The following is a 55,685-nucleotide window of genomic DNA, read 5'->3' on the forward strand; positions in this document are numbered from 1 at the left end:
CAGCTGAGCTACGAGCGCGCAAAAGGTCATATTTTGATTTCAGCAAGGCTCACTCTAGATGGCGCGCTCGAGAGGATTCGAACCTCTGACCGCCTGGTTCGTAGCCAGGTACTCTATCCAGCTGAGCTACGAGCGCGTCGTTTAGAGCGATAAAAAAAAGCTTACCGACCAGTAAGCCTTTCTTATTCACCGGTTTCCCAGCATGTCCACCTTGGACTGAAATGGCGCGCCCGAGAGGATTCGAACCTCTGACCGCCTGGTTCGTAGCCAGGTACTCTATCCAGCTGAGCTACGGGCGCTAAATGGCGGTGAAGGAGGGATTCGAACCCTCGATGCGGGTATAAGCCGCATACTCCCTTAGCAGGGGAGCGCCTTCAGCCTCTCGGCCACCTCACCGTTGCGGGGCCAGATATTACTTCACGGGGCAGATTAGTCAAACTTTTTTTCGATGAAACAGCGCGTTCGGTCACTAACCGGCCAAAGTGTGGAAAATTCACACTAAATACCACAAACCCGGCTCCGGCACGGCCAGAAACTGGGTTCCGGCCCCCAAACAAAAAGGCGACCCCAGGGTCGCCTCTTTCATCAGTAACCGGACTGGCCCGGCTCTTTTTCCGCCTGAATGCGCTGGTAGATCTCCTCACGGTGAACGGAGACCTCCTTCGGGGCATTCACGCCGATGCGTACCTGGTTACCCTTCACACCCAGCACGGTAACGGTCACTTCATCACCGATCATCAGGGTTTCACCAACACGACGAGTCAAAATCAGCATTCGCTTGCTCCTGTATCCTGTCATTTTTTAGTCAATCTGTTGAAGCCATTATCCAACAAACTGGCCAAAATAGTAAATGGTTGAAACTAAATCACCGGGGAATCACCCCATGGGCTGCTCTTGTGGCTCATGATCGAGTTCAAACGCATCGTGCAAGGCACGAACCGCCAGCTCCAGATACTTCTCGTCCACCACCACCGAGATCTTGATCTCGGAGGTGGAGATGAGCTGCATGTTGATGCCGTTCTCACCCAGCACACGGAACATGGTCCGTGCCACTCCCGGATGATTCCACATGCCGACCCCGACGATGGAGACCTTGGCGATCGCCTCGTTACCCTGTACGCAAGAGGCGCCCAGCTCGGTTGCCGTCACCTCAAGCAGGGCGCGAGCACGCCGGTAATCATCCCGATTCACCGTAAAGGTAAAATCTGCACTGCCGTCACCCAACGAATTCTGAACGATCATATCGACGTCGATATTGGCATCGCTGATCGGCCCCAGGATCCTGGCCGCCACCGTAGGCTTGTCAGGCACACCGAGTATGGTCAGGCTGGCCTCGTTGCGATTAAACGCGATACCTGACACCAGGGGTGCTTCCATCCGTTCACCTCCGTATGTGATGAGGGTTCCTTCCCCGTCTGTAAAGCTCGACAGCACCCGCAATGGAACCCGGTACTTGCCAGCAAACTCGACCGAACGAATCTGCAACACCTTGGCGCCGAGGCTCGCCATCTCCAGCATCTCCTCGAAGGTGATGGTAGCAAGGCGCCTGGCCTTTGGCTCGATACGCGGATCCGTGGTGTAGACGCCGTCCACATCGGTAAAGATCTGGCACTCGTCAGCCTTGATGGCTGCCGCCACCGCCACTGCAGTGGTATCTGACCCTCCCCGTCCCAGGGTGGTGATGGCGTTGTGCTCATCACGTCCCTGGAAACCGGCGATCACCACCACCTTACCGGCGTCGAGCTGGGCCCGCACCGGATCTGTGTCGATCCGGCTGATACGCGCCTTGCCATAGGCCGAATCGGTGTGAATACGGACCTGATCCCCCGTCATGGAGACGGCCGGGCAACCGCGCTGATTCAGCGCGATGGCCAGCAGGGCGATGGTCACCTGCTCACCGGTCGAGATGAGGACATCCACCTCCCGGCGATCCGCATCGGGATCCAGCTGCTGGGCCATGCCCAGCAACCGGTTGGTCTCCCCTGACATGGCGGAAACCACCACCACCACGTCGTGTCCCTGGGCGCGGGTCAGTTTGACCCGCTCGGCGACAGCCTCGATCCGCTCCAACGAGCCGACCGAGGTACCACCGAATTTCTGAACATAGAGTGCCACAGTTCACCTTGCCCTGTTACAGGCGCTCGCCCAACCAGGAGTGGGCCGCTTCCAGGGCTGCCGGCAGGGCGGCAGGCTCGGTACCTCCGGCCTGGGCCATGTCCGGACGGCCACCCCCCTTGCCGCCCACCTGCTGGGCCACCAGGTTGACCAACTCGCCCGCCTTCACCTTGCCGGTCAGGTCCGGGGTGACGCCGGCGATCAGGTTGACCTTGCCGTCGTGGACGGTGGCCAGCAGGATCACGGCGGACTTGAGCTGGTTCTTCAGCTCGTCCATGGTCGTGCGCAGGGACTTGGGCTCGACCCCTTCCAGGGTGGCGATAAGGGTCTTCTGACCGTTCACCTCGACCGCCTTGCCCAGCAGATCAGTTCCGGCCTGAGCAGCCAGCTTGGCCTTGAGCAGCTCCAGCTCGCGCTCCATCATCTTGGACTTGTCGAGCAGCTGACGGACCTTGCTGCCAATGGAGAACTGATCGCCCTTCACCAGGGCTGCCGCCTCTTCAAATTGCTCGGCCAGCTGGTGCATGAAGTCGATAGCCCCCTTGCCGGTCACCGCCTCGATACGACGCACACCGGCGGCAATGCCACTCTCGGCGATGATCTTGAAGAAGCCGATATCCCCGGTACGGCTGGCATGGGTACCACCGCACAGCTCGGTGGAGTAGTCGCCCATGCGCACCACGCGCACCTCGTCGTCATACTTCTCACCGAACAGCGCCATGGCGCCGGCCTCTTTGGCGGACTCCAGATCCATCTCGCGGGTCGCCACCTCGTGGTTGGCGCGGATCTGGGCGTTGACCAGCTCCTCAACACGACGAATGGTGGCCATGGTGAGCCCCTCGAAGTGGGAGAAGTCGAAGCGCATGCGCTCGGCCCCCACCAGGGAGCCCTTCTGGGTCACATGATCACCGAGCGCCTGACGCAGGGCAGCATGCAGCAGGTGAGTCACTGAGTGGTTAAGGGCAATGGCCTGACGGCGCTCCCCATCGACCTCGGCCAGCACGGCGGCGCCCTTCTCCAGGGTACCGAGCTCCATGTAGCCCTTGTGAATGATCGCCTTGCCCGCCTTTTGGGTATCGGTCACGGCAAACACGCCGTCGTCGACCCTGATGACGCCGGTGTCGCCCACCTGACCACCGGACTCGGCGTAGAAGGGGGTCTGCTCCAGCACGATCACGGCCTCGTCACCGGCGATAAGACCGCTCACCTCGTCGGTACCCTTGTAGATACCGACCACCCGGGTCTGCTCACTCAGGCTCTTGTAGCCGGTAAAGGGGGTCTCCACGTCGAGCTTGAGCATCTCGTTGTAGTTCACGCCGAAGCTGGAAGCCTCTTTGGCGCGGGCACGCTGCTTCTCCATTTCGGCATGGAAGCCGGCCTCGTCGATGCCGATGTCGCGATCGCGCACCACATCGGCGGTCAGATCCGCCGGGAAGCCATAGGTGTCGTAGAGCTTGAAGACCACATCACCCGGCACCACCTTGGCATCGCCCAGATTGGCCAGTACCTCTTCGAGCAGCAGCAGACCGCGGTCCAGGGTGCGAACGAACTGCTCTTCCTCGATACGCAGCACGCGCTCCACCAGGGCGCGCTGGGCGATCAACTCTTCGCCCACGTCGGCCATCTGAGCGGCCAGTTCACCGACCAGCTTGTAGAAGAAGACATCCTTGGCACCGAGCTTGCGGCCGTGACGCACGGCGCGGCGGATGATGCGGCGCAGCACATAACCACGACCCTCGTTGGAGGGCATGACACCGTCGGCCACCAGGAAGGCGCAGGAGCGGATGTGGTCGGCGATGACGCGCAGGGACTGATTGCTCAGATCGGTGGTACCGACTACCTCGGCAGCCTTCTTGATCAGGGCCTGGAAGATGTCGATCTCGTAGTTGGAGTGCACGCCCTGCATGATGGCAGAGATACGCTCCAGCCCCATGCCGGTGTCCACAGAGGGACGCGGCAGCGGCTCCATGGTACCGTCAGCCTGGCGGTTGAACTGCATGAAGACCACGTTCCAGATCTCGATGAAACGATCCCCGTCTTCTTCGGGAGAGCCGGGAGGGCCACCCCAGATGTGATCCCCGTGGTCGTAGAAGATCTCGGTGCAGGGACCACAGGGGCCGGTATCGCCCATGGCCCAGAAGTTGTCAGAGGCGTACGGAGCACCCTTGTTGTCACCGATGCGCACGATGCGATCGGTCGGCACACCCACTTCCTTGGCCCAGATATCATAGGCTTCGTCATCGGTGGCGTAGACGGTCACCAGCAGGCGCTCTTTCGGCAGCTGCAGCGCCTCGGTGAGGAAGCCCCAGGCAAACTTGATGGCGTCTTGCTTGAAGTAGTCACCGAAGCTGAAGTTGCCCAGCATCTCGAAGAAGGTGTGGTGACGGGCGGTGTAACCCACGTTTTCCAGGTCATTGTGCTTGCCGCCGGCGCGCACGCAGCGTTGGGCCGTGGTGGCGCGGCTGTAAGCGCGCTTGTCGCCCCCGAGGAAAACGTCCTTGAACTGGTTCATCCCCGCATTGGTGAACAGCAGGGTCGGGTCGTTGTGAGGAACCAGGGAGCTGGAGGAGACAACCTGGTGCCCCTGCGAACGGAAATACTCGAGAAACGCGCGGCGAATCTCTGACGTGGACATATGCATGGAAAATCCTGCTAGATACGTAAACGGACTTTTGACCGCAATAATGTATGTTTTCTGCCTCGTAAAGTAAAACGGACGGGGCCCGCCACCGGTGAAAAAACAGGCCCCGGTGGTTTACACCGGGGCCTCTCTGCGTCACTCCCTGTGTGACGAGCTTCCCTTGAGCTCGTCGAGGGCATGGCGCACCTGATCTTGCACAAACCCCCGCCCGAGCAAGGCTCGGGCCAGTTTGGCCCGCACCCTGGGGTCAGAGAGGTCACTCCCGGCCCCCTTGCGCGCCAGCCAGTCGGCCGCCAGGGTGAACCAGTCGATATCCTCTGCCTCCAGTGCGGTCTCGGCCTGTCCCCCAGTGATCCCCTTGCGTCTGAGTTCGAAACGTACCTTCTGGGGCCCATAGTGGCGCCGTGCCAGGGAACGCACCAGCATGCCGGCATAGCGGGCATCGTCAACCCAGCCGCTCGCCTTGCAACGGGCCACCACCTCGGCGGCCATGGCCTCATCCACACCTTGCCGCAGCAGACGGTCAGCCAACTCCCGCTCTCCACTCTCCTTGCTGGCCAGGCTGCGCATGGCGAAGTTCATCGCCTCGGTCAGGCTCTTCTCGCTATCATCGTGCATAGAAACAATCAGGCCGGGATGATCCCGGCCTGCTCAACTTAGAATTCCTGCTCTTGCTCGTCGAAGAGTTCCTCTTCGTCACCGGCCTTGGCCTCGCCGGCCTGGTGCTCGCCGCTCAGCAGCAGCTCGCGCAGCTTGGCCTCCAGTTCACCGGCCAGAGCCTTGTTCTCCACCAGCAGCTTCATGACGTTGGCCTTACCCTGGCCGATCTTCTCGCCGTTATAGCTGTACCAGGCACCGGACTTCTCGATCAGCTTGTGTTTGACGCCGAGATCCACCAGCTCGCCCTCTTTGGAGATGCCGGCACCATACATGATCTGGAACTCGGCCTGCTTGAAGGGAGGGGCTACCTTGTTCTTGACCACCTTGACGCGGGTCTCGTTACCCACCACCTCTTCGCCATCCTTGATAGCGCCAGTACGGCGAATGTCCAGACGCACGGAGGCGTAGAACTTCAGGGCGTTACCACCTGTAGTGGTCTCGGGGTTACCGAACATGACGCCGATCTTCATCCGGATCTGGTTGATGAAGATGCACAGGCAGTTGGCATTCTTGATATTGGCGGTCAGCTTGCGCAGGGCCTGGGACATCAAACGGGCCTGCAGGCCGACGTGAGAGTCCCCCATCTCGCCTTCGATCTCCGCCTTCGGGGTCAGAGCCGCGACCGAGTCGACGATGATGACGTCCACCGCGCCGGAGCGCACCAGCATGTCGCAGATCTCCAGGGCCTGTTCACCGGTATCCGGCTGGGAGACCAGCAGGTCGTCCACATTGACCCCCAGCTTGGCAGCATAGATGGGGTCCAGGGCATGTTCGGCATCCACGAAGGCACAAGTCTTGCCTTTCTTCTGGGCTTCGGCGATCACCTGCAGGGTCAGCGTGGTCTTACCGGAGGATTCCGGACCGTAGATCTCGACGATACGGCCGCACGGCAGACCGCCGATCCCAAGGGCGATGTCCAGGGAGAGGGAACCGGTGGAGATGGCTTCGATATCCATGGTCTGGGAGTCGCCCAGGCGCATGATGGAGCCCTTGCCAAACTGCTTCTCAATCTGGCCCAGCGCTGCCGCCAGTGCCTTCTGCTTGTTCTGATCCATGCCTATCTCCGCTGGACGTCATGAGGTAATGGGAAAGTTGGGACAAGTATACTGTCTATTCATACAGTATCAAGTCTATTTTGGGTAACCAGGGCGAGCAGGCCCGACAGCGCCTGACCGACCGCCTGCTGACGCACCCCATGACGATCCCCGTCGAAGCGGGCCAGCAGGGCTTCACTGCGGCCATCGCGGCAGGCCCAGGCAAACCAGACGGTGCCGACCGGCTTGAGCTCGCTGCCGCCCCCGGGGCCGGCGATGCCGCTCACCGCCACGGCCAGATCGGCCCGGGAGCGGGCCAGGGTGCCACGAGCCATCTCCAGCACCACCGACTCACTGACGGCGCCGTGCCTCTCGAGCGTGGTCGCTTGCACCCCCAACATCTCCTGCTTGGCCTCGTTGGAATAGGTGACGAAGCTGCGATCGAACCAACCCGAACTGCCGGCTATCTCGGTGATGACGGTGGCGATGCCGCCCCCGGTGCAGGACTCTGCGGTGGCCACCCAGAGGCCTCTGGCTTGCAGGGCTGCCCCCAGACGGGCCGCCAGCTCCAGATTGTGTTGCTGTTGATGCATGCTGCTCTTCTCCCTTGGCCAAAGGGCCATTATGGATCAGGGTCGCAACCGATGGCGAGGCAACATAGAATAGCCGCCATTGGCCAACGCCCCCTTCTGGAATGACCATGAACGAACTCGATTTTGCCCTCGGCGCCCCCTCGGCGGCCCTGAGCCAGCACACCCCCATGATGCAGCAGTACCTCACCCTCAAGGCGGAGAATCCCGAGATCCTGCTCTTCTACCGCATGGGCGACTTCTATGAGCTCTTCTACGACGATGCTCGCAAGGCCTCCCAGCTGCTTGACATCTCATTGACCAAGCGCGGTCAGTCTGCCGGTACCCCCATCCCCATGGCAGGGGTGCCCTATCACGCCATCGAAGGGTATCTGGCCAAGCTGGTGCAACTCGGTGAGTCCGCCGCCATCTGCGAGCAGGTCGGCGATCCGGCCACCAGCAAGGGACCGGTGGAGCGCAAGGTGATCCGCATCGTGACGCCGGGCACCGTCTCCGACGAGGCACTGCTCACCGAGCGGCAGGACAACCTGATCGCCGCCGTCTATCACGACGGCCGCCAGTTTGGCTACGGCACCCTGGACATCGGCTCGGGCCGCTTCTTCATCAATCAGTTTGCCAAAGAAGAGACCCTGCTGGCCGAGCTGCAGCGCACCAACCCGGCCGAGCTGCTCTACCCCGAGTCGTTCGACTTTATGCGCCACATCGAAGGGCGCCGTGGCCTGCGCCGTCGCCCCGAATGGGAGTACGAGATTGGCACCGCCCGCAAGCTGCTGTGCCAGCAGTTTGGCACCCAGGATCTGGTAGGCTTTGGCGTCGACCAGAGCGAGACCGCCCTGTGCGCCGCCGGCTGCCTGCTGCAGTATGTGAAAGACACCCAGCGCACCGCCCTGCCCCACATCCGCGGGGTGCGCCTGGAGCAGCCGGATCACGCCGTCATCATGGACGCCGCTACCCGCCGTAACCTGGAGCTGACCCAGAACCTGGCCGGCGGCAATGACAACACCCTGGCCGACGTGCTGGACCGCACCGCCACCCCCATGGGCAGCCGCCTGCTCAAACGCTGGCTGCACCAGCCCATTCGCGATCGGGTAATCCTCAAGGGGCGTCAGAGCACCATTCACGAGCTCATCGAGCAGAATCTCTACGACGCGCTTGGCGACTTGCTGCGCCAGGTGGGCGATGTGGAGCGGGTGCTGGCACGCCTGGCCCTGCGCTCGGCCCGGCCGCGCGATCTCACCCGCCTGCGCCAGGCCTTTACCCAGTTGCCCGAGCTGCAACAGCTACTGGCAGACAGCGAACACGAGGCTCTGCAACAACTGCGCGAGCGCGCCAGCACCTTCCCGGAGCTGCGCGATCTGCTCGAGCGCGCCGTGATGGAGAATCCGCCCGTCATCATCCGCGACGGCGGCGTCATCCGCGATGGCTTTAACAACGAACTCGACGAGCTGCGGGATCTGGCCGGTGGCGCCACCGCCAGCCTGGCCCGCATCGAGGAGCGGGAGCGTCTGCTGACCGGCATCAACACCCTCAAGGTGGGCTACAACAAGGTGCATGGCTTCTACATCGAGGTGAGCCGTGCCAACAGCCATCTGGTGCCGGCCCATTACATCCGCCGCCAGACTCTCAAGAACAACGAGCGCTACATCATCGACGAGCTCAAGCATTATGAGGACAAGGTGCTGACTGCCCAGGCCCAGGCCCTGGCGCTGGAGAAACGCCTCTACGAGGAGTTGCTCGATCAGTTGCTGCCTCATCTGGCCGAGCTGCAGGAGTCCGCCGCCGCCCTGGCCGAGCTGGACGTACTCGGCACCCTGGCCGAGCGCGCCGAGACCCTCAACTACTGCTGCCCCGAGCTGGTGAGCGAGGATCGCATCGAGATCGAGGGGGGGCGCCACCCGGTCGTGGAACAGGTATTGAGCGATCCCTTCATCGCCAACCCCATCACCCTGCACCGCGCCCGCCGCATGCTGATCATCACAGGCCCCAACATGGGTGGTAAGTCTACCTACATGCGCCAGACGGCCCTCATCGTGCTGCTGGCCCATATCGGCGCCTTCGTCCCGGCCGAGCGGGCGGTGATCGGCCCCATCGATCGCATCTTCACCCGGATCGGGGCCTCGGATGATCTGGCCTCGGGCCGCTCCACCTTCATGGTGGAGATGACCGAGACCGCCAACATCCTCAACAACGCCACCGCCCAGAGCCTGGTGTTGATGGACGAGATCGGCCGCGGCACCAGCACCTACGACGGCCTGTCGCTGGCCTGGGCCTGTGCCGAGCAGCTGGCGAGCAAAATCGGCGCCTACACCCTGTTCGCCACCCACTACTTCGAGATGACCCGGCTGCCGGAGCTGCTCGAGGGGCTGGCCAACGTCCACCTGGATGCGGTCGAGCACGGCGACACCATCGCCTTTATGCACGCGGTGCAAGAGGGGGCGGCCAGCCGCTCCTACGGCCTGCAGGTGGCGGCCCTGGCCGGGGTGCCCAAGAGTGTCATCCACCAGGCGCGCCACAAACTGGCCGAGCTGGAGAGCGGCGCTCACACCCCGCCGACGGGAAGCCCGGCACCGCGCCCCCTTCCCGAGCCCCTGCCCCATCCCGTGGTGGAGGAGCTGGAGGGGATCCGCCCCGACGAGCTCACCCCACGCCAGGCACTCGACCTCGTCTACCGTCTCAAGCAGTTGGTGTAAACCGGCCATGAAAAAGGGGAACCTCACGGTTCCCCTCTCATTTTCTTACTCGCCCTTTGCGTTAACCGGGACCGATACGATCCACCAGGTTGAGGTGTACAGGCCCCCCATGGCGCTGTAATCCCAGGTGGTACTCCCGTTGGCGCTGGCTCTCGCGCTTGAGACCCAACATCAGGGAGTAGCACATGGCCAGCATGATCACCGAGAAGGGGAGCGCGGCTATGATGCTGGCCGCCTGCAGGGCGGCGAGCCCCCCCGAGACCAACAGGATGGCCGCCACCAGCCCCTGCCCCAGCCCCCACACGGCCCGGTGCAACACGGGTGGCTCCTGATCCCCGATGGAGAGCAGGGTGGTAATGACCAGGGTGCCCGAATCGCTGGAGGTGATGAAGTAGGTGCAGATGAGCAGGGTCAGTACCCCCTTGGCGATGAGGCCCATGGCTCCCCAGTTCATCATCTCTATGGTCTTGTAGAGGGCCAGTGTCACATCCTGATTGACCGCCTCGGCCACCCCCCCCTGGCCAAACAGCTCCAGATGCAGGGCCGTACCACCGAACACTGTGAGCCACAGCATACCGAGCAGGGAGGGGACCAGCAGCACCCCGAGCACGAACTCGCGAATGGTCCGCCCTTTGGAGATGCGGGCGATGAACATACCGACGAAGGGGGCCCAGGCGATCCACCATCCCCAGTAGAAGGCGGTCCAGGCGGACTGCCAGGCCGAGGTGCCGTTGGCCTCTGTGTTGGTCCAGAAGCTCAGGCGCACTATGTTCTGCAGGTAGTCACCGATGTTCTGCACATAGGCATTCAGGAGATAGGTGGTCGACCCCAGCGCCAGAAACAGCACCAGGATGAAAACACTCAGCCAGACGTTGAGCTCGGAGAGGATCTTCACCCCGCGCCCCACCCCTGAGATGGCCGACAGGGTGGCGATCACACTGATGATGCCGATGAGCCACAGCTGGTTGGTCTGGGAGACCTCGAGCCCCAGCATCTGGTTGAGGCCGGTGTTCATCTGGGCAACCCCCAGACCGAGCGAGGTGGCGACCCCGAACACGGTGCCGAACACCGCCAGCACATCGGCGGCATGCCCCCAGAAACCGTAGATGCGATCCTTGAGCAAGGGATAGAGCACGGAGCGGATCGCCAGCGGCAGCTTGCGCCGGTAGCTGAAGAAGGCCAGCGACAAGCCGACAATCACATAGATGGCCCAGGGATGCAGACCCCAGTGAAAGAAGGTGAGACGCATCGCCACCTGGGCCGCCTCCGGGGTCATCCCCTCCTTGATAAAGGGATTGGCCTGCAGGTGATAGATGGGCTCGGCGATGCTCCAGAACACCAGGCCGATGCCCATGCCAGCGCTGAACAGCATGGCAAACCAGGAGAAATAACCGAACTCCGGTTCCTGATCGTCGTCACCCAGCTTGATGCTGCCGAAACGGCTGAACATCAGATAGATGGCGAAGAACAGAAACAGGGCGACCACCAGGATGTAATACCACTTGAAGCCGGCAATGATGGTGTCCTTGGCGCCGGTGAACCAGGCGCCGGCCGTGTCGGGATCAAACACCCCAAACAGCAGGAACAGGGTGACCACGGTCAGGGCCGTGACCGCCATGGTGGGGTTGAGCCCCTTGAATAAACCTTGTGTCGCTCGCATCGGGCCTCCTTAGTGCTGGTTAAAGAACTCTTCGCCCACGTGCTCACCGGCCCCACCGATGGCGCGATAGACCAGTTGGCCCACCGGATGCTCCCGGTGATCCACCAGGGTCACGGAGGGTTGCCCGTTCACCGCCGGTCGTTTGCCCAGAAAGATGGCCATGGGTACGCCGACGTTGGAGACACCACTGGTGATCCAGAGACGATTGAAGTCGTAGCTGCCACCGATGAACTCGAGCTGGGCCAGGCCGTTGTCGAGGCCGGAGAGATAGAAGTGCATGGCACTCTCGCTCGGGAAGAGGTGTACCAGCACATAGGCATAGCGCAGCTCGTTGACCAACTCCTTTAGGTTGAAAGTACCTGTCTCACTGCAAGAGAGAGGCAGCTCACCATCGTAGTGGTGTACCTTGAGATTGTTCGGGTCTTCGTCATAGGCGGGCTGATAACGGACAAACGCTGAAGTATCAGGCAGTTCATAGCGAACACGCACCACTCTCAGCTCGGATACCAGGGCTTTGATGTCCAGCTCCTGTGCCATATTTTGCCTCCTTGTGAACGATTTTCGTGGAAAAAAGAGGCATAACTTAACACAAAATACTTTGAGCAGGAAACTTTCCACTCAAAACATTATTGACCAGTGCCCTGTCGAGGAGGAAAATGCGCCCCCTCTCCCCGTTCCGGAAAACCGCCAGTGGAAAGACACGACGAGCTCCTGGTCGCCCTGCGCCAAATCATTCGTGCCATCGATCTGCACTCCAAGCGCCTCATCAAGGAGGCAGGGCTGACCGCCCCCCAACTCTTTCTGCTCAAAGGAGTCGAACAGCTGGGAAACGCCTCCATGCGTCAACTGGCAGATCACACCAACATGAGTCAGGCGACCGCCACCACCATCATGGACCGGCTGGAGAGTCGCGGGCTGGTGGTGAGGCTGCGTAGCGACAGCGACAAGCGCAAGGTCCACGCCAGCCTGACCGAGGCGGGTCGAACACTGTTGAGCGACGCCCCTACCCCGTTGCAGGAGAGCTTTATCCAGCGCTTCCAATCCCTCGAGGAGTGGGAGCAGACCCTGCTGCTCTCATCGCTGCAGCGCGTCTCGAGCATGATGAATGCAAGCAACATAGACGCAGCCCCTGTCTTGTCGGTCCGGGCCCTGACCGAAGAGAAAGCCTGAAAACAAAAAAGCTCCCGACCGGGAGCTTTTTTCATGGGAGGCGTATCACTCCTCCAGGGTAATCCCTATGTTGGAGACCCCTTCCTGGCAGGCGAAGGTCTTGATGGCCAGGATACGGTCGCTGTCACGCTCGAACGCCACCCGCTTTTGCAGCTCGACCTGGAACTCCAACTCGGCCTCGAAGAGCTCGTGCTCATAGAGCTCTTCATCTTCCATCTCGCGACCTTCCAGCATCTCGACGAAACCGGCGACGCACCCGATAGAGGCATGACTCGCCTCTTCAGACTCCTCCCCCATCCGGCAGATCACCGAGTTGTAGGCGCACCCCAGGGCGACACAAGCATCCAGCGCCGGATAGGCTCCATAGCTCTCGAAACGGCTGGGATCGGGAATGTTATTCTCGAACTCTTCGAGCAGGGCACTCAGGTTGACCCGTGAGCCCTTGACGGTGAGGTACTCCCACATCTGATCCAGGGTCTGACGGAAAGCCTGGGCATTGCCAAAACCGGATGCCTGGGCGAAGAGGGCATAGTTGGGGTACATACGCTCGGCCAGGGCCAGGGCAAAGACGGTCTGCTGCCAGGGTTGCAGCTCTCGCAGCCGCTTGTAGAACTTCTCACCGAACACGGGGGACTCCTCTTCATCAATTGGCGAAGATTGTATCGCAAGCCCCGGTATGCGAGAAACGAAAAGCGCTGGTCGGCTATCTTGCCAGACCCGCTGGGGTAAGATGGAAGTGTCACGCTCGATAAGAAGGAACAGACCATGAGCCAACGCACCCTGCTTTTGCTTAGCCAGGACAACGCCCACTACGAGCGACTGCTCAAGGGGGCCAATTTGCCCCATCTGCGCATCCTGCGCGCCGACAGCGAAGCCCAGGCCCAGGCCCACATCGCCGAGGCCCACATCCTGATGGCCGAGCCGGCTCGGGCAAAACCCCTGCTGCCCCAGGCACGCAAGCTCACCTGGCTACAGTCCACCTATGCAGGCGTGGACACCCTGCTGGAGCCCTCCGCCCGCCGTGACTATCAGCTCACCAATGTCCGCGGTATCTTCGGTCCCCTGATGAGCGAGTACGTCTTTGGCCACCTGTTGGCACTGACCCGACAGATCGCCCATTACCGGGAGCTGCAGCGCCAAAAGGTATGGCAGAGCCGCCCCTACGAAAGCTTGCACGGCAAGACCCTGTTGATTCTCGGTACCGGCAGCATAGGCCAGCACCTGGCCCAAACCGGTCAACACTTCGGAATGCGGGTGCTCGGGGTCAGTCGCAGCGGGCGCGAGCGCCCAGGCTTTGCCCAGGTCTATCAGCTACCGGCACTCAACAAGCTGCTCCCTCAGGCCGATGTCATCGTCAGCGTCCTGCCTGCTACCCGGGAGACTCGCCACATCTTCAATGCCGAGCGATTCGCGCACTGCAAACCGAGCGCCATCCTCTTCAACGTAGGGCGCGGCTCGGCGGTCGACAGCGGCGCCCTGCTCACGGCACTGCGTACCGGCAAGCTGGGTTATGGAGTGCTCGACGTGTTCGAGCAAGAGCCTCTGGGAACAGACTCTCCCCTGTGGAACCAGCCCAATCTGATCATCACTCCCCACAACAGCGCCTATAGCTTCCCCGAGGATGTGGCCCAGATCTTCGTGCGAAATTACATTCGCTTTATCGAGGGACAACCTCTCGAGGGGAAAATCGACTTCGACAGGGGATACTGAGCCCCATAAGCAGAGAGCCCCTCATCGAGGGGCTCTCTGTTAGCCGGCGGCCATCTCCTTGCGATAACTCTTCACCTTGGCGAGGAACTGACGCTTGGCCTTGCCGGAGAGTGGCTCGGCCATGGGCAGCTTCACCTTCATGGCATCCACGGGTCTGTTGTTGATACGCACCTCGTAGTGGAGGTGGGCACCGGTTGAGCGCCCGGTGTTACCGGAGAGGGCTATCTTGTCACCCATCTTCACCCGCTGTCCCTGCTTGACCAGCAACTTGCTCAGGTGGAGATAACGGGTCGATACGGTGCGGCTGTGGCGAATGACCACATAGGTGCCGGCCAGGGGGTGGCTGGTTGCCTTGAGTACCACACCATCACCGGTCGCCAGCACGGGGGCTCCGATCGGTGTCGCAAAGTCAGTCCCCTCATGGGGCCGCACCTGACCCGTAATCGGGTGCTTACGCGCCGGGTTGAAGTTGGAGGTGATACGATAGCGGCTGTGCAGGGGGTAGCGACGGAAGCCGCGCTCCAAGCTCATTCCCTGACCATCATAGTAGTTACCATCATCGGCCAGCCAGGCCGAGACCGACTGTTTACCCGAGGTGAACTCGACCCCCAGCAACTGGCTGTTGCCGGTCTTCTGGTCATCCACCATCTCGCTCTTCACCAGCACCTTGAAGGTATCACCCTGCTTGAGCTCCTTGGCCAGATTCATACGCCACTGGAACAAGTTGGCGATCTTCTGGATGTGCGAGGGAGAGATGCCGGCATTGCGAGCGCTCTGGTAGAAGCTGCCGCGAACCGTGCCCTCCATGGTGTTCTGCCTCCAGGTCACCTTCTCGGTGATCATGCGCGACAGGTATTGATCTTCTTTGCGCTCGAGGACCAGGGTCTCCTTGATGTTGAGGCGCATCTTGACCTCTTGCAGCAGATTCTGGTCGTCGATGAGCACCTCGATCACCTGGCCGGGCTTGAGGCGGGAGAGATAGTGCTTGCTGTCAGCATCCAGCACCTTGTAGAGGGTGGTGGTGGAGAGGCCAAGGTTGTTAAAAATGGTGGTGAGGGTCTCGCCGTTACGGATCTTGTACTCGAGCCACTGGGGCTCCGCGACCGCGGGGATGTCGTCGCCCTCGCTCTGCTCGATCGCAGGGTCAACCAGTTCATGATCCGGGATGGAGTTAAATTCGGTGTTATCTTCGTTGGTCGCCGTGCCATGAGAGACCAGTGGTAACTCGAGCCGCAGGGGCTGTTCGAGTATGTCACCGGGAGCCGGCAAGAGGGCGACCGTTGACAGGGTCACCCAGGTCAATAGAAGGATGGCGTAGAAGTGTTTTCTGGGAACCGGCGGTTCCCAACTGGCCGCCTGAGCCACCAGGGGACGGAGACGTTTCATCCGTGATCCTGCATTGCGATTGTTACCTTGAGCCTGTCTGGCTTGTCTGAAGCGACTGAACTTTTTGTTTGGACTGTGGTTAGCCTGAAGAGTTCAGCGAAAAAGACAATTTTGTAGCATTTTATGCATAAACTGCTGGATTGCGCAGAAAAGCAGGCAAATTTATACATTTTTTTTCATTTCTATGCTCCCGCTCGAATTAAACGGGAGCAAAGAATAACAGCTTGTTACAAACAAGTAGCAGCAAAGCGCAAAAAACGGAAGTAATGTGTTGCGTCTGATTTTCTCCCTGTGACCCGTTTTACCGACTCAGGCTACACCACCCCCTACAGCATCAGGCTTAGTTGCAAGCCGCGAAGGCATTTGCCATCCCTTCCATCCACGCCAGGTAGGCCTCCGGCCCCATGGGATAATTCCCTCCGGACTCATCGAGCAGTAGCACTTTGGCGCCAGTGTTGCGTGCCACCGACTCGATCACATCGGGCCTGAACTGGGGCTCGGCAAACACACACTGAGCCTGGTGTGCCTCCAGAGCCTGACGGATGGTCACCAGGGTCTTGGCTCCGGGGCGGCGATCCGGGCTGACGGTGAAATGCCCCCTGGATTGCATACCGTAATGGCGCTCCCAGTAACCGTACGCATCATGGAAGACAAAGTATCCCTTCTGCTGGACCGGTTTCATCCGCTCTCTGATGAGGGTGTCTTTGGCGGCCAAGGCCTGCTCGAAGTGCGCCAGGTTGCCCCGGTAACGATCGGCATTGGCGGGATCGAGCTCAACGAGGCGAGCGGCAATGGCTCGGGCAATGGGGGCGGCCAAATCGGGGCCGAGCCAGATGTGGGGATCGAGATTACCGTGGTGGTGATGCCCGTCATGATCGTCGTGATCATGTTCCTCCCCCTCGGCATAGTGGTGCACAGGCAAACCCGGCAAGGTCAGCAGTGTCAACAGGTTCGGTTTTCCCGCCAGGGGTTTGACCAGAAAGCTCTCCATCTCGGGGCCAACCCAGATGACCAGGTCCGCGGCGTCGAGGCGGCGCAGATCCGAGGGGCGCAGGGCAAAGTCATGGGGAGAGGCCCCCGCCGGCAGCAGCACCCGGGGCTCGGTCACATCCCGGGTGATGGCGGCTGCGATAAAACCGATGGGTTTAAGGGTGGTCAGTACCTCGATGGCGGCGACGGGCAGGCTTGCCCCCAGCATGATCAGGGTTAAAAAAAGGCGTTTCATGGGCTCTCAACGGCTCGCGTAGCGTGGTAACATTGTCGTCATAAAGTGTTATAGTATAACAATTCTTGCTGCAGTAAACCCCGGAGTCTCTTCATGAACCCACTGGTGGAGCTCAAGGATGTCTCTCTCGCGTTTGAGGGGCGTACCGTGCTCGACAAGGTCTCCTTTTCCCTCGAGAAGGGGAAGATCACTACCCTCGTCGGCCCCAACGGCGCCGGTAAGAGCACCCTCAGCAAGCTGGTGCTGGGTCTGCTGGCCCCGGACCGGGGAACCATCAACCGCATGCCCCGCCTGCGGATTGGCTATGTACCGCAGAAGATCTACCTGGACCCCACCCTCCCCCTCACGGTCGAACGCTTTCTCAAGCTGGCCAGAGGGGCCCGTCGCTCCCTCACCGAAGTGCTGGCCCGGGTCGGAGCCGAGCACCTGAAAGAGAGTCGGATGCAGCAACTCTCCGGGGGGGAACTGCAGCGTGTCCTGCTGGCTCGGGCCCTGCGTGTGGAGCCCGAACTGCTGGTGCTCGACGAACCGGTACAGGGGGTCGATGTGAGCGGCCAGGTCGAGCTCTATGCGCTCATCAGCGAGCTGGCTCGGGAGCTCGATTGCGCCGTCCTCATGGTCTCGCACGACCTTCATCTGGTGATGGCCAGTACCCATGAGGTGGTCTGCCTCAACGGCCATGTGTGCTGTCACGGAGCACCGGAGAGCGTGGCCCGCCATCCCGAATTTGCCCGCTTGTTCGGTCGCCCCGAACGGGAGCAGCTGGCGGTTTACACCCATCACCACCACTGTGACGGGGAGCACCACCACGGAGCCGCCCCCGTCATCCGCCTGCCTTCCCGCCAGGAGTAACCCTTGGACAGCTTCCTTCTCTACGCCCTGGCCGCCGGCCTCGGCATCGCCGCCCTGGCCGGCCCACTCGGCAGCTTCGTGGTCTGGCGCAAGATGGCCTATTTTGGCGATACCCTCTCCCATGCCTGCCTGTTTGGCATCGCGCTGGGCATTCTGCTGCAGGTTAACCTGACCCTGGCCGTAGTGCTCTGCTGCCTGGCCATGGCCCTGCTGCTCTTCGTCATGAGCCGCAACCAGCTGGTGGCCACCGATACCCTGCTCGGCATTCTGGCCCACAGTGCCCTCTCGCTGGGGCTGGTGACCTTGAGCTTCATGGAGAGCGTGCGGGTCGATCTGATGGCCTACCTGTTCGGGGATCTGCTCTCGGTCCAACCTGACGATCTGCTCTGGATCTATGGTGGGGGGGTCCTGGTGTTGCTGGTGCTGTGGCGGCTGTGGAATCCCCTGCTCTCCATGACCGTCTCGGAGGAGCTCGCCAGAGTCGAGGGGGTCAGGGTCGATCTGCTGCGCGCCCTGCTGATGCTGCTGATCGGGCTGGTGATCGCAGTCGCCATGAAGTTCGTCGGCGCCCTCATCATCACCTCCCTGCTGATCATTCCGGCCGCCACGGCCCGTCGTTTCAGCCGTACTCCGGAGCAGATGGCGGCCCTGGCCTCTCTGATTGGCTGCCTGGCCGTGGCGGGAGGGCTGCTGCTCTCCTGGTTCAAAGACACGCCGGCCGGTCCGTCGGTGGTGGTCAGTGCCGCCCTGCTGTTTGCGGTGGCCCAACTCAAACGCACCTAGTCCCGGGGGCGCAGGCTCCCCTGTGTCTCCATCCAGAGCCACTGGCGCAGCCGGCTGATGGCCGGCTCGTGCAGGCGCGATCGCTTGCAGACGAAGTAGAAGTTATCCCCGGTCTCGAGAGGATGCAGAGGCAAACGGATCAGATTGCCCTCCTCCGGTTGCAACATGTAGTCATTGATGAGGGCAACCCCCTGATCCCAGTTGGCCGCCTCCATGGCCAGCAAGACGTGGCTGAAGTGGTGCATATGTGCCTCAGGGGGGATGACCAGCCCGCCCGCCTCGGCCCAGCGCCGCCAATCCTCCCCCTTCTCCTTGTAAATCGCCTGAATAGAGAGCAGAGGAAGCTGCCACAGGGCCGCGGGCCAATTTCCCTCCACCTGTTGCCACAGGCGGCGGCTGCAGACCGGAAAGAGCCGCTCTCGATAGAGCAGATCATGGCTGTAGCCCCTGGCCTGGGGCGCGACGGTAATAAAACAGTCGGCCACCCGATCCGAGAGCAGGGGATCCTCGGCCACCATCTCCAGTTCCAGCTCCAGCTCCGGGTGCTGCTGGCGCAGTCCGCTCAGCCTGGGGATCAACCACTTGACCGCAAACGAGCTGTAGAGGGCGAGACGAACCCGCATCTCCCCGCCGCCGCGCAACTGCTCGCTGGCCTGGGCTATCTGGCTGAGCCCACCGGTCACCCCCTCCAGATAGATCTCACCCGCCCCCGTCAGGGAGACACGCCGCCCCTGGCGCAGCAACAGTGTCTCCCCAAGGTAATCCTCGAGCAGGCGAATCTGGTGGCTGACGGCGCTCTGACTCACGGCCAGCTCGACGGCGGCCCGGGAGAAACTCTGCAGCCGTGCCACCGCCTCGAAGTAGTGCACCGCGCGCAGGGGAGGAAGTTTCATTATCCAAAAACCTCATGGGTCGTCATTTTTCATCATTTTACTAGATGATACCGCCCTCGCTACTCTGAATCCCAGTTGTTGTGGAGGTGGTATGAATGCAGTCGGGATCGGCATCCTCTATCTGGTGCTGGGAAACATAGTCGCGGTCTTCTCCGATGCCTTGGTCAAGGTGCTGGATCCGGACCAGCCCGTGTTTCAGTTTGTTTTCTTTCGTCAGATTTCGGCCGCCATCATGCTGCTGCCGCTGCTGCTCTGGTCCCTGCGCCGCCATCCACCGCTGGCCTTGCGCTGGCATCTGCTGCGCTCTCACATCTGGGCCGTCGGAGTGGTGATGATGGTGATCGCCCTGACCCGGCTGCCGCTGGCCACCGCCAATGCCCTCTTCTATGCGGCTCCCCTGTTGATGGTGCCCCTCGCGGTATGGCTGGCGGGCGAAGCCCTCTCCCGCCAGAAGGTGATGGCCGCCCTGCTCGGCTTTACCGGTGTGCTTATCGTGTTGCGCCCCACCGAGATCAATTGGGCAGCCCTGGCGGCCCTCGGCGTCGCCTTGAGCATGGCGGTCAACAACCTGCTGATTAAACGCCTGCCCCAACGGCAGCCGGTGGTACAGACCCTGTTTCTGACCAATGTGCTGAGCATGCCGCTGGTGCTGGGACTGGTCTGGTGGGAGGGGGAGCCCTGGCAGTGGCAGATGCTGTGGCCAGCCTTCGGCTCGTCGGCCCTCATCGTCGTCTATGCCGGCCTCTGCGTGCTCGCCTATCGCAAGGCCGAGGCCAGCAAGATCGCCTCTGCCGAATACACAGGCCTGCTCGCCGCCGTGGCGGTGGGGATCTGGCTCTTCAACGAGCAACCCGGCCTGCCCCTGCTGCTTGGCAGCCTCTGTATCGTGCTGCCGCTGCTGGCCATGGCCCGTGGTGAGCGCAAGCCTCCCGAGCCTCAGGTCGCCAGCAACTGATCGACCCGATCACGCAAGACAGGGAGCAGTTGCTCCTCAAACCAGGGATTTTTTCTGAGCCACAGGGTATTGCGTGGAGAAGGGTGCGGCAGGGGAAGGATGGCAGGCGTGATGTCACGCCAGTGGCGCACTGTCTCGGTCAGGGTGCCGCGAAAGGCCGCTCCCAGATAGTGCTGCTGGGCATACTGCCCCACCAACAGGGTCAGCTCGATGCGGGGCATGAGCGCCAGCACCTGATGGTGCCAGAGGGGGGCACACTCGGGACGCGGTGGCAAGTCGCCGGAGCGTCCTCGCCCCGGATAGCAGAGCCCCATGGGCATGATGGCGATACGGGACTCGTCATAGAAGCGCGCCTTGTCCAACCCCATCCAGTCGCGCAGCCGTTCACCCGAGGCATCATCCCAGGGGATACCGCTGGCATGCACCCGGGCCCCCGGCGCCTGGCCCACGATGAGCAGACGCGACTGCTCGCTGCCACGGATCACGGGTCTGGGCCCCAGCGGGAGTTGTGCCTCGCAGAGGCGACAGGCGCGAATGCGCTCAAACAGAGAAGACAGGGTTTCCATTCGCCCATGCTAACCGATTTTTTCCTTCGTGGCCGCTTGTCCCCGAATGAAGAGAGACCTAAACTGGGCTACAACTGTTTAATTTAATAGACACATCATGCCACTTTTGCTCGGACCTGGGGTGGTCGCCCTCTCATTCGTCCTGTGGGGCCTGCTCCCCCTCTACTATCAGTTTCTGCCCACGATCAACATGTGGGAGCTGCTCTCGCACCGGGTCATCTGGTCCGTGGTCCTGCTGGCGCTGCTGATGCGTCTGGCTGCACGCCCTGTTCCCTGGACAACATTGCGGGCCGAGCCACGCCAGTTGCTGCTGATCCTCTGCGCGGGCCCTGTCATGTCCATCAGCTGGTGTATGTTCACCTGGTGCCTCACCACGGGTCAGGTGCTGGCCACCAGCCTCGCCTTCTTCATGACGCCGCTATTTAACATCGTGCTGGCGGTGCTCTTCCTCAAGGAACGCCTCACTCCCCAAAAGCACCTGGCGGTCGCCCTGGCCCTGGCCGGACTCGCCTACATGCTGTTCCAGTACGGTGAGTTACCCTGGTTTTCCCTCATCATGGGCGGGAACTTCGCCGTCTATGGCCTCATCAAGAAGAAGATCCACTACCCGACCGACCAGAGCCTCTACCTGGAAGCCCTGGTCCAGTTGCCCCTGGCCCTGCTCTTCGTGTTCTGGCTGACCCTCTCGGGTCACCCCAGCCTCTTTCTGGACGGTAGCCTGGGTGACCGCCTGATGTTGATGGGCAGTGCCCCTGCGACCCTGATCCCGGTAGGTCTCTTCTGCTACGGCATGATCCGCACCCGCCTCAGTACTGTGGGGCTGCTTCAGTACATAGAGCCAAGCCTGGCCTTTCTGCTGGCCGTGTTCTGGTTTGGGGAGCACCCCGACCCGGTCAAGGAGGTGGGCTTCATGTTCGTCTGGGCGGGGCTGCTGGTCAGCCTGCTCCCCTTGCATCGCCTCAGGCGACGCGCCTTGTCACGGCCGCCTCAGTGAGGCATGAAGCGGGCCATGGTCTGGTGCCAGATCGGGTCTGTGTCCATGGCATCGATGATGGGGATCAGCCGGCGGTGCAGTGTCTCCAGATTGGGGGAGAGCAGCAGATGACGGGTATAGCTAAACAGCGGGAAGGGCGAGACGTATAGCTTGTCGTGGTACTCGGGGCGCAGAATAAACCAGTTCAGGGCGGAGCCCGGCACCATAGTGATGTCGATGCGATGACGCAGCAACAAGTCCAGGTTGGTCTTGGCCAGCTTGGCATCGCTGCGCTTCATCTGGCCACTCGCCACCAGGCCATCCACCGCCGCGAAGTGATAGCCAATGATGCCCCCGAAGGTGAGCCCCTTGATGCTGTCCGGCCCCCGATAGTCGATCGGATGGTCGCGACTGGAGATGAGCTCATTGGTATCGCGCATCATGGGCAGGCTCCAGAGATAGCGGCGGCGCCCCTCATCCCCGAACCAGGCCGGATTGACCCAGGCCACCACCCCCTTGAAGTCCGGTTGATCCATCTCCAGTTGCAGGCGATAGCGATTGACCGTCCACACCTCGAAGAGGGGCTCTCCCAACTTCTCATTAAGGTAATCGGCGAGGGCCCAGGTCAGCCCCTGCTGCGGGGCTGTCATGAAGGGAGGATGCTGATGGTAGTTATAAAGCCGAACCGTCTCCCCCCAGACGGGCAGGATCCAGAAGAGCAGGCCGATCCACCACCCTCTTGCCATACTCGCTCCATATCCATGCCGTTAGTATGTCAATGATAGCGAACTCGTTGTCAGATGCTCGCCCTGCCGATAGGCTCTCTTCCATGTGGTTTATCTATCTGGTCCGCACCGGGTGCGGTCATCTCTACACCGGCATCAGCACAGACCCGCAGCGCCGGCTGGAACAACACCAATCCGGCAAGGGAGCCCGGCGCCTGCGCGGTCAGGGACCCTTGACCCTGGTCTGGCAGCAGGAGGTGGGTGAACGTGGCGAGGCACTGCGCCTCGAGTACCGCCTCAAGCGCCTGCCCAAGGCCCGCAAGGAGCAGCTTGTCGCGGAGCCGGCCCGTTGGGACTCACTGCGTGGCACCTTAAGCGCTGCCCCATAAACAAGAGACCGGCCAATGGCCGGTCTCTTGTTCCCTTCCGTCGGTGCTTTTAACGGCGCTCGCGAATGGTCTTGATGATGTCGGTGGTGGAACAGCCATCCTCAAAGTTCAGCACCCTCACCTCACCGCCGTTGGCCGTCACCTCGGCATAACCGGCGATATCCTCGGGTTGATAGTCACCCCCCTTCACCAGCAAGTCCGGCAGGATCTCACCGATGAGACGCTGCGGGGTATCTTCACCAAACGGCACCACCCAATCCACCGCGCCCAGCGCGGCCAGCACCGTCATGCGGCGCTCGGTCGGATTGACCGGACGACCCGGCCCCTTGAGGCGACGCACCGACTCGTCGGTATTGACGGCCACGATCAGGCGATCCCCCAACTTGCCGGCATTGGCCAGGTAGGAGACATGGCCCGCATGCAGGATATCGAAGCAGCCATTGGTCATGACGATCTTCTCGCCACGACGGCGTGCCGCCTCGACCGCCACCTTGAGTTGCTGCTCGGAGAGGACGCCGAAACCGGTCTCGTGCTCGGAGTAGAGCGCATTGGCCAGCTCGACCGGGCTGACGGTAGAGGTCCCCAGCTTGCCGACCACGATGCCGGCGGCGGTGTTGGCCAGGGCGCAGGCCTCATCCAGGCTCTTGCCGGCAGCCAGAGAGGTGGCCAGGGTCGAGATCACCGTATCACCGGCACCGGTCACGTCGTATACCTCGTGGGCCTGGGCCGGCATATGCAGCTCGCTCTGCCCGTCGCGGATCAGGGTCATACCGTTCTCGGAACGGGTCACCAGCAGGGCATCCAGCTCGAAGCGACGCACCAGCTCGAGACCACGCTCGACCAGCTCCTCTTCGCTCTTCACCTTGCCCACCACGGCCTCGAACTCGGACATGTTGGGGGTGAGCAGGGTGGCACCGCGGTACTTCTCGAAATCGGTGCCCTTGGGGTCGACCAGAACCGGAATACCGGCGGCACGGGCACGCTGAATCATGCCGGGCACGTCGTTGAGCGCCCCCTTGGCGTAATCGGAGAGGATCATCACATCGCTCTGGGGCAGGGCCGCCTCGATCTTCGCCATCAGCAGGCCGGCATCGACGGAGTGGAACCCCTCTTCGAAGTCCAGGCGCAGCAACTGCTGGTTACGAGACAGCACGCGCAGCTTGGTGATGGTGGGGTAGTCATCCAGCCGCACGAAATCACAGGCGACCTTGACGCCGGCCATCTTGCCCTCGAGGGCGTCGGCCGCCTCATCCTGCCCGGTCAGGCCGAGCAGGGTGGCGTGAGCCCCCAGGGCCGCGGCGTTGAGGGCCACGTTGGCGGCGCCGCCCGGGCGCTCCTCGATATGCTCCACCTTGACCACGGGAACCGGAGCCTCGGGGGAGATGCGGCTGCTCGGACCATGCCAATAGCGATCCAGCATGACATCGCCAACGACCAGGACTCGGGCCTTATTGAAATCGGGCAGGGTGATCTTCATCTGAAATGCTCTCTCGAAGCGGAAAAACTGGGCGGGATTCTAGCATGCCTGCACGCCCCAGAGCAGCTTTCCGGCGACACTATCTCCCCTATCGCATCGCTTTTCGGCTAGAATCCGCCCTCTGAAATCCCACAAGGAGCGCCCATGTCCGCCGAACGTCTTCCCCGTCTGGAGCCTCGTCTGTTCCATCCCCGCTACTGGCTGCAGTGGTTCGGATTGGCCCTGCTCTGGCTGCTGGTACTGCTGCCCTGGCGCTGGCAGATGCGGTTGGGAGTAGGCCTGGGACGCCTGGCCATGACGCTGCTCAAGTCACGGGTCAAGGTGGCACGCCGCTCCATCGAGCTGGCCTTCCCCGAACTCTCGCAGCAAGAGCGGGAAGCCCTGCTGGTACGCCACTTCGAGAGCGTCGGCTGCGCCATCTTCGAGGTGGGCATGGCCTGGTTCTGGCCAGACTGGCGCATGCGCAACCTGATGCGGGTCGAGGGAGAAGAGCACCTCATCGCGGCCCTGGAGCGGGGTCAGGGGATCTTGCTGCTCTCCTGCCACTTCCTGACTCTGGAGCTCAACGCCCGCTGCTTTGGTCTGCTGCGCCCCGGAGTGGGCGTCTATCGCCCCAACACCAATCCGGTGCTGGAGTACGCCCAATATCACGGCCGCTGCAAGTCCAACAAGTATCTGGTCGATCGCATCGATGTGAAGGGGATGATCAAGGCCCTGCGCAATGGCGACGCCCTCTGGTATGCCCCGGATCACGACTACGGCAGCCACGCCAGCGTCTTCGTCCCCTTCTTCGGGGTCGAGCAGGCTGCCACCATCACGGGTACGGCGACCCTGGCCCGGGTCAAGAATACGGTGACCCTCCCCTGCTACAACATCCGTGACGATCAAGGCTATGTGCTGCACATCGGCGCCCCCCTCGAAGGGTACCCGAGCGGCGATGATATCGCCGATGCCACCCGCACCAATCAGGTGGTCGAGGCCGCAGTGCGCCGCGCCCCCGAGCAGTACATGTGGCTGCATCGTCGCTTCAAGACGGTGCCGGATGGCATGCCCCCCCGCTACTGATGAAGAAGCCCCTCGACGAGGGGCTTCGTTGTTCAGGCGCCGTGCAACTGGCGAGTGAGTCGTAGCAGGAACAGGGCGTAATCGCTCCCATAGAGGAGCGCTTCTTCGGGAGCCGCCTCCCAGTGGCGCCACCAGCTCGCCAGAGGGGCCCGCCAGTGGCGCCCCTCGGCCTGTGCCAGCAACAGGCGGGCATCCTCTCCCATGCGTTCGGCAGCGCCTGCCACTCCCGCCAGCCAGCAGGCCTCATGGTGCTGCATATCCTCCATCAGCCCGGCCAGATCGTCCACGGCTGGCCGTTCAGAGCGCAGCGCCCAGGGGGCCGCCTGTCCCGCCAGTCGATAGCCCCGCTGGGCCTTGGAGAGGTGCCCCGGGCGCAATCCCCCCAGGGCCGCCAGTCGCTCGGCGAGATCGAACAGGGCCGAGGCCGGACCGGACTTGAGCTCCAGCTCCAGCTCATCGATAGGCTCACGGCCGAGGCGGCCCACAATTTCCCCCTCATCCCGAGCCAGTTCGATGGCCACACCGGACTGTGCCAACTGCAGCGCCTCGCGACGGAAGTCGGTACGAAACAGGGGATGCAGGTTTGCCTGCAGCCACGCCACCGTCTCCTCATCGGGCCAGATGTCGCGGGGGAAACGGGAGAGATCCGGCCGTTCCCCCTCGATGGGAGTGTTGTACTCGGGTCTGGCATGGAGTCCACCCAGCACCTGACCGCGACACTTGATGGTCTGCTCGGCCTCCTCTCCCCAGCGCCGGATCCGCAGCCCCATGTCGAGGCGGCGCAGTGCCAGATCCGGGGTGTCGAAGTAACTGTTCCCCAACTCGTAACAGGAACGAGACACAATCGGTAACCTTGGTAAAAAAGTGGATAACGTTTCTGAACCGGCCCGGTTCAGGCAAAATTTAATTTCAATCTCTTGGCTCATCTTGGCTTCCAGGCAGGCGCGAGGCGGGTTGGCGGCGAAATGGGGGAAAGCGGGCGACATCCGATAGGCATAATGCGGCAAAATGACGGTTTTATTGCACCCCCAGTTCGGTTACCATGCGCCCCTCACAACAGCGTATCGCGTGTTTTTTCACCGACACAGGTTTGGCTATGCCAGTAAATACTATCCTGGGACTTTTTGCCAAGTCCCCCATCAAGCCGCTGCAAAAGCACATTGCCAAGGTGCATACCTGCTGCGAGCAGCTCATTCCCTTCTTCGATGCCGTTGCCGACGGTCGTTGGGACCAGGCCGAACAGGCTCGTGGTCACATCGCCCAGCTCGAGAAAGAGGCCGACGTGCTCAAGCGCGAGATCCGTCTCAAGCTGCCGCGCGGTCTCTTCATGCCGGTTGCCCGTACCGATCTGCTGGAACTGCTGACCCAGCAGGACAAGATCGCCAACCGCGCCAAGGATATCTCGGGCCGCATGCTGGGTCGCCGCATGGAGTTCCCCGTCGAGATGCGGGCCGACTTCATGGCCTACCTCAAGCGCTGTATCGATGCCACCGCCCAGGCCAAGAAAGCCATCGAGGAGCTCGACGACCTGCTCGAGACCGGCTTCAAGGGGCGCGAAGTTGAACTCGTTGCCGAGATGATCCATCAACTGGATCTGATCGAGGATGACACGGATGCCATGCAGATCGGTCTGCGTCAGAAGCTCCAGGCTGTGGAGCAGCAGTACAACCCGATCGATATGATGTTCCTGTACAAGATCCTTGAATGGGTAGGAGATCTGGCAGACCAGGCAGAGCGCGTAGGCGAGCGCCTGGAACTGATGCTGGCTCGTTCTTAATCCACAGACTGGTAGACATTGATGGATATTATTGCGAACTATGGCACCACCCTGGTGCTCATTGCGGCCGTGTTCGGCTTCATGATGGCATGGGGTATCGGTGCCAACGATGTGGCCAACGCCATGGGTACCTCGGTCGGGACCAAATCCCTGACCATCCGCCAGGCCATCATCATCGCCATGATCTTCGAATTCGCCGGCGCCTATCTGGCGGGCGGCGAGGTGACGGCCACCATCCGTAACGGCATCATAGACCCGGCGGCCTTTGCCGATACCCCGGACCTGCTGGTACTCGGTATGATCGCCTCCCTGCTGGCTGCCGGTGCCTGGCTGATCCTGGCCTCCTATTTTGGCTGGCCGGTCTCCACCACTCACTCCATCGTCGGTGCCATCGTCGGCTTCGGCGTGGTGAGCATTGGCCCCGAGTCGGTACAGTGGGACAAGTTTGGTGGCATCGTCGGCTCCTGGGTCATCACCCCGGCTCTCTCCGGCCTCATCGCCTACTTCATGTTCATCAGCGTACAGAAGCTGATCTTCAACACCGACAACCCGCTGGCCAATGCCAAGCGCTATGTCCCCTTCTACATGTTCCTCACCTCGCTGGTCATCTGCCTGGTGACCATCAAGAAGGGACTCTCCCACGTCGGCCTGCACCTGACCGACGGCGAAGGGATCCTGCTCTCCATCGGCATCTCCCTGCTGGTGGCCCTGGCCGGTTGGTTCTACATCCGCGGTCAGAATTACAACCCGCAGGATGACAGCAAGATGCACTACGCCAACGTGGAGAAGGTGTTCGGCATCCTGATGATCATCACCGCCTGTGCCATGGCCTTTGCCCACGGCTCCAACGATGTGGCCAACGCCATCGGCCCCCTCTCCGCGGTGACCTCCATCGTCGCATCCGGTGGCGAGATCGCCGGCAAGGCCCACATCGCCTGGTGGATCCTGCCGCTCGGCGGCATCGGCATCGTCATCGGTCTGGCCACCATGGGTGAGAAGGTGATGGCCACCGTCGGTACCGGCATTACCCACCTGACCCCGAGCCGTGGCTTCGCCGCCCAGCTGGCGACCGCCGCCACCGTGGTGATCGCCTCCGGTACCGGTCTGCCCATCTCCACCACCCAGACCCTGGTCGGTGCCGTGATGGGGGTAGGCCTGGCCCGTGGCATCGCCGCCCTGAACCTGGGCGTGCTGCGCAACATCGTGGTCTCCTGGGTCATCACCCTGCCGGCTGGCGCCATCCTCTCCATCATCATCTTCTACGTCCTGAAGGCGATCTTCTCCTGATGTAGCGGATGAAAAAGCCCGGGCAACTGCCCGGGCTTTTCTATTGCCGCTATGCCCTCAGGGCAACTCGAAGGTCCACTCATCCTTGACGCGGCTAATGGCGTCCACTCGCCGTTTGGCGAGCTGTTCGCGAATCGCCTCCCCCTGATAGCCGGCAGCCACTATCTCCTTCACCGGCACGGCGGCGGCGGTGGCCAGTGCCTCGGCCACATAATCGGGCTGGCTGTAGACCTTCTCCTCAAACCCGGTACGACCGAAGAAATCGGCGCGGCAGGCATCCAGCAGCTGGGCGAAGCGCTCTGGCCTGCGCCAGGCATCCGCCTTGTCAAACACCTTGAGCAGGGTCGCAGGCTTGAGATCGAAGGCGATATGGATATGGGTGTGCAGATCGCTCACCAGCAGGGCCAGATCGCGACAGTCGTTGGGCACCCGCAGCCGCTCGCAGAGGGCACGGATCAGGGGGAGCCCCTTCTGACCGTGACCATGATGGCTCGGCCAGAAGGCCGGCGGAGTGAGCCCTTTACCGAGATCGTGACAGAGGGCGGCGAAGCGAACCGGCAACTCGGGAGAGAGGCGGCACGCCTGATCCAGTACCAGCATGGTGTGCAGGCCGGTATCCACTTCCGGGTGCCACTTGGCCGGCGCCGGCACCCCGTAGAGGGCCTCCAGCTCGGGCAGCAATACCTTGAGGGCGCCGCACTCGCGCAGCACCTCGAAGAAGACCCGGGGAGCCGGCCCCAGCAGCACCCGCTCCATCTCCTTCCAGACCCGCTCTGGGGTCAGGTGGGCCAGCTCACCCGCCTCGGTCATTTGGCGCATCAGGGCCAAGGTCTCCGGGGCTATAGTGAACCCCTGGGCATGAAAACGGGCGGCGAAGCGGGCCACCCGCAGTACCCGCAGGGGATCCTCACCAAACGCCGGTGAGACGTGACGCAGCACCCGTAACGCCAGATCCCGCTGGCCGTGGTAGGGGTCTACCAGGGTGCCATCATCGTCTTCGGCAATGGCGTTGATGGTGAGATCCCGACGCAGCAGGTCCTGCTCCAGGGTTACATCGGGGGCGGCGTGGCAGACAAATCCCGTGTAGCCATGCCCCTGCTTGCGCTCGGTGCGAGCCAGGGCATACTCCTCCTGGGTGCGGGGATGGAGGAAGACGGGAAAGTCCCTGCCCACCTGCTGATAACCCAGATCCAGCATCTGCTGCACCGTGGCGCCCACCACCACGTGATCCCGATCCCCCTGGGGCAACCCCAGCAGGCGGTCACGCACCGCTCCCCCGACCAGATAGACTCGCAACTTCTTCTCCTTTTCCGTTGACCGGGGGATTATACCCCCTTCATCACGCCCCTTCGATGCGGCTTTGACATCCCACGGCCCGCCCCTGTACCCTGCCGCCCATGGCAATGGAATGAATCCTATGTACACACAATTTTTCGGGCTTGCGGAGGCTCCGTTCTCCATCTCCCCCAACCCCAAGTATCTCTACATGAGCGAGCGTCACGGGGAGGCCCTCGCACACCTGGTCTACGGCCTGCAAGACGGTGGCGGCTTCGTGCTGCTCACCGGCGAGGTCGGTACCGGCAAGACCACCGTCTCCCGCTGCCTGCTGCAACAGCTGCCCGAGGGGACAGAGATCGCCTATATCCTCAACCCCTCCCTGACCGAGCGGGATCTGCTGGCGGCCATCTGCGACGAGTACCGACTCGCTTATGAGCCCGATGCGGGGCTCAAGATCCTGTTCGATCTCATTCGTGACCATCTGCTCGCCAACCTGGCGGCAGGCCGCCGCAGCGTGGTGCTCATCGACGAGGCCCAGCACCTGCTGCCCGACGTCCTCGAACAGCTGCGCCTGCTGACCAACCTCGAGACCGACGAGAAGAAGCTGCTGCAAGTGGTGTTGATAGGTCAGCCGGAGCTGCAGCAGATGCTGCGCCAACCCCTGCTGCGCCAGCTCGCCCAGCGCATCACGGCGCGCTATCACCTGCTGCCCCTGACCCGCAGCGATGTGGATGCCTATGTGCGTTTCCGTCTGCAGATCGCCGGTTGCCTGCAACCCGTCTTCAGCGCCAAGGCGATCACGACGCTGCATCGCCTCAGTGGCGGCATTCCCCGCCTCATCAACCTGATCTGCGATCGGGCCATGCTGGCTGCCTATGCCCGTGGCGATCACCGCATCAATGCCCGCGATATCGCCCTGGCGGCCTTTGAAGTCACGGGTCAGCGTGACGATGGTAGCTGGGTCAGCACCCTGGGTGTCACCGCGGCCGGCCTGTTGATGCTGGCCGCCGGCTGGTTCGGTTGGCAATACGCCGGCGTGATGCCGGTGCGTCCCGTGGTCAAGGTCGAGGTACCGATCACCGAAGATGAGACCCCGGAGCAGCAGGTCCAACTGGAAGAGGCCATCTCCCAGGCTTACGATCCGGCCCTCGCCCTGCAAAATCTCTATCGGGTCTGGGGCTTCGAGCCCGAGCTCGAAGAGGCGACCTGTGACGAGGCCCCCCGCGCCGGCCTGCGCTGCCTGAATGGCACCGGCACACTGGCTGAGCTCGAGAAGATGCAGCACCCGGCCCAGGTGAGCCTCAAGGACGAACACGGTAACGGTTACTACGCAACCCTGGTCTCCCTCGGTACCAAGCAGGCCCATCTGCTCATCGGTGAGCAGAGCTGGGACGTGGAGCGCGACTGGCTGACCAAACACTGGGGCGGCGACTACACCCTGCTGTGGCGCCTGCCCAAGGATGGCAGCACCATCATCGGCAACGGCGCCGGCAAGGCCCAGGCCCAGTGGCTGGAGAATGCGGTGAGCAAGGCTCTCAAACAACCCCCGCGCAAGGTGAGCCGTTTCGACGCCGAGCTCAAGCGCAAGGTCGAGCAGTTCCAGAAGTCGGCCGGGCTGGACGTTGACGGCGTGGCCGGCGGCAATACCCTGCTGCGCCTCAACGTCATCGCCGGCGATCCCATGCCCAAGCTGGAGGAGGCCTCCTGATGTCTACCCTGCTCAATGCCCTGCGCCGGGCCGAGACCCCGGTCGGAACACCCCATATTCCGGCCATGGGACTGGCCACACGACCCGAGCCCACCACACCGCGCTGGATCTGGCCTCTGCTGGCCCTGCTCGCCCTGCTGCTGGGGGCAGGTGCCAATTACGGCTGGCACTGGCTCAACAACAAGCCACTCGAGCAGAAGGTAGAGGTCACCCACAAGGTGGTCCCCCCCTTCGTTCGGGTGGAGCCACGCGAGTTTGATACCGAGCCTCTGCCCCCCCCTCTGCCCAAACCCGAACCCAGGGTCAGGACGCCCCAGGGCAGCCCACTACCCACCCTGCCCGGTTATGATCTGAGTGGCGTCTCTCCCGAGCTGGCGCGTCGTTTCGCCCAGGCGGTGGGCAACAGCCAACCCCAGGCACCCATATCCGAGCCGGCCAACACCGGCAGTGGTGTGCCCTCCCTGGCCGCTCTGCCCTATGAAGTGTCGCAGCAGGTACCGTCAATCTCGTACGGATCCCATATCTACTCCTCCAATCCCGCCAAGCGCAGCGTCATCCTCAATGGCCGCGAGCTGCGCGAAGGCGCTCCTCTTGCCCCCGGTGTCGTCATCAAGGGGATAGAGCAGGACGCGCTGATACTGCAGGTCGGCGGCCAACTGGCCAGCCTGAAGGCTCTGCAAGACTGGCATCCCTGATAACGGGGGGCATCCGCCCCCCTTTTTCGATGGACACTCACACGTGAATCACGCGACGTTCGCCAGCCGGGTGCTGGCGTGGTATGAACATTCGGGGCGCAAGACCCTCCCCTGGCAGCAGGAGAAGACCCCCTACCGGGTCTGGATCTCCGAGATCATGCTGCAACAGACCCAGGTCGCCACCGTCATTCCCTACTATGAGCGCTTCATGGCCCGCTTCCCCGATGTGGTTGCCCTGGCCGATGCGCCGGTGGACGAGGTGCTGCATCACTGGACCGGGCTTGGCTACTACGCCCGTGCCCGCAATCTGCACAAGGCGGCGCAGCAGATCCGCGACCGGCACGACGGCCTCTTTCCCGAGCGCATCGAAGAGGTGACCGAACTGCCGGGCATCGGCCGCTCCACTGCCGGCGCCATCCTCTCCTTCTCCCTCGGCCAGCCCCACGCCATCCTGGATGGTAACGTGAAGCGGGTGCTCACCCGCTGGCTGGCCCTGCCCGGCTGGCCCGGCCAGAAGGAGGTGGAGAACCAGCTGTGGGAGCTGGCCATTCGCCTCACCCCGCGCCAGGGGGTGCAGCAGTACAACCAGGCCATGATGGATATCGGCGCCACCGTCTGCACCCGCAGCAAACCCAGGTGCGAGCGCTGCCCGCTACAGGCCGATTGCCAGGGGCGTCTGGAGGGGAATCCCACCCGCTATCCGGAGGGCAAACCCAAAAAGAGCACGCCGGTCAGAACGGGTCTCTTCCTGATGCTCAAGCAGAAGGGGAGCGTGCTGCTGGAGCGACGCCCCCCCCAGGGGATCTGGGGCGGCCTCTACTGCTTCCCCCAGTTCGACAACGAGGCCCAGCTCAACGCCAGAGTACGCGAGCTGGACCTGGATCCCGCCGGCTTGCAGGAGCTGGGCGGTTTCCGTCATACCTTCAGCCACTTCCATCTGGATATCCGCCCCTTCCTGCTGGAGGTCGAGGCCCTGCCCTCCCCGCGCCTCATGGAAGGGGATACCACTCTCTGGTATAACTTACGCCAACCCGAAGAGGTGGGACTGGCAGCCGCCACCCGGCGACTGCTCGCCTATCCGGAACTCGCATCATAGAGGTCAATCCATGAGTCGTACCGTTTTCTGTCAGCGTCTGCAAAAGGAGGCCCCGGGCCTCGATTTCCAGCTCTATCCGGGCGAGCTCGGCAAGCGCATCTTCGACAACATCAGCAAGGAAGCCTGGGCCGAATGGCAGAAGAAGCAGGTGATGCTGATCAACGAGAAGAAGCTCAACATGATGAATCTGGAGCACCGTCAGTTCCTCGAACAGGAGATGGTGCAGTATCTGTTTGAAGGGGCCGACGTGCAGATCGACGGCTACACCCCACCCAGCCAGTGATTCAGCCATGATTCGCCGTTTCTGGCCCCTGGCCGGCCTGCTTCTGCTGCTGGCCGGCTGCTCCTCAGCCCCCAAGCCTTCCCCGCAAGACGACGATCTGGTCAACGGCAAGGATGTGCGCGGTTTCGAGCACATGATCAGCGCCCTCTCCCATAACGTGAACGAGCTGTGGGGACGCGAGGCCCTGTTTGCCGGCCGCTTTGACTACGTCAAGTACACGGATCAATACAAGAGCCGGGCTCACATCGACTTCAATGGCGGCCTGATACAGGTGGAGACCGTCTCGACGATCGACCCCAAGGTGCATCTGCGCCGCGCCATCATAGAGACACTGCTCACCCCGGACGATCCGGCCGAGGTGGATCTCTACTCGGATCGGGAGATCATGCCCGGCACCGATCCCTTCCTCTATGGTCAGGTGCTCGACAACCAGCGTCAGCCAATCCGCTTTCCCTGGCGTGCCGAACGCTACGCAGACCATCTGCTCGCCACCGCCCTCAAGCAGCGTACCCTGGGGATCCGCACCATCTACTACGTGGATATCCCCATGGTGGCGAACCACACGGACCAGCGGGGCTACAAGTATGCCGCCCTGATCCGTGAGGCCTCGCGCAAGTATGGAGTGCCCGAGAGCCTCATCTACGCCGTGATCAAGACAGAGAGCAGCTTCAACCCCTATGCGGTGAGCAGCTCCAATGCCTACGGCCTGATGCAGGTGATCCCGGCCACCGCGGGACGCGATGTCTATGTGCGGGTAAAGGGCAAATATGGTCAGCCGACCCGGGAGGATCTCTTCAATCCTGCCTATAACATCGACATCGGCACCGCCTACCTGCACCTGCTGCAAAGCGTCTACCTGGCGGATATCCAGGATCCCCTGTCCCGTCGCTACTCGGTCATCTCCGCCTACAACGGTGGGGCGGGCAATGTACTGCGTACTTTCGCCGACGATCGCAATGCGGCCCCGGGGGTCATCAACCGCCTCTCCCCTCAGGAGGTCTACCAGATCCTCACCGAGCAGCACCCGCTGGCCGAATCCCGCCGCTATCTCTACAAGGTTCATCAGGCCGAACGTAGCTTTAAAGTTTCCCGGTTACGTGCTCCGGGTTGAGCAAGGCGCCCCTCGGGGCGCCTCGTTTTTGTCGGCACAAAAAAACGGCAATCCGAAGATTGCCGAGAGGAATGTAGTAAATGCGACCGGGCGTGGGATGAGCGGGCCGCAGGGGAACCTCCCCGGGGAAGGCGAACCTTCTTACAGCAGTCCGGCGATACGCTCCCTCACGTCGGACGGCCACACACCAACCTGCACCTGTCCGATGTGCTCCTTTTGCAGCAGCAACATGGCCAGACGCGATTGTCCAATCCCTCCCCCAATGGTCTGGGGCATGCGACCGGCCAGCAGCGCCTGGTGCCAGTCGTAGGCCAGGCGATCCTCGTCGCCTGTGATGGCGAGCTGACGGCGCAGGGCATCTGCATCCACCCGGATCCCCATGGAGGAGATTTCAAAACTGTCTTCGAGTACCGGGTTCCACACCAGGATGTCTCCGTTGAGGCCGGCCAGCCCAGACTCCCCCTCGGAGCTCCAGTCGTCGTAGTCCGGGGCCCGCACGTCGTGGCGCTCGCCATGAGACAGGGCCCCGCCGATGCCGATCAGGAAGACGGCCCCCAGCTCCTTGGCGATGGCGTGCTCACGCCCCTTGGCGTCGAGGCCCGGATAGCGGGTGAGCAGCTCTTCGCTGTGGACGAACTGGATCGCCTCGGGCAGGAAGGGGGTGAGCTCATGCTCGGCGCAGATGGCACGTTCGGTGGCCTTGATGGCACCCCAGATGGCCTGCACCGTCTCTTTCAGGTAGGCCAGATCCCGGCGATCCTGCGGCATCACCCGCTCCCAGTCCCACTGATCGACGTAGACCGAGTGGATCGGGGAGAGACGGTCCTCATCCGGACGCAGGGCCTTCATGTGGGTGTAGAGTCCCTCGCCCGGCCCGAAGCCAAAACGACCCAGGGTATGGCGCTTCCACTTGGCCAGCGAGTGAACCACCTCGTAGCTCTCTTCGGGCAGTGTCTTCACCTTCACCTGCACCGCCTGTTCGCTGCCGGAGAGATTGTCCTGGGTGCCGTCACCGACACGGCTCAGGATGGGGGCTTGCACCTCCATCAGGCCCAGCTGCTGGGCGAGCTGGCGGGAGAAGATCTCCTTGACCAGGGTGATCTGCTGTTGGCTGCGAATGTAGTGCTGTTTCATGGCGAATCCCTGTTTCAAACTGCGTTGTTGTGTGGATTCTTCAACACAACGGCCATTAAATTCAATATTCAACAACAAAAATACGCTTTACGCATTTTTTCATTCAATATAACCTCGCCTTTAATCTCGAATCGTTAAAGGGCGTTCAAAAAAATGGCGGAAAATTATCGGATCGACAATCTGGATCAGGGCATCCTGGAGGCCCTGATGGAGAACGCGCGCATCCCCTATGCCGAACTGGCCAAGCGCTTCGCGGTGAGCCCGGGCACCATCCATGTGCGGGTCGAGAAGATGAAGCAGGCGGGGATTATCGAAGGGACGCGGGTGCAGGTGAACGCCAAGAGACTCGGCTACGACGTCTGTTGCTTTATCGGTATCAATCTCAAGAGCGCGAAAGACTATCCTTCGGCCCTGGCCAAGCTACAGGCGCTGGATGAGGTGGTGGAGGCCTACTACACCACGGGCCACTACAGCATCTTCATGAAGGTGATGACCCGCTCCATCGATGAGCTGCAGACCGTGCTCATCAACAAGATCCAGACCATCGACGAGATCCAGTCCACCGAGACCCTGATCTCGCTGCAGAATCCAATTCTGAGGGATGTACGCCCCTGATCAGGGCTCCACGTAGGGAATCCCGTGCTTCTCGTAGAGGGCCCTGAGCCGGCCATCCCGCTTCATACGTAGCAACTCGGCGTCGTAGGCCTGCATCAGGGCAGGGGTCTTAGCATCGGCGCGCGCCTTGCACCAGGCGTTGAAGTAGGGGCTCGACTTGAAGGGATGGGGCAGATAGTCCACCTTGCCCTCCATCCCCTCGACATGGATCTGGGCGAAGGCCGTCACCAGCGGCATGGGCACCACATCGATACGCTTCATCACCAGCTTGCGCAGCTGCAGATCGTTCATGGTCACCACCTGCACCCGCCAGGCGGGATCATCGGCGATGGCATTGATCTCGGGGGTGTAGGCGTAGTCCCGTGTCAGGCCGATACGCCAGGGCTTGAGATCCGAGAGACGATCATAGCGAATACTCCCTGCGTCCTCCTTGCGCACAAAGAAGTGCCAACTGTGACGCATATGGGACTGCTGGGGATAGATGAGATAGCTCTCCCGCTCCGGCTTGTAGGAGTGAGTGAAGACCATGTCGTAGACACCGATCTCGGCATTGCGGGTGAGGCGCGCCCCCGAATCAGTCAGCTCGACCCGAAAAGGCTGTTGGAGGGCTGCAAACAGGGTGGCCAGGATATCCACATCCAACCCCGCCGGCTCCCCCTTCTCGTTTAAATATTTGAGGGGCGCCTCCAGAGTGCCACCCACCACCAGGGTCTTGGCCGACAGCCAGGGGGAAAGCAGCATGAGGAGTAACAGGAGGCGCATCATGGCGCTAGCCCATAGCGCGCCAACAGGCGGCGGTACTCGGCGGTTTTCTTGAAGCGGACCAGCTCTTCAGAAAAACGCACAGCCAGGCGATCGTGACCCGGCTTGTGTGTAAAACCGAGGAAGTTGCGGTTATCCGTGGTGATGGTACGGGGGCTGTGGGTGATCTCGCCACCCAGTTCGAGCAGCCCGAGCCAGTAGGCGCCGACCCACTGGTTGAGCACGACCCCGTCAAGTCGCCTCTCCCGCAGCAGCTGCAACTGCTTGGGAACATTCTTCTCCCCCGTCATAGGCACCCGCTCAAAACCGGTCGCCGACAAAAACGCATCACCATAGGCGTAGTCCGCCTGCACGCCGATCCGCTTTCCCGCCAACGAGGCCGGCCCCTGGTAATCGATGTAGGCATCACGACGGGAGAAGAGCACCTCACCGCTGCGCGAGAGCGGCTCTGAGGGGTAATAGACCCAACTCTCCCGCTCTTTCTCGTAGAAGAGGTCAACCACCGCATCGCCCTTGGCCTGCCTGGCCTCGAGCAATACCCGCTTCCAGGGCAGCTGACGTACTTCGACCCCGTAGCCCATTCGCTTGAGCACGACGCGGGCCAACTCCAGATCGGCGCCATCCCCATCGCGCTCCCGCTCTACCATCACATAGGGGGGCCAGGGCTCGGTCAGCAAGACCAACGAGGGCTCACTCGCCCATGCGCCCCACATCCAGCAAAGTCCCACACATCCCAACCACTTCTTTCCCATACCCGATCCTTGGCAGGCGACACAACCTTCAGCCTATCTCAAAACTCCCCATAAAAAAAAGGAGGCCGATGGCCTCCTTACCTCACTCGGGGTCCCGATCACAGGGCCTTGAGGATTGCCTCGACGCTGGCCTTGGCATCGCCAAACAGCATCTGGGTGTTTTCCTTGAAGAAGAGCGGGTTCTGTACGCCGGCATAGCCGGTGTTCATGGAGCGCTTGAAACCGATGACGGTCTGCGCCTTCCACACTTCCAGCACCGGCATGCCGGCGATGGGGCTACCCGGATCTTCCATGGCTGCCGGGTTGACGGTGTCGTTGGCACCGATCACCAGAACCACATCGGTATCGGCGAAGTCTTCGTTGATCTCGTCCATCTCCAGCACGATGTCATACGGCACTTTCGCTTCGGCCAGCAGCACGTTCATGTGCCCCGGCAGACGACCGGCCACCGGGTGAATACCGAAGCGCACCTTGATGCCGCGATCGCGCAGCTTCTGGGTGATCTCGGCCACCGGATACTGGGCCTGTGCCACCGCCATGCCGTAGCCCGGGGTGATGATGACAGAGCCCGCGCCCTTGAGCAGCTCGGCCACGTCCTCAGCACTGGTCTCGCGATATTCGCCCATCTCCTGGTCGCCGCTGGAGGCAACCCCGTCGGAGCCGAAGCCACCGGCGATCACCGAGATGAAGGAGCGGTTCATCGCCTTGCACATGATGTAGGAGAGGATGGCACCGGAAGAGCCCACCAGGGCACCGGTCACGATCAGCAGGTCATTGGAGAGCATAAAGCCCGCCGCCGCCGCCGCCCAACCGGAGTAGGAGTTGAGCATGGAGACCACCACCGGCATGTCGGCGCCGCCTATGCTGGCCACCAGATGCCAGCCGAAGGCAAACGCGATCAGAGTCATGATCAGCAGGGCAGTGGTAGAACCACCGACCTTGACGAAGTAGACCATCAGGGCCAGGGAGACCAACACGGCCAGCAGGTTCAGCTTGTGACGGTGCGGCAGCATCAGCGGCTTGGAGGAGATGAGGCCACGCAGCTTGCCGAATGCCACCACGGAACCGGTGAAGGTCACGGCACCGATGAAGACGCCGAGGAACACTTCCACCAGGTGGATGTTGAGCATGGCACCGGTCAGGTGCTCGGCCTGGGCAGCTTGGGCAGCCTGCTCGAAGGCGGCACGGGCGGCGGCCAGGGTGGCATCCAGGTTGGAGCCGACGCTCACCACCACTTCGGCCGGGGCGGCCGGGTGCAGATCGATGAAGCTGTTAAAGCCCACCAGCACGGCCGCCATACCGACGAAGCTGTGCAGCACGGCCACCAGCTCGGGCATCTCGGTCATCTCGACCTTGAGGGCCAGACGCACGCCGATGGCACCGCCGATCACCATGGCCAGGATGATCCAGTGCACACCACTGGTCTCCGGGTTGAAGATGGTGGCCAGCAGGGCGATGGCCATACCGGCGATACCGAACAGGTTGCCATGCTTGGCCGTCTCTTGCTTCGACAGTCCCGCGAGACTGAAGATGAAGAGCACGGCGGCAACGATATAGGATGCTGTTACCAATCCTTGAGACACGTTAAACCCCCTTAATCCTTACGGAACATCTTCAGCATGCGCTGAGTAACGGTGAAGCCACCGAAGATGTTGATACTGGCAATCAGCACGGCGATAAACGACAGCCCGGTCACCAGGGCCGACCCTTGACCGATCTGCAGCAGGGCGCCGACCACTATGATGCCGGAGATGGCATTGGTCACCGACATCAGCGGGGTGTGCAGGGCGTGGGAGACGTTCCACACCACGTAGTAACCGACCACGCAGGAGAGCACGAAGACGGTGAAGTGGGAGAGGAACTCTGCCGGCGCGACTGAGGCAATCCAGCCGAAGGCGGCGATACCGAGCGCTCCCCAGACAAACTTCTTGTTGGAGGGCTTGGCCTCCTCCTTCTTGGCGGCCGGCTTGGCGGCGGCAGGCTTCTGCGGCGCGGCAGAGACCGAGATGGCGGGGGGCGGGAAGGTCACTTCACCGGCCTTGATGACGGTCATGTTGCGCATGACAACGTCCTCGAAGTCGATGACGGCGTTACCATCCTTCTCCTTGCACATCAGCTTCATCAGGTTCACCAGGTTGGTGCCGTAAAGCTGGGAGGACTGGGCCGGCAGACGACCCGGCAGATCGGTGTAACCGATCACCTTGACGCCGCTCTCGGTGACGTGCAGCTCGCCCGGCACCGTGTATTCGCAGTTACCGCCGGTGGCGGCCGCCAGGTCGACGATGACCGAGCCCGGTTTCATGCTGTCGACCATCTCTTTGGTGATCAGCTTCGGCGCCGGCTTGCCCGGAATCAGGGCGGTGGTGATGATGATGTCCACTTCCTTCGCCTGCTCGGCGAAGAGGGCCATCTCGGCCGCGATAAACTCGTCAGACATCACCTTGGCGTAACCGTCTGAGGAGGAGCCATCCTCGCCGCCGAAGTCCAGCTTGAGGAACTCCCCACCCATGGACTCGATCTGCTCGGCCACTTCCAGACGGGTATCGAAGGCACGCACGATGGCACCGAGGGAGCCAGCGGCACCGATGGCAGCCAGACCGGCCACACCGGCACCGATGACCAGCACCTTGGCAGGGGGAACCTTACCGGCTGCGGTGATCTGACCGGTGAAGAAGCGGCCAAACTCGTGAGCGGCTTCCACCACGGCACGGTAGCCACCGATGTTGGCCATGGAGGAGAGGGCGTCGAGGGCCTGGGCACGGGAGATCCGCGGCACCATGTCCATCGCCATCACATTGATGTTGCGCTGGGAAAGCTTCTCGACCAACTCGGGATTCTGGGCCGGCCAGATGAAGCTGACGAGGGTAGCCCCCTCTTTGATCAGCGCAATCTCGGCGTCGGTCGGCGCATTGACCTTGAAGATCAGGTCGGCGTTCCAGACGCTCTCGGCCACCTCTGCCCCCGCAGCCACAAACGCGGCATCATCGAAGCTGGAGAGGCGACCGGCGCCGCTCTCTACCACCACCTCGAAGCCGAGCTTTTTCAGCTGCTCGACGGTGGCCGGGGTCGCGGCGACCCGGGTTTCACCGGCGAGACTCTCTCTCGGTATTCCAATCTGCATGACTATTCCCTGATGGTTAGTAAATAATCGCAACCTTGCGCCTGTTTGATGACACAAACAGGCCCGGCCCAGCGCAGGCCGGCAAGTGTTTTGTTAAGAAAATCAGTGGCAGGCACGACAACATCCTGTTACTGCCCCTCCCCCGCTTTTCCGGTACGAACGTGATTAGTATCAAATTTTGGAGTTTTATGACAACCGGACCTTCTCCCCCCCCCTGTACAGATTTCGAACCGGGGCACCCTTCGCACCAAAAAAACAAACTACATGAATCACTTATAACAAAGCGATTGACTGAATCGAGAACTCCAACCAGTCAAAAAAATTGTTTTTGGCGGCCTCTAGCTTAGCGTTTTTTGTTATTACAAAAGTGGTCACTGGCCACGTTCTCGCCATCAAGTCTCAAAAAACAACACTTTTGTAACAGATGCGACCCCGTCGTCCGCCTGTCATGGCGTACGCGGGGTCCAGTGAGTCGTCCCTGTGGAAACGAGGCAGCCGGTTAGCGCGCCGCCTCATAAATATGCCGGCTCAGTGCCAGAGTGACCTTCCCCTGCTCGCCGAGGGCGGTATAACCGCGCGCCTCCAGCTTGGCCAGCATGGTCTCGATGTCCGGCTGCTCGATGCCGTAGTCGCGCAGCCGGGTCGGCACCCCCATGCGCTCGAAGAAGGCGCGGGTGGCGGCGATGGCGCCATCGATGCGCTCGGCCTCGCTGCCGCCATGCAGATCCCACACCCGCTCGGCGTACTGCAGCAGCTTGGCGCGCTTGCTGTCGCGCTGCGCATCCAGCATCACAGGCAGCACCACCGCCAGGGTCTGGGCATGGTCCAGGCCGTGCCGGGCGGTCAGCTCATGGCCCAGCATGTGGGTAGACCAGTCATGGGGCACACCGGCACCAATCAGGCCGTTGAGGGCCAGGGTAGCGCTCCACATGATGTTGGCGCGCACCGCGTAGTTGTCGGGCTCGGCCAGCGCCTTGGGGCCTTCCTCCAGCAGGGTCAGCAGCAGCCCCTCGGCGAAGCGATCCTGCACCTTGGCATCGACCGGGTAGGTGATGTACTGCTCGATGACATGCACGAAAGCATCCACCACGCCGTTGGCCACCTGACGCGCCGGCAGTGTGTAGGTGAGCACCGGATCGAGCACGGCGAAGCGCGGTATGACAAAGGGAGAGAAGAAGTGCTGCTTGTCACCGGTGCTCTTGCGGGTGATGACGGCCCCCATGTTCATCTCGGAGCCGGTGGCCGGCAGGGTGAGCACGGCGCCAAGCGGGATGGCGCCTTGCACCTCGCCGCCGACGGTCTCCAGGATGTGCCAGGGGTCCTTGTCGGCCGCGTAGGGCGCCGCCGCCGCGATAAACTTGGTGCCGTCCAGCACAGAGCCGCCACCGACTGCCAGCAGGAAGTCGATACGCTCGGCGCGGGCCAGGGCGACCGCCCCCATCAGGGTCTCGTAGGAGGGGTTGGGTTCGATGCCGCCGAACTCGAACAGGGTCATGCCACTCAGGGCCTCGCGGATGCGGGTCAGCACGCCGGTGCGCAGTACGCTGCCGCCGCCATAGGTGATGAGGACGCGAGCATCGGACGGGATCTGATCGCGCAGGGCGGCGATCTGCCCCTCACCGAACAGGACCTTGGTCGGGGTGTGCAACATAAAGTTGTTCATGGGATCTCCTCGCTGGGAACAACCGAAACAGGATTTGTTGCATTTTTCTCCCAAACGCATCTACCATCAAGGCAACTTCCTGCCTATATATTGCCTATTCCTACTGAACTTAGAGAAATGAGCACAGTCAAGCGAATGACACACCAGTCGACCCTGGCCAGCCGCCTCTGCGCCCTGGCTCCCGGCCAGGGCATCACGCCGGCTCCGGTACCCGGGGTGCACCTCATCTACACCACCGAGCACCACGACCGCATCCCTGTGCTCTACCGGCCGCGCATGATCATCATCCTGCAGGGACACAAGGTGGGCTATCTCTCGGACTTCACCTTCCGCTACGACCCCAAGCACTACCTGATGATGACCCTGCCACTGCCGTGCGAGTGCGAATGCTTTGCCTCTCCCGAGCAACCTCTGGTGGGCCTCTCCATCGATATCGACATGGCCGCCCTGCAGGAGTTGTTGCTGGAGATGGGGGACGCCGTGCCGACCCCGATGGCCGACCCGGGACGCGGCGTGCTCTCGGTCCCCCTCTCCGAGATCATGCTGTGCGCCGTCGAGCGGCTCATCGAGGTGATGGACAAACCCTTGCATGCCCGGGTGCTGGGCCCCCAGATAGTGCGCGAGATCCTGTTCCATGCCCTGCACGACGGTGGCGGTCCCGCTCTGCTCGCCCTCGCCAGCCGCCACAGTCAATTGGGGCAGATAGCCCGGGTGCTGCGTATCATGGAGCAGCGCTTCACCGAGAGCCTGACGGTGGAGGAGCTCGCCCGGGAGGCCAACATGAGCGTGTCGGCCTTCCATCACCACTTCAAGGCGGCCACCGCAACCTCACCCTTGCAGTACATCAAGACCCTGCGCTTGCACAAGGCGCGCCTGATGATGCTCAACGACGGCCTCAAGGCCGGGGTGGCGGCCGGGCGGGTCGGCTATGAGAGCGGCTCCCAGTTCAGCCGCGAGTACAAGCGTTTCTTCGGCAACACCCCGAGCGAGCACACCTCTCGTTATCGCGAAGGGCAAATGAACATAGTGGAGGGATAATATGCGCACACCGCTCCTGGCTTTTCTGCTCCTGCTGACCTCAGCCTGCACCGGCATTCCCGAGGGGCAACAGGTGGTCAAGCCCTTCCACCTCGAGCGCTACCTCGGCACCTGGTTCGAGATTGCCCGCCTCGATCACGGCTTCGAGCGGGACCTCCATCGGGTCACCGCCACCTACAGCCTGCGCGGCGATGGCGGGGTCAGGGTGATCAACCGCGGCCAGGCGCCCGATGGCAGCTGGCGCGAGGCCGAGGGACGCGCCTACTTCGTGGGGGCGCAGGACGAGGGACGCCTCAAGGTGAGTTTCTTCGGCCCCTTCTACGGCAGCTACAACGTGCTGGCGACGGACTATGACCTCGCCCTGGTGAGCAGCTACAACCTGCAGTACCTGTGGATCCTGTCGCGCTCTCCGACCCCCGCCAGGGAGAAGGTGCAGGCCCTGGTCGAGCAGGCCCGCACCCTCGGCTTCGACACCGGTGCCCTCATATGGGTCGAGCAGAGCCCAGTCCCACCCGGCTGATCCTTCATGAAACAGGGCGGCCACTGGCCGCCTTGTTTCACTCATCCACCCCCCTTACAGGCGAAAACGTCCCACCTCTGCCGCCAGCTGCTCGGTAAGCTGACGCAGAGCCGCCGCCTGCTCGGCCTCCTGCCGGGCCTGCTCGGCAAAGCCATGGGCCACGGTGCGGATATTCTCGGTATTGCGGCTGATCTCGGCGGTCACCGAAGTCTGCTCTTCGGCGGCCGTCGCTATGTGGGTCACCATGTCGCTGATGGAGCCGATCGCCTCGTTGATGCGCACCAGGCTGTCGTTGGCAGCATTGGCATCCTCCACGCTGGTACCGGCAAGGTCGCGGCTGGTCTCCATGCCACCGACCGCCCGCCGGGTGGTCTGCTGCAGGGTCTCGATCATCCCCTGGATCTCGGCCGTGCTGGCGTGAGTGCGCTGGGAGAGCACCCGCACCTCGTCCGCCACCACCGCAAAGCCGCGTCCCTGCTCCCCGGCCCTGGCCGCCTCGATGGCGGCGTTGAGGGCCAGCAGATTGGTCTGCTCGGCGATGCCGCTGATGGTGGCAAGAATGGAGCTTATCTGCTGGGCATGCTGGTCGAGTTCGGTGATCACCTGACCGGCGCCCCCCACCTCGTCCGCCAGACTGTTGATGCTGGTGCGGCTCTGGCCCACCTGGCCCTGCCCCTGCTGGGCCAACTTGACCGCATCACCGGCCGTGCTGGCCGCATATTCGGCGTTGCCGGCAATCTCCTGGGTTGCCGAGGCCATCTCGGTGACGGCGGTAGCGACCATGACGATCTCGTCCTGCTGCTGCTTGACCTGACGCGCCCGTCCCTCGGCCCCGGCGGCCTGCAAACGCGACTGCTCGGCCAGCGCCGTGGCCACATCACGCAGGCGGCTGACGATACCGTGCAGGCGGGAGACAAACTGGTTGAAGCTGCGCGCCAGCTGACCCACTTCGTCCTGACTGCGGGTCTCGATCTGCACAGTGAGGTCCCCCTCACCGTGAGCGATATCGGCCAATGCCCTGGAGACCCGGCCGAGATCGGCGAACAGGTAGTTGAAGATGGCGATCAAGAGCGCCCCGAACACCAGCAGCAACACCAGGGTCAGCCCCACCAACTGCCACAGCAGGGTGGTGAGGGGGGCGTGCAGCACATCCTTGTACATCACCATGGCAAGTAGCCAGTCGCTGTTGGGCACGGCCTGTACCGAGATAAGAACCTCCCGTCCATCCAGGGTTGCCTGCTGCAACACCTGCTCCTGACTCCAGCGCCTGAATCCGGCGCCGGAGAGGCCGGGAGCCAGCTCGCTGACCTGCTTGAGGGCGAGATCCTTCTGCGGATGGCCGACGATGAGGCCACTGCTGTCCAGCAGCATGGCGTAGCCCTCCCCCTGCACCTTCATGGCCAGCACCTCGTCGATCAGCTTGTCCAGCGCCAGGTTGGCACCTACGGCGCCGATGATCTTGCCCTGATGACGTACCGGCTCGGCCAGGGTCACCACCAGCTTCTGCATGGTGACGCTCACATAGGGAGCGGTGACGATCTGCTGACCGGCCTTCACCGCATCCTGGTACCAGGGACGCGCGCGCGGATCATAATCCCCCTTGTTGAGGGAGGGATCATTGCGTGTCATGACCCCCTGCGCCGAACCGAAGTAGGCGAGACCAAACCCTCCCGAGGTGAGAGCCTGCTGCAGATGAGGCACCAGCGCACTGTCGGGATCGGCGGCAATCACGTTAACCAGCGCACTGACTGTCTGGCGGCGATCCGCCATCCACTCCCCCACTCCGGAGGCATAGGCGTGCCCATAGTTGACGGCTTCACTCTGGATAGAGGCGAGGGTTCGACTCTTGAGGGTCTGGAAGGCGACCACGCCGAGCAGGGAGGCCACCAGTAAAACGACGCCCAAGCTGGTGGTGAGCAGCTTGCCGCGTAGAGAGAGAGTCATGACACAGCTCCTTGTTACGATGACAGGAGGAAAATACCCCCATATGGTTAATGGCTATCGGCATCGTCAAAGAGGGACTTTAGTGAAGCCAGCTAATAACTGATTAGTCAGGAGTGAAGGGCGAAGATCGCCGGGGCAAAAGGAAGGGCAGGCAACCATTACTGACAATTTAACGGCTACTTTTGGTGTGCCGGCCCGCCCCGAGTGGGTATAGTGCGCAAGAACATGTAAAACAAAAACAGGAATAGTAAACATGAGCAACACCATCACTCTGCAAGGCCAGCCTGTCGAGGTCGCCGGCCACTTCCCCGCCGTCGGTGAGCAGGCCACTGCCTTTACCCTGGTCGGCAAGGATCTGGCTGACGTCACCCTGGCCAGCTTCGCCGGGCAACGCAAGATCCTGAATATCTTCCCGAGCGTCGATACTCCGGTCTGTGCCACCTCGGTACGCAAGTTCAATGCCGAGGCGAGCGCCCTGAACAACGCCGTCGTCCTCTGCATCTCCGCCGATCTGCCCTTCGCCCAGGCCCGTTTCTGTGGCGCCGAGGGGCTGGACAAGGTCATCACCCTCTCCACCCTGCGCGGTGCCAACTTCATGGAGCAGTACGGTGTCGCCATCGCCTCCGGCCCTCTGGTCGGCCTCACCGCCCGCGCCCTGCTGGTGCTGGACGAGCAGGACAAGGTGCTGCACGCCGAACTGGTTAGCGAAGTGACCCAGGAGCCAAACTACGCCGCCGCCCTGGCTGCCCTCGCCTGATATCCCGGTGGGCCCTGCCGGGCCCACCCCATTTTGACCGGGAGGCTATGCTCAACAGAGCCGTTAGCCGAGGTCCAAGCCGTGTATCCACTCCTGCTGTTGCTACTGCTTCTCGCCCCCAGGCTGGAGGCGGCCGAGCTCACCCTCACCCTGCCCGCCTTCGAGGATGGCTCTCATCGCTACTACCACGCGCTGTTGCAAGAGTCCCTTGCGGACACCGGCGTCACCCTGACCATACGCCAACCCTTCGCCCATCTCCCCCAGAAACGCCTGCAGCGGCTGGTCGCGGATAACCAGATAGATCTGCTCTGGATGCTGCAGAGCGCAGAGCGGGATCGCCTGCTGACCCCGGTCCGGATAGACCTGACCCGGGGGCTCATCGGGCAGCGGTTGCTGCTCATTCCGAAAGGGGATGCCAAGAGTTATGAGGGGGTCAGGGATCTGGCGTCGTTTCGCGCCTTGGGCAAGGTGGGGGGATTGGGCGCTGGCTGGTATGACGAACGGGTATGGCAGGCGAATCGGCTTCCCTATCACGTGCGGGACGGGGAGTGGCGCCAGCTCTTTACCATGCTCACCCCGGATCGGGGCATCAACTACTTCTCTCGGGGCGTCAACGAGGTCCAATCAGAGGCGGCGCGCTACCCGGCCCTCGAGATAGAGCCGGGACTATTGCTGGTCTATCACAGAGACTTTCGCTTCTATCTCTCGCCGGCCGCCGCCAAGTACCGGAATACACTGGAACACGCCTTGAGCCAGGCCGAGCGCAGCGGCCTGATGGACAAGTTGCTGGATCATTACTTTCGACAATACCTCAAGCCACTGCGGCTGGAGCAGAGAGTGCGTCTCGAGCTGGAAGCTCCCGAATAGGGTGCCGCCACGAGGGCGGCACCTGAATTCAGCGGGTCACCATGTTACGAATTCGCTCGGCGCGCTCCTCGGCAGACAGCTCGCTGGGAGGGGGTACCAGCAGGCCACGCTGCACCGCCTCACGCTCACCGATCCGGGCCAGCCACCCTTGCAGGGCGCCAAGGCCCGAGATATCGATACCGCTCCACTCGTGGATACGCACCCAGGGGAAGGTGGCGATATCGGCAATGCTGTACTCCTCACCGGCCAGGTAGGGGTGCTGCTCCAATTGTCCATTCATCACCTCGAACAGACGACGCCCCTCTTTTTGGTAACGCTCGATGGCCGCCGGAATCTTCTCGGGGAAATAACGGTAGAAGACGTTGGCCTGCCCCATCATGGGGCCTACGCCACTCATCTGGAACATGAGCCACTGGATCACCTGTGAACGGGCCTTGGGATCGCCGGGCAGCAACTTGCCACTCTTCTCGGCCAGGTAGAGCAGTATGGCCCCCGACTCGAAGACGGCGAAGTCACCGTTATCGGTGTCGATGATGGCCGGAATACGCCCGTTGGGGTTGATGGCCAGAAACGCCGGCTGTTTCTGATCCAGCCGCGACAGATCGAGCGGGTGGACCCGATAGTCAATCCCCATCTCTTCCAGGGCGATGGCCACCTTGTGCCCGTTCGGGGTGGCGGCGGTATAGAACTCAATCATAAGAGGCTCCTCGGTTCGATGGCATTAGCCCAGGGCCGCGATGGCGGGACGGGCATGAAGTGTCTGGTACCAGCGGCTCAGGTTGGGGTAACGCCCCTCAATTTCGATCTCCAGCCGCTGACGGCAGAAATCGAGCAACACATAGCCCGTGATATCCGCCACGCTGAAGCGATCGATGGCCACGTATTCCCGTCCATCCATGCGGGCCTCGAGGCGGGGTAGCAGCTCCTCAAGGCGCGCTCTGGACTCCACCCCCCAGGCTTCGACACAGCGCTCCCGATCCCGGAAGAAGCCGGTCAGGTTTCTAAAGGCCTGAAAGGCAACCATGATCCCCTCCAGCTCCAGGATGCGGTTCCACATCTCCACCTGGCCCTGCTCCAGCGCGGTGTCACCAAACAGGCTCGAAGCACGGGGAGAGCCGGCATCGAAGAAGCGGCAGATGGCCATGGTCTCACACAGACAGGTGCCGTCGTCGAGCTCCAGCATGGGAATACGACCATTGACGCTCTTGGCCCGAAACTCGGGTTTCAGGTTGTCACCACTGCGCAGATCTACCTGCGATCTGGGCACTTCTATCCCCATTTCGGCCAGGAAGATGCTGACTCGACGGGCGCTCGGCGTGGGGGCCAGTTCATGGATTATCATGTGCTCTCTCTTTTTCTGAACGATCAGTTAGGTTAACCTAACGCATAACGGAACGAACGGTCAACAATGACGTTCACCCCTTCATGAGCGAGAGAGTACGATGGCAAGAAGTTGTAATTTTTGCAGAGATGAGAAACTGGAGCAGGCCATGGAGCTCTTCTGGCAGAAGGGGTATGAGGGCACCTCGGTGGCCGATCTGGTTAATCACCTCGGCATCAACCGCTTCAGCCTCTACAACAGTTATGGCGACAAGCTGACCCTCTATCGGGAGACGCTGCGTCACTACCTCTACACCCGGGGACTACCGGGGCTGGCTCGGCTCGAATCGGATCAGGGGACCCTGGACGATCTGCTCGAGCTGGTGGAGGCCTTCGCCGCCAAGCAGAAGGCGCAGAAATACGGCTGCTTCATGCAAAATGCAGTGCTGGAGCGCGGTGTGGCGGATGAAGAGGTGACACGGATCGCCAGCGAACTGTTTACGGCGCTCAACCACGCCTTCGCCAAGGTGCTTGGCCGCACCCTCCCCAGCGAGCGGGCCACTGCCCTGGCCGCCTATCTGGTGATGCAACTACAGGGGATCCGGGTGCTGGGTAAGGCGGGTCAGTTCGAGCTGCTGGAAAGTGCCCTCCATGTGCTGCGCGAACAGATCCTAAGCTGGAGAACCTGATACACCTTCGAAGCCACCCGGTGCACCTGATAAAAGCCAGGGCCGCCCAACGGCGGCCCATCTCTCACACCCTCGACTCAGCGAACCCGCGCCAACGCGGTATTGACCCTCAGGTTGCTCGCCTCCAGCCCGGGCTGCTGGCCGTAGAAGTCAAACTCCAGCTCGACCCCTGGGCGAAACAGCAGACAGTGGGTTGAGCCGCCGAAGTGGAACATGCCGAGCAAATCCCCCTTCTCGACCCGCTGGCCTTCGCGCACCGTCACCTCGCAGCTCGACACCTCGGCCATTCCCACCGGCACCACGCACATCAGACCGATGCGCGGGTTGTCCGCCTCGATGAAGATGAGGGCGCGGGTAGCCACCGCGGTGAGGAAGGGCTGGGACTGGTTGGGGGCGCTTGGATCGGCCCCCGCCGGGTTGGCGAAGCCCTGGTAGCGGTTGGCCAGGTAGTAACTGCCGTTGACCACCTTGACCGAACGTACGGTGCCGCTCACCGGGCTGTGCCAACGGTGATAGCTGAGGGCACTCAGGAACGCCTGGTAGACGGTACCGCCGACGAACCCGGCGGCGCCAGGATCGAAGTCGAGCAGGTTGTCGAGGGAGTAGTGCTGCCCCTTGAGCCAGAACGCCTCCTGACGCTGTACCCTCTTCACGACTTGCAGGGGAGCAGACTCACAGGCGTTGACGATGACAGCGTCGTCATCCGGCGCCGACACTGGACGAACGCCGGATCGGAAAGTACGGGTGAAGAAGTCATCCCAGCTGGCGAAGCCTTCATACTCGGCCTCCGGCGTGCAGTGAAAGATCTCCTCGAACTGCGCCGGCGTCGGGTTCTCCCCTGCCCCCAGAGCACCACGTGCCACCGCCACCATCTGCGACTTGGCCAGCGCCCCCAGCCAGGGAACGATCAGGGTCTGCCGATCGAGGGGACTCACCGACTCGGTCAGCACATAACGGGAGGCGGGGCTTTGCAGGAACTCGGCCCAGTAGGCAAGCACCCTCTTTAACTGCTGATTGACGAGCGTGTTGGCAAAGAAGCCGTAACCTGCGGCCGTGGCCATGGGCCAGTTGAGCAAGGCATTGATGGGAAAACCGATGAGGCCGGACGGCTCCTGGGTCTGCAGATCCTGATAGGCCTCGGGGGCCGTGGTCATGATGCCGTTGAGCAGCAGCAGGAACTCGGCGAAGCTGCGCACCTCGACTTGACCAAGCGGGGTCAGGTGCTGGTGCTGCCAGGCCTCCTCGAACATGGCCTCGGCCTGCCGGTACAGGGCCGGGTCCCCCTCCACCAGCGCCTTGAGCTCGGCCACCGGCGCCACCAGCGGGCGCGGATCCTGGGTGATCGCGTGGCGCAGGCGCTGTACCCAGCGCTCGACATGAGTCTGATCCTTGGGCATCCAGCCACCGGCATGGGCCGGATTCCGATGCATCTCCACTGCCTTGTTCATGGGTCGCTCTCCTTGGGTATCACGCCCTCGCCTGCCCGACAGCACAAACGCCAGAGCGAGGGCAACGCAGCAAGGTGTAGCACAGGAGATCATCGACCGCGATTGACAGAAGCGGCAGCGACAGGAGCTGGAAGAGACGCTGGAGCGGGAGACAGAAAGCGAAAAGCCGGCACTAGGCCGGCTTTTCTTGAAGAAATGGCAGGGGCGGCAGGACTCGAACCCGCAACCATCGGTTTTGGAGACCGCTGTTCTACCAATTGGAACTACGCCCCTGCAGAGAACGAGGCGAATTATACAAAGCGCAGACCAAAGGTAAAGGCTTTTTTCTCCCTCTTTGCACCGTTTGCACAAAGTTACGCCGTTCCGTCCTATTTTCCCCATTTAAGAGAGATAAGCTGCTGATTTTATGGCCGGCTTATCCCTGTGGGGTGGGCAAGCCACGGCTTTGGGAGTAGGGTAGGAAAAGCTGCCGGGAGGGAGGCAAACATGCTCAATTACAGGCTGCTGCAACAGCTGGCACCGCTCAACTTTCGCGATGAGACCCAAACCGAGACACTGGCCGACTATCTGATCCGGGTCGGTCCACTGCTACCCGGCATTCCCCCCAATCTGCTGGCCCAATGGATCTACCGCCACTGGCGTGGCTTCGAATCCAACTGGAGCTTTATCGATCTCTCCCGGATCGAGGTTCTCCCTGCCTGGCTCGACCTCGATATCATCTGCCGCGACATCAACACCCGGCATATGGAGGTGGTCGAACGCTGGAGCGAGATGCTGCGCAGCAATCGCTATGTGCGTCGCTCCTGGCTGGCAGAGTACATGTTGACTCAGGGTACCTGGCCCGAACCCATCATAGTGCTGGCCCCTGACGAGGGAGACCACTACCCGGACGGTACGCCCATGCCCCGCCCCTATGCCCTGCTGGAGGGACATCACCGGCTCGCCTATCTGCGCTGCCTGGCACAGGAGAATCATCCCCTGCAGAGTCGCCATGCGGTGTGGATTTGTCGGCCCGTTGTTGACAGCAAAACGTTTGCCCAACCCAAAATCGACCATTGAAATAATGTTTTGACAAGGATTTTTTCGCCACTATAATCCTTCCGATTTTGCTCAGGGTCTGGTTATGTTATCGCCAATAATGCATCAATTCAGCGTCGCCCCCTTCGGTGCCCAGCACCGCAACGGCGCCGTTTTTATTGGCTCCCGACCCGCAGATCCCCAATTTTTTTTGAAAAAAGCCCCTGTTTCAGGGGCTTTTTTTTTGCCCCCCACCTCAGTCAAAGGGAATGCAGACGATGACCAATCCACTCTATAAGAAACACGTCATCTCCATCTCCGACCTGACCCGGTCCGAGATGGAACTGGTGGTCGAAACCGCACAACGGTTGAAGGCCGACCCGAACCGCCGCCTGCTGCAAGACAAGCTGATCGCCAGCTGCTTCTTCGAGCCCTCCACCCGCACCCGCCTCTCCTTCGAGACTGCGGTGCAGCGCCTCGGTGGTAACATCATCGGCTTCGCCGATGGTGGCAACACCAGCGCCAAGAAGGGGGAGACGCTGGCCGACTCCCTGAAGATCATCGGCTCCTATGCAGATGCCATCGTGATGCGCCACCCCCGTGAGGGCGCAGCCCGGGTTGCCTCCGAGTTCTCTTCCGTGCCGGTCATCAATGGCGGTGACGGCGCCAACCAGCATCCGACCCAGACCCTGCTCGATCTCTTCACCATCCACGAGACGCAAGGGCGCCTGGACAACCTCAACATCGCCTTCGTCGGGGACCTCAAGTACGGCCGCACCGTGCACTCCCTGGCCCAGGCCCTGAGCCTGTTCAACTGCCGCTTCTTCTTCATCTCTCCCGAAGCCCTGGCCATGCCCGAGTACATCTGCGAGGAGCTGGAAGAGAAGGGGATCCCGTTCAGCGTGCACGAGACCATGGAAGAGGTGATGCCCGAGCTCGACGTCCTCTATATGACCCGGGTACAGAAGGAGCGCTTCGACGAGACCGAGTACAAGCACATGGCCGCCAAGTTCATTCTGGATGTACCGACCCTGGAGGGCGCCAAGCCGACCATGAAGATTCTCCACCCCCTGCCGCGGGTCGACGAGATCACGGTCGCGGTCGACAAGACACCGCACGCCGCCTACTTCGAGCAGGCCGAGAACGGCGTCTACGCACGCCAGGCCCTGCTGTCACTGGTACTGAACGAAACTGTCTGAGGGGAAGAGCATGTCTGAGAAATTGCAAGTAGAAGCCATCCGTAACGGCTCCGTCATCGACCACATCCCGGCCGGGCAAGGCATCAAGATCCTCAAGCTGTTCCAGCTGGTGGAGACCCAGGAACGCATCACCGTCGGCTTCAATCTCAAGTCGGGCGCGCTGGGCAAGAAAGACCTCATCAAGATCGAGAACACCCGCCTGACCGAAGAGCAGGCCAACCAGCTGGCCCTGTTCGCCCCCAAGGCAACGGTGAACATCATCGAGGAGTTTGAGGTAGTGAAGAAGCACCAGCTCGAGCTGCCCGCGTTCATCGAAGGGGTGTTCGAGTGCCCCAACTCCAACTGCATCTCTCACCAGGAGCCGGTCGCCAGCCACTTTGCGGTTCGCGAGGTGAAGGGCTCGGTGCGGATGAAGTGCAAATACTGCGAGAAGTCCTTCACCCAGGACATAGTGAGCGCCCTCTTCTAAGGCGTTTATGCAGCAATCATGACTAAACAGGGCCCTATCGGGCCCTTTTTTGAGCCCTGTCACATCGATTTTCGACCTGTTCGCTATAATTCCCGCCCTACGCAGAGGGTTTTTCGAAGGCTTATTGGATAAGCAGATAATTACTCTGCATAAACTGTAAAAGCACAAAGATTAGTGCTGAGGTTGTGCCGTGAGGAGGCGCTCTATGGTCAAGACCCTGTCGGGGCATAGCGAGATTAACCACGATGCGGCGCAACTGGATGCCTGCCGCCAGATCATCGCTCGCCACTGCTACGGCACTCAGGAGGAGATCCGCCGCGAACTGGCCCACTTCGGTTTCCCCGATATCAGCCAGTCCACCGTCTCACGGCTGCTGCGTCGCCTCGGCGTCGCCAAGGCGCAAAACGCCAGCGGCAAGAAGATCTACACCCTGGTGGAAGAACAACTGGAAAACGGGGACAGCGCTCGCTCGATTCACGACATGGTCAAGTCGGTGGAGAGCAATCAGCAACTGGTGCTCATTCACACCACTCCGGGAGCCGCTACCGTGGTTGCCCGTATGCTGGATCGCCACGCCGACCCGGAGATCATGGGGGCCGTCGCCGGTAATGATGTGGTGCTGGTGGCCCCGAGGCACATCAGTCGGACCAAACAGACCAGGGATGCGGTGATCCGCACCCTGAAGAAGGCGCACTGACCGGCGTCAGTTCGCTCGATCAATCCCGTACGGAGCGAGCCTCACGCTCGGCGCGCTCACGAGCCAGCACACGCTTGTACCACCAGCTGTTGCGACGACGATGAGTGTTGGAGAAGCGACGGGACATGGATCAATTCCGCGAGTAACGACAGGGGCGGGCATTATGCGATAAACCGCTTCCCCCTGTCTTTAGCTGGATCAATAAAACCCCCCTCAGGCTCCCACCCGCAGACGTTTATCTCCCTTCTCCACCTTGGGTTGCTCCGGCTTGGCTGAAAGAGCATGCCAGCTGAGCGGTCCATTACTCTCCTGATCATTTTGGGGAGCACAGATCAGTGGACCACTCTCCAGGTCCAACACGGCCCCCAGACTGTAACGGCGATCCTCATACCAGCAGACTCGCTCACCCGGATTGACGGGAAGCCACAAGCGGGCATCCCCCTCGGCGTGGGCCGCCCCTGCGCCCAACCCCCAGAGACTCAACAGCCCCAACACATGCCACTTCATCATTCGACTCCTCTTGCCTGTTCCCTGTTAGAGCGACCCCTGGCGCGAAAATATTAATCGCCCCCTCTGGCTTTCCATAACCACTGTGATAGCCTGCGCGCCGACTCGTCTGGCCATTTGCTGTACAGCTGATCCCAAGGCTGCCGGCGGGCCGGAACGCCCCTCTCCTTTCGTTTTGGACTTGCTTCAATGCGTGTTGTTTCCCTTATCAAGGTGACACTGCTCAGCCTGATGCTGAGCGGCTGTATCGCCCCCTTGCTGATCTCTCCGGGTAGCCAGTTGATGTGGGCCCTGCTCAAGCCCCTGGTCGGTTTCGACCCCAACGAGGTCAACCTCTTCGAGCAGCCTCTGGTCAAGGATCGCATGACCGCC

Annotated in this window: 55 protein-coding genes and 4 tRNA genes (1 of these 59 running past the window's edge); 27 read left to right on the top strand and 32 right to left on the bottom strand. The window is 61.9% G+C overall.

Translation table 11 applies throughout. The annotated features are described in order from the left end of the window. Positions 1–59 precede the first annotated feature (59 nt). From BN1133_RS17400 to pncC, 9 genes are all read right to left on the bottom strand, one after another. Positions 60–136 (bottom strand) — tRNA-Arg (locus BN1133_RS17400). 86 nt (positions 137–222) lie between these two features. Beyond that, positions 223–299 (bottom strand) — tRNA-Arg (locus BN1133_RS17405). Positions 300–303: 4 nt separating this feature from the next. Further along, positions 304–396: transfer RNA gene (locus BN1133_RS17410), tRNA-Ser, on the bottom strand. Positions 397–585: 189 nt separating this feature from the next. Next, on the bottom strand, positions 586–774 hold the full coding sequence (gene csrA / locus BN1133_RS17415; RefSeq protein WP_005348616.1) for a carbon storage regulator CsrA: 189 nt from the start codon (positions 772–774) through the stop codon (positions 586–588). A 102-nt stretch (positions 775–876) separates the two neighbouring features. Then, positions 877–2,115: an aspartate kinase gene (locus BN1133_RS17420; RefSeq protein WP_050667723.1), complete on the bottom strand. Its 1,239-nt coding sequence runs from the start codon at positions 2,113–2,115 to the stop codon at positions 877–879. A gap of 16 nt (positions 2,116–2,131) precedes the next feature. Beyond that, entirely contained in the window at positions 2,132–4,756 is a 2,625-nt protein-coding gene (gene alaS, locus BN1133_RS17425; RefSeq protein WP_050667724.1) for an alanine--tRNA ligase, read from the bottom strand. Positions 4,757–4,891: 135 nt separating this feature from the next. After that, positions 4,892–5,374 carry a regulatory protein RecX gene (locus BN1133_RS17430; RefSeq protein WP_050667725.1) on the bottom strand — a complete coding sequence of 161 codons (483 nt, stop codon included), beginning with the start codon at positions 5,372–5,374 and terminating at the stop codon, positions 4,892–4,894. A gap of 38 nt (positions 5,375–5,412) precedes the next feature. Then, positions 5,413–6,471 carry a recombinase RecA gene (gene recA / locus BN1133_RS17435; protein ID WP_050667726.1) on the bottom strand — a complete coding sequence of 353 codons (1,059 nt, stop codon included), beginning with the start codon at positions 6,469–6,471 and terminating at the stop codon, positions 5,413–5,415. 59 nt (positions 6,472–6,530) lie between these two features. Next, the gene (gene pncC / locus BN1133_RS17440; RefSeq protein WP_050667727.1) at positions 6,531–7,043 is read right to left on the bottom strand and encodes a nicotinamide-nucleotide amidase; all 513 of its coding nucleotides are present in this window, start codon (positions 7,041–7,043) and stop codon (positions 6,531–6,533) included. Between the two features lie 107 nt (positions 7,044–7,150). Between pncC and mutS the strand changes: the two genes are divergently transcribed. Beyond that, complete coding sequence (gene mutS, locus BN1133_RS17445) at positions 7,151–9,730, top strand: DNA mismatch repair protein MutS (protein ID WP_153006772.1); 2,580 nt, start codon at positions 7,151–7,153, stop codon at positions 9,728–9,730. Between the two features lie 61 nt (positions 9,731–9,791). Here the strand turns inward: mutS and BN1133_RS17450 are convergent, their stop codons facing one another. Next, complete coding sequence (locus tag BN1133_RS17450; protein WP_050667729.1) at positions 9,792–11,390, bottom strand: BCCT family transporter; 1,599 nt, start codon at positions 11,388–11,390, stop codon at positions 9,792–9,794. Between the two features lie 9 nt (positions 11,391–11,399). Next, positions 11,400–11,927: a hypothetical protein gene (locus tag BN1133_RS17455; RefSeq protein WP_050667730.1), complete on the bottom strand. Its 528-nt coding sequence runs from the start codon at positions 11,925–11,927 to the stop codon at positions 11,400–11,402. 153 nt (positions 11,928–12,080) lie between these two features. Between BN1133_RS17455 and BN1133_RS17460 the strand changes: the two genes are divergently transcribed. After that, complete coding sequence (locus BN1133_RS17460; RefSeq protein ID WP_050667731.1) at positions 12,081–12,560, top strand: MarR family winged helix-turn-helix transcriptional regulator; 480 nt, start codon at positions 12,081–12,083, stop codon at positions 12,558–12,560. Between the two features lie 45 nt (positions 12,561–12,605). Here the strand turns inward: BN1133_RS17460 and BN1133_RS17465 are convergent, their stop codons facing one another. Beyond that, entirely contained in the window at positions 12,606–13,187 is a 582-nt protein-coding gene (locus BN1133_RS17465) for a YjaG family protein (protein WP_050667732.1), read from the bottom strand. A gap of 138 nt (positions 13,188–13,325) precedes the next feature. Between BN1133_RS17465 and BN1133_RS17470 the strand changes: the two genes are divergently transcribed. Next, on the top strand, positions 13,326–14,270 hold the full coding sequence (locus tag BN1133_RS17470; protein WP_050667733.1) for a D-2-hydroxyacid dehydrogenase: 945 nt from the start codon (positions 13,326–13,328) through the stop codon (positions 14,268–14,270). 39 nt (positions 14,271–14,309) lie between these two features. Here the strand turns inward: BN1133_RS17470 and mepM are convergent, their stop codons facing one another. Both mepM and znuA read right to left on the bottom strand, forming a co-directional pair. Beyond that, positions 14,310–15,656, bottom strand: coding sequence for a murein DD-endopeptidase MepM (gene mepM / locus BN1133_RS17475; RefSeq protein WP_050667734.1), 1,347 nt, complete (start codon positions 15,654–15,656; stop codon positions 14,310–14,312). Between the two features lie 340 nt (positions 15,657–15,996). Continuing rightward, on the bottom strand, positions 15,997–16,881 hold the full coding sequence (gene znuA, locus BN1133_RS17480) for a zinc ABC transporter substrate-binding protein ZnuA (protein WP_050667735.1): 885 nt from the start codon (positions 16,879–16,881) through the stop codon (positions 15,997–15,999). Between the two features lie 93 nt (positions 16,882–16,974). Here znuA and znuC point away from each other — a divergent pair, with 93 nt between their 5' ends. Then, positions 16,975–17,733 (top strand): zinc ABC transporter ATP-binding protein ZnuC, encoded by a 759-nt coding sequence (gene znuC / locus BN1133_RS17485; protein WP_050667736.1) that lies wholly within the window; start codon positions 16,975–16,977, stop codon positions 17,731–17,733. 3 nt (positions 17,734–17,736) lie between these two features. Then, the gene (gene znuB, locus BN1133_RS17490; RefSeq protein WP_050667737.1) at positions 17,737–18,516 is read left to right on the top strand and encodes a zinc ABC transporter permease subunit ZnuB; all 780 of its coding nucleotides are present in this window, start codon (positions 17,737–17,739) and stop codon (positions 18,514–18,516) included. Here znuB and BN1133_RS17495 read toward each other — a convergent pair. Next, positions 18,513–19,409: a LysR substrate-binding domain-containing protein gene (locus BN1133_RS17495; protein WP_050667738.1), complete on the bottom strand. Its 897-nt coding sequence runs from the start codon at positions 19,407–19,409 to the stop codon at positions 18,513–18,515. The genes znuB and BN1133_RS17495 overlap by 4 nt on opposite strands. A gap of 91 nt (positions 19,410–19,500) precedes the next feature. On the opposite strand from BN1133_RS17495, the gene BN1133_RS17500 reads away from it, so the two are divergent. After that, positions 19,501–20,364: a DMT family transporter gene (locus BN1133_RS17500; RefSeq protein WP_050667739.1), complete on the top strand. Its 864-nt coding sequence runs from the start codon at positions 19,501–19,503 to the stop codon at positions 20,362–20,364. Here BN1133_RS17500 and BN1133_RS17505 read toward each other — a convergent pair. Then, a complete protein-coding gene (locus BN1133_RS17505; RefSeq protein WP_050667740.1) occupies positions 20,346–20,930 on the bottom strand; it encodes a uracil-DNA glycosylase family protein in 585 nt (194 codons plus the stop codon). The two genes, BN1133_RS17500 and BN1133_RS17505, sit on opposite strands and share 19 nt — an antisense overlap. Before the next feature lie 97 nt (positions 20,931–21,027). On the opposite strand from BN1133_RS17505, the gene rarD reads away from it, so the two are divergent. After that, entirely contained in the window at positions 21,028–21,924 is an 897-nt protein-coding gene (rarD, locus tag BN1133_RS17510; protein ID WP_050667741.1) for an EamA family transporter RarD, read from the top strand. Here rarD and BN1133_RS17515 read toward each other — a convergent pair. After that, complete coding sequence (locus BN1133_RS17515; RefSeq protein WP_050667742.1) at positions 21,918–22,649, bottom strand: hypothetical protein; 732 nt, start codon at positions 22,647–22,649, stop codon at positions 21,918–21,920. The two genes, rarD and BN1133_RS17515, sit on opposite strands and share 7 nt — an antisense overlap. A gap of 32 nt (positions 22,650–22,681) precedes the next feature. Here BN1133_RS17515 and BN1133_RS17520 point away from each other — a divergent pair, with 32 nt between their 5' ends. Beyond that, positions 22,682–23,017 carry a GIY-YIG nuclease family protein gene (locus BN1133_RS17520; RefSeq protein WP_136612796.1) on the top strand — a complete coding sequence of 112 codons (336 nt, stop codon included), beginning with the start codon at positions 22,682–22,684 and terminating at the stop codon, positions 23,015–23,017. A gap of 49 nt (positions 23,018–23,066) precedes the next feature. Here the strand turns inward: BN1133_RS17520 and hldE are convergent, their stop codons facing one another. Beyond that, positions 23,067–24,494 (bottom strand): bifunctional D-glycero-beta-D-manno-heptose-7-phosphate kinase/D-glycero-beta-D-manno-heptose 1-phosphate adenylyltransferase HldE, encoded by a 1,428-nt coding sequence (gene hldE, locus BN1133_RS17525; RefSeq protein ID WP_050667744.1) that lies wholly within the window; start codon positions 24,492–24,494, stop codon positions 23,067–23,069. Positions 24,495–24,638: 144 nt separating this feature from the next. Between hldE and lpxL the strand changes: the two genes are divergently transcribed. Then, complete coding sequence (lpxL, locus tag BN1133_RS17530) at positions 24,639–25,559, top strand: LpxL/LpxP family Kdo(2)-lipid IV(A) lauroyl/palmitoleoyl acyltransferase (RefSeq protein WP_050667745.1); 921 nt, start codon at positions 24,639–24,641, stop codon at positions 25,557–25,559. Between the two features lie 32 nt (positions 25,560–25,591). Here the strand turns inward: lpxL and BN1133_RS17535 are convergent, their stop codons facing one another. Then, on the bottom strand, positions 25,592–26,545 hold the full coding sequence (locus BN1133_RS17535; RefSeq protein WP_330218701.1) for a CYTH domain-containing protein: 954 nt from the start codon (positions 26,543–26,545) through the stop codon (positions 25,592–25,594). Positions 26,546–26,655: 110 nt separating this feature from the next. Here BN1133_RS17535 and BN1133_RS17540 point away from each other — a divergent pair, with 110 nt between their 5' ends. Together BN1133_RS17540 and BN1133_RS17545 are read left to right on the top strand one after the other, a co-directional pair. Then, a complete protein-coding gene (locus BN1133_RS17540) occupies positions 26,656–27,336 on the top strand; it encodes a TIGR00153 family protein (protein ID WP_050667747.1) in 681 nt (226 codons plus the stop codon). Between the two features lie 21 nt (positions 27,337–27,357). Beyond that, positions 27,358–28,623, top strand: a complete 1,266-nt coding sequence (locus tag BN1133_RS17545; RefSeq protein ID WP_050667748.1) for an inorganic phosphate transporter — start codon at positions 27,358–27,360, stop codon at positions 28,621–28,623. A 57-nt stretch (positions 28,624–28,680) separates the two neighbouring features. Here BN1133_RS17545 and BN1133_RS17550 read toward each other — a convergent pair whose 3' ends face one another. After that, positions 28,681–29,919 (bottom strand): multifunctional CCA addition/repair protein, encoded by a 1,239-nt coding sequence (locus BN1133_RS17550; protein WP_050667749.1) that lies wholly within the window; start codon positions 29,917–29,919, stop codon positions 28,681–28,683. A 121-nt stretch (positions 29,920–30,040) separates the two neighbouring features. On the opposite strand from BN1133_RS17550, the gene BN1133_RS17555 reads away from it, so the two are divergent. Genes BN1133_RS17555 through mltC form a run of 5 tightly spaced genes read left to right on the top strand, consistent with a single transcriptional unit; the run spans position 30,041 to position 34,794 of the window. Continuing rightward, on the top strand, positions 30,041–31,609 hold the full coding sequence (locus BN1133_RS17555; protein ID WP_050667750.1) for an ExeA family protein: 1,569 nt from the start codon (positions 30,041–30,043) through the stop codon (positions 31,607–31,609). Beyond that, positions 31,609–32,304 carry a type II secretion system assembly factor GspB gene (gene gspB, locus BN1133_RS17560; RefSeq protein ID WP_050667751.1) on the top strand — a complete coding sequence of 232 codons (696 nt, stop codon included), beginning with the start codon at positions 31,609–31,611 and terminating at the stop codon, positions 32,302–32,304. The genes BN1133_RS17555 and gspB overlap by 1 nt, the downstream gene beginning before the upstream one ends. Positions 32,305–32,347: 43 nt before the next feature. Next, positions 32,348–33,400 carry an A/G-specific adenine glycosylase gene (mutY, locus tag BN1133_RS17565; protein ID WP_050667752.1) on the top strand — a complete coding sequence of 351 codons (1,053 nt, stop codon included), beginning with the start codon at positions 32,348–32,350 and terminating at the stop codon, positions 33,398–33,400. A 10-nt stretch (positions 33,401–33,410) separates the two neighbouring features. Then, positions 33,411–33,683: an oxidative damage protection protein gene (locus tag BN1133_RS17570; RefSeq protein ID WP_050667753.1), complete on the top strand. Its 273-nt coding sequence runs from the start codon at positions 33,411–33,413 to the stop codon at positions 33,681–33,683. Between the two features lie 7 nt (positions 33,684–33,690). Next, positions 33,691–34,794, top strand: a complete 1,104-nt coding sequence (gene mltC / locus BN1133_RS17575) for a membrane-bound lytic murein transglycosylase MltC (protein ID WP_050667754.1) — start codon at positions 33,691–33,693, stop codon at positions 34,792–34,794. A 141-nt stretch (positions 34,795–34,935) separates the two neighbouring features. Here mltC and asnA read toward each other — a convergent pair whose 3' ends face one another. Next, on the bottom strand, positions 34,936–35,928 hold the full coding sequence (asnA, locus tag BN1133_RS17580; protein WP_050667755.1) for an aspartate--ammonia ligase: 993 nt from the start codon (positions 35,926–35,928) through the stop codon (positions 34,936–34,938). 153 nt (positions 35,929–36,081) lie between these two features. Between asnA and asnC the strand changes: the two genes are divergently transcribed. Next, complete coding sequence (gene asnC / locus BN1133_RS17585; protein ID WP_050667756.1) at positions 36,082–36,543, top strand: transcriptional regulator AsnC; 462 nt, start codon at positions 36,082–36,084, stop codon at positions 36,541–36,543. Here the strand turns inward: asnC and BN1133_RS17590 are convergent, their stop codons facing one another. The 5 genes from BN1133_RS17590 to yqhD form a co-directional block, all read right to left on the bottom strand. Beyond that, positions 36,544–37,305: a substrate-binding periplasmic protein gene (locus tag BN1133_RS17590; protein WP_050667757.1), complete on the bottom strand. Its 762-nt coding sequence runs from the start codon at positions 37,303–37,305 to the stop codon at positions 36,544–36,546. After that, the gene (locus BN1133_RS17595) at positions 37,305–38,057 is read right to left on the bottom strand and encodes a substrate-binding periplasmic protein (protein WP_050667758.1); all 753 of its coding nucleotides are present in this window, start codon (positions 38,055–38,057) and stop codon (positions 37,305–37,307) included. The genes BN1133_RS17590 and BN1133_RS17595 overlap by 1 nt, the downstream gene beginning before the upstream one ends. A 98-nt stretch (positions 38,058–38,155) precedes the next feature. Beyond that, positions 38,156–39,640, bottom strand: coding sequence for a Re/Si-specific NAD(P)(+) transhydrogenase subunit beta (gene pntB, locus BN1133_RS17600; RefSeq protein ID WP_050667759.1), 1,485 nt, complete (start codon positions 39,638–39,640; stop codon positions 38,156–38,158). Positions 39,641–39,651: 11 nt separating this feature from the next. After that, the gene (gene pntA / locus BN1133_RS17605; RefSeq protein ID WP_050667760.1) at positions 39,652–41,178 is read right to left on the bottom strand and encodes a Re/Si-specific NAD(P)(+) transhydrogenase subunit alpha; all 1,527 of its coding nucleotides are present in this window, start codon (positions 41,176–41,178) and stop codon (positions 39,652–39,654) included. A gap of 499 nt (positions 41,179–41,677) precedes the next feature. Then, positions 41,678–42,841, bottom strand: a complete 1,164-nt coding sequence (gene yqhD / locus BN1133_RS17610; protein ID WP_050667761.1) for an alcohol dehydrogenase — start codon at positions 42,839–42,841, stop codon at positions 41,678–41,680. A gap of 135 nt (positions 42,842–42,976) precedes the next feature. On the opposite strand from yqhD, the gene BN1133_RS17615 reads away from it, so the two are divergent. Next, positions 42,977–43,879: an AraC family transcriptional regulator gene (locus BN1133_RS17615; RefSeq protein ID WP_136614578.1), complete on the top strand. Its 903-nt coding sequence runs from the start codon at positions 42,977–42,979 to the stop codon at positions 43,877–43,879. Position 43,880: 1 nt separating this feature from the next. Further along, the gene (locus BN1133_RS17620; RefSeq protein ID WP_050667763.1) at positions 43,881–44,399 is read left to right on the top strand and encodes a lipocalin family protein; all 519 of its coding nucleotides are present in this window, start codon (positions 43,881–43,883) and stop codon (positions 44,397–44,399) included. 54 nt (positions 44,400–44,453) lie between these two features. Here BN1133_RS17620 and BN1133_RS17625 read toward each other — a convergent pair whose 3' ends face one another. Beyond that, on the bottom strand, positions 44,454–46,343 hold the full coding sequence (locus tag BN1133_RS17625; protein WP_050667764.1) for a methyl-accepting chemotaxis protein: 1,890 nt from the start codon (positions 46,341–46,343) through the stop codon (positions 44,454–44,456). 253 nt (positions 46,344–46,596) lie between these two features. Between BN1133_RS17625 and tpx the strand changes: the two genes are divergently transcribed. Continuing rightward, positions 46,597–47,100, top strand: a complete 504-nt coding sequence (gene tpx, locus BN1133_RS17630; RefSeq protein ID WP_050667765.1) for a thiol peroxidase — start codon at positions 46,597–46,599, stop codon at positions 47,098–47,100. Positions 47,101–47,181: 81 nt separating this feature from the next. Then, complete coding sequence (locus BN1133_RS17635; RefSeq protein WP_050667766.1) at positions 47,182–47,967, top strand: hypothetical protein; 786 nt, start codon at positions 47,182–47,184, stop codon at positions 47,965–47,967. A 28-nt stretch (positions 47,968–47,995) separates the two neighbouring features. Here BN1133_RS17635 and BN1133_RS17640 read toward each other — a convergent pair whose 3' ends face one another. After that, positions 47,996–48,664, bottom strand: a complete 669-nt coding sequence (locus BN1133_RS17640; RefSeq protein WP_050667767.1) for a glutathione S-transferase family protein — start codon at positions 48,662–48,664, stop codon at positions 47,996–47,998. Between the two features lie 24 nt (positions 48,665–48,688). Then, positions 48,689–49,309, bottom strand: a complete 621-nt coding sequence (locus BN1133_RS17645; RefSeq protein WP_050667768.1) for a glutathione S-transferase family protein — start codon at positions 49,307–49,309, stop codon at positions 48,689–48,691. Between the two features lie 148 nt (positions 49,310–49,457). On the opposite strand from BN1133_RS17645, the gene BN1133_RS17650 reads away from it, so the two are divergent. Further along, positions 49,458–49,976, top strand: coding sequence for a TetR/AcrR family transcriptional regulator (locus BN1133_RS17650; protein WP_136612781.1), 519 nt, complete (start codon positions 49,458–49,460; stop codon positions 49,974–49,976). A 77-nt stretch (positions 49,977–50,053) separates the two neighbouring features. Here BN1133_RS17650 and BN1133_RS17655 read toward each other — a convergent pair whose 3' ends face one another. Both BN1133_RS17655 and BN1133_RS17660 read right to left on the bottom strand, forming a co-directional pair. Further along, positions 50,054–51,424 carry a phosphatidylserine decarboxylase family protein gene (locus BN1133_RS17655; protein ID WP_050667770.1) on the bottom strand — a complete coding sequence of 457 codons (1,371 nt, stop codon included), beginning with the start codon at positions 51,422–51,424 and terminating at the stop codon, positions 50,054–50,056. 196 nt (positions 51,425–51,620) lie between these two features. After that, positions 51,621–51,697, bottom strand: a tRNA-Trp gene (locus tag BN1133_RS17660). Positions 51,698–51,910: 213 nt separating this feature from the next. Here BN1133_RS17660 and BN1133_RS17665 point away from each other — a divergent pair. The 4 genes from BN1133_RS17665 (at position 51,911) to BN1133_RS17680 (ending at position 54,806) form a co-directional block, all read left to right on the top strand. Continuing rightward, on the top strand, positions 51,911–52,483 hold the full coding sequence (locus BN1133_RS17665) for a hypothetical protein (protein ID WP_050667771.1): 573 nt from the start codon (positions 51,911–51,913) through the stop codon (positions 52,481–52,483). Between the two features lie 236 nt (positions 52,484–52,719). After that, positions 52,720–53,640 (top strand): aspartate carbamoyltransferase, encoded by a 921-nt coding sequence (gene pyrB / locus BN1133_RS17670; RefSeq protein WP_050667772.1) that lies wholly within the window; start codon positions 52,720–52,722, stop codon positions 53,638–53,640. Positions 53,641–53,650: 10 nt separating this feature from the next. Continuing rightward, a complete protein-coding gene (gene pyrI, locus BN1133_RS17675; protein WP_050667773.1) occupies positions 53,651–54,109 on the top strand; it encodes an aspartate carbamoyltransferase regulatory subunit in 459 nt (152 codons plus the stop codon). Between the two features lie 205 nt (positions 54,110–54,314). Continuing rightward, positions 54,315–54,806 (top strand): arginine repressor, encoded by a 492-nt coding sequence (locus tag BN1133_RS17680; RefSeq protein WP_050667774.1) that lies wholly within the window; start codon positions 54,315–54,317, stop codon positions 54,804–54,806. Between the two features lie 213 nt (positions 54,807–55,019). On the opposite strand, the gene BN1133_RS17685 is transcribed toward BN1133_RS17680, so the two are convergent. Further along, entirely contained in the window at positions 55,020–55,316 is a 297-nt protein-coding gene (locus BN1133_RS17685; protein ID WP_082178048.1) for a DUF1496 domain-containing protein, read from the bottom strand. A gap of 186 nt (positions 55,317–55,502) precedes the next feature. On the opposite strand from BN1133_RS17685, the gene BN1133_RS17690 reads away from it, so the two are divergent. Beyond that, positions 55,503–55,685, top strand: the beginning of a protein-coding gene (locus BN1133_RS17690) for a hypothetical protein (protein WP_050667776.1). The gene runs 945 nt beyond the window's last position; only the first 183 of its 1,128 coding nucleotides appear in the window; its start codon is at positions 55,503–55,505; the stop codon falls past the right edge of the window.

The organism is Aeromonas schubertii, assembly GCF_000820105.1.
Classification (GTDB): Bacteria; Pseudomonadota; Gammaproteobacteria; order Enterobacterales; family Aeromonadaceae; genus Aeromonas; species Aeromonas schubertii.

What these genes read in the sequence shown, in the direction of transcription:
- csrA (WP_005348616.1), bottom strand. Translation starts at nt 774, where the DNA reads ATGCTGATTTTGACTCGTCGTGTTGGTGAAACCCTGATGATCGGTGAT.
- alaS (WP_050667724.1), bottom strand. Translation starts at nt 4,756, where the DNA reads ATGCATATGTCCACGTCAGAGATTCGCCGCGCGTTTCTCGAGTATTTC.
- BN1133_RS17430 (WP_050667725.1), bottom strand. Translation starts at nt 5,374, where the DNA reads ATGCACGATGATAGCGAGAAGAGCCTGACCGAGGCGATGAACTTCGCC.
- recA (WP_050667726.1), bottom strand. Translation starts at nt 6,471, where the DNA reads ATGGATCAGAACAAGCAGAAGGCACTGGCGGCAGCGCTGGGCCAGATT.
- pncC (WP_050667727.1), bottom strand. Translation starts at nt 7,043, where the DNA reads ATGCATCAACAGCAACACAATCTGGAGCTGGCGGCCCGTCTGGGGGCA.
- mutS (WP_153006772.1), top strand. Translation starts at nt 7,151, where the DNA reads ATGAACGAACTCGATTTTGCCCTCGGCGCCCCCTCGGCGGCCCTGAGC.
- BN1133_RS17450 (WP_050667729.1), bottom strand. Translation starts at nt 11,390, where the DNA reads ATGCGAGCGACACAAGGTTTATTCAAGGGGCTCAACCCCACCATGGCG.
- BN1133_RS17455 (WP_050667730.1), bottom strand. Translation starts at nt 11,927, where the DNA reads ATGGCACAGGAGCTGGACATCAAAGCCCTGGTATCCGAGCTGAGAGTG.
- BN1133_RS17470 (WP_050667733.1), top strand. Translation starts at nt 13,326, where the DNA reads ATGAGCCAACGCACCCTGCTTTTGCTTAGCCAGGACAACGCCCACTAC.
- mepM (WP_050667734.1), bottom strand. Translation starts at nt 15,656, where the DNA reads ATGAAACGTCTCCGTCCCCTGGTGGCTCAGGCGGCCAGTTGGGAACCG.
- znuA (WP_050667735.1), bottom strand. Translation starts at nt 16,881, where the DNA reads ATGAAACGCCTTTTTTTAACCCTGATCATGCTGGGGGCAAGCCTGCCC.
- znuC (WP_050667736.1), top strand. Translation starts at nt 16,975, where the DNA reads ATGAACCCACTGGTGGAGCTCAAGGATGTCTCTCTCGCGTTTGAGGGG.
- BN1133_RS17495 (WP_050667738.1), bottom strand. Translation starts at nt 19,409, where the DNA reads ATGAAACTTCCTCCCCTGCGCGCGGTGCACTACTTCGAGGCGGTGGCA.
- BN1133_RS17500 (WP_050667739.1), top strand. Translation starts at nt 19,501, where the DNA reads ATGAATGCAGTCGGGATCGGCATCCTCTATCTGGTGCTGGGAAACATA.
- BN1133_RS17505 (WP_050667740.1), bottom strand. Translation starts at nt 20,930, where the DNA reads ATGGAAACCCTGTCTTCTCTGTTTGAGCGCATTCGCGCCTGTCGCCTC.
- rarD (WP_050667741.1), top strand. Translation starts at nt 21,028, where the DNA reads ATGCCACTTTTGCTCGGACCTGGGGTGGTCGCCCTCTCATTCGTCCTG.
- BN1133_RS17515 (WP_050667742.1), bottom strand. Translation starts at nt 22,649, where the DNA reads ATGGCAAGAGGGTGGTGGATCGGCCTGCTCTTCTGGATCCTGCCCGTC.
- BN1133_RS17520 (WP_136612796.1), top strand. Translation starts at nt 22,682, where the DNA reads ATGATAGCGAACTCGTTGTCAGATGCTCGCCCTGCCGATAGGCTCTCT.
- hldE (WP_050667744.1), bottom strand. Translation starts at nt 24,494, where the DNA reads ATGAAGATCACCCTGCCCGATTTCAATAAGGCCCGAGTCCTGGTCGTT.
- lpxL (WP_050667745.1), top strand. Translation starts at nt 24,639, where the DNA reads ATGTCCGCCGAACGTCTTCCCCGTCTGGAGCCTCGTCTGTTCCATCCC.
- BN1133_RS17535 (WP_330218701.1), bottom strand. Translation starts at nt 26,545, where the DNA reads ATGTCGCCCGCTTTCCCCCATTTCGCCGCCAACCCGCCTCGCGCCTGC.
- BN1133_RS17540 (WP_050667747.1), top strand. Translation starts at nt 26,656, where the DNA reads ATGCCAGTAAATACTATCCTGGGACTTTTTGCCAAGTCCCCCATCAAG.
- BN1133_RS17545 (WP_050667748.1), top strand. Translation starts at nt 27,358, where the DNA reads ATGGATATTATTGCGAACTATGGCACCACCCTGGTGCTCATTGCGGCC.
- BN1133_RS17555 (WP_050667750.1), top strand. Translation starts at nt 30,041, where the DNA reads ATGTACACACAATTTTTCGGGCTTGCGGAGGCTCCGTTCTCCATCTCC.
- gspB (WP_050667751.1), top strand. Translation starts at nt 31,609, where the DNA reads ATGTCTACCCTGCTCAATGCCCTGCGCCGGGCCGAGACCCCGGTCGGA.
- BN1133_RS17570 (WP_050667753.1), top strand. Translation starts at nt 33,411, where the DNA reads ATGAGTCGTACCGTTTTCTGTCAGCGTCTGCAAAAGGAGGCCCCGGGC.
- mltC (WP_050667754.1), top strand. Translation starts at nt 33,691, where the DNA reads ATGATTCGCCGTTTCTGGCCCCTGGCCGGCCTGCTTCTGCTGCTGGCC.
- asnA (WP_050667755.1), bottom strand. Translation starts at nt 35,928, where the DNA reads ATGAAACAGCACTACATTCGCAGCCAACAGCAGATCACCCTGGTCAAG.
- asnC (WP_050667756.1), top strand. Translation starts at nt 36,082, where the DNA reads ATGGCGGAAAATTATCGGATCGACAATCTGGATCAGGGCATCCTGGAG.
- BN1133_RS17590 (WP_050667757.1), bottom strand. Translation starts at nt 37,305, where the DNA reads ATGCGCCTCCTGTTACTCCTCATGCTGCTTTCCCCCTGGCTGTCGGCC.
- BN1133_RS17595 (WP_050667758.1), bottom strand. Translation starts at nt 38,057, where the DNA reads ATGGGAAAGAAGTGGTTGGGATGTGTGGGACTTTGCTGGATGTGGGGC.
- pntA (WP_050667760.1), bottom strand. Translation starts at nt 41,178, where the DNA reads ATGCAGATTGGAATACCGAGAGAGAGTCTCGCCGGTGAAACCCGGGTC.
- yqhD (WP_050667761.1), bottom strand. Translation starts at nt 42,841, where the DNA reads ATGAACAACTTTATGTTGCACACCCCGACCAAGGTCCTGTTCGGTGAG.
- BN1133_RS17615 (WP_136614578.1), top strand. Translation starts at nt 42,977, where the DNA reads ATGACACACCAGTCGACCCTGGCCAGCCGCCTCTGCGCCCTGGCTCCC.
- BN1133_RS17620 (WP_050667763.1), top strand. Translation starts at nt 43,881, where the DNA reads ATGCGCACACCGCTCCTGGCTTTTCTGCTCCTGCTGACCTCAGCCTGC.
- BN1133_RS17625 (WP_050667764.1), bottom strand. Translation starts at nt 46,343, where the DNA reads ATGACTCTCTCTCTACGCGGCAAGCTGCTCACCACCAGCTTGGGCGTC.
- tpx (WP_050667765.1), top strand. Translation starts at nt 46,597, where the DNA reads ATGAGCAACACCATCACTCTGCAAGGCCAGCCTGTCGAGGTCGCCGGC.
- BN1133_RS17640 (WP_050667767.1), bottom strand. Translation starts at nt 48,664, where the DNA reads ATGATTGAGTTCTATACCGCCGCCACCCCGAACGGGCACAAGGTGGCC.
- BN1133_RS17645 (WP_050667768.1), bottom strand. Translation starts at nt 49,309, where the DNA reads ATGATAATCCATGAACTGGCCCCCACGCCGAGCGCCCGTCGAGTCAGC.
- BN1133_RS17650 (WP_136612781.1), top strand. Translation starts at nt 49,458, where the DNA reads ATGGAGCTCTTCTGGCAGAAGGGGTATGAGGGCACCTCGGTGGCCGAT.
- BN1133_RS17655 (WP_050667770.1), bottom strand. Translation starts at nt 51,424, where the DNA reads ATGAACAAGGCAGTGGAGATGCATCGGAATCCGGCCCATGCCGGTGGC.
- BN1133_RS17665 (WP_050667771.1), top strand. Translation starts at nt 51,911, where the DNA reads ATGCTCAATTACAGGCTGCTGCAACAGCTGGCACCGCTCAACTTTCGC.
- pyrB (WP_050667772.1), top strand. Translation starts at nt 52,720, where the DNA reads ATGACCAATCCACTCTATAAGAAACACGTCATCTCCATCTCCGACCTG.
- pyrI (WP_050667773.1), top strand. Translation starts at nt 53,651, where the DNA reads ATGTCTGAGAAATTGCAAGTAGAAGCCATCCGTAACGGCTCCGTCATC.
- BN1133_RS17680 (WP_050667774.1), top strand. Translation starts at nt 54,315, where the DNA reads ATGGTCAAGACCCTGTCGGGGCATAGCGAGATTAACCACGATGCGGCG.
- BN1133_RS17685 (WP_082178048.1), bottom strand. Translation starts at nt 55,316, where the DNA reads ATGATGAAGTGGCATGTGTTGGGGCTGTTGAGTCTCTGGGGGTTGGGC.